This is a genomic window from Cupriavidus sp. P-10, from assembly GCF_003402535.2.
Lineage (GTDB): Bacteria > Pseudomonadota > Gammaproteobacteria > Burkholderiales > Burkholderiaceae > Cupriavidus.
In genome coordinates, this window is the sequence record NZ_AP025170.1 from 1,636,533 (window position 1) to 1,692,974 (window position 56,442).

A 56,442-nucleotide genomic window follows, 5' to 3' on the forward strand; every position below is an offset into this window, starting at 1 on the left:
TCGACATTGTCGCGCGGCGGATCCAGGCCGACCTTGGTACGCGCCTGAACCGTGTGGTCGTGGTCGAGAATCTCGGCGGCGCATCGGGATCGCTGGGCGCGCAGCGCCTGCTCAAGGCCGACGGCGAGACGCTGGCGATGCTGGTGGCCTCGCCGAACGAACTGACGCTGCCGCCGCTGGCCATGAAGAGCGTTCGCTACAAGCCGGAGGACTTCCGCATGGTCGCGCAACTGACCTCGGGCGTGCTGGCGGTGATGGCACGGCCCACCTACCCGGCGAACAGCCTCAGGGAGTTGATCGACAAGGCAAGGCAGCCCGGCGCGCAGCCGCTGTCGTTTGCCAGCACGGGTGTCGGTTCCATCTTCCACATGGTGGGCGTCGACTTTGGCCGGCGCCTCAGCCTTCCGGTCAATCACGTGCCCTACAAGGGCGGCGCGCCCGTCATGCAGGACCTGATGGGCGGCCAGGTGGATATCACGTTCCTGCCGCTGATTCCCGGCTACATCGAGGCGGCGAAGGCCGGCAAGATCAAGGTGCTGGGGATCCTGTCAGCGGAGCGGCATGCCGCCTTGCCGGAGGTCCCGTCCGTTGACGACATTGCCGCATTGCGTGGCTTCCACTACGCGATGTGGACCGGCCTGTTCGTGCCTTCCAGGCTGCCGAAGGCGACTGCCGAGGCCGTCGGCAAGGCCGCCAGCGCGATCGTCGCCGCCCCGGCTTTCCGGGATTGGGTCGCCGAGCGCGGCAATTCGGCCGGCACTCCCATGGATCTGGAGCAGGCCGCCACGTACTACCGCCAGGAGTCCGACCGCTTTTCGCGGCTGGCACGCGACATCCAACTTGAACGCGAATGAGCCTTGCAATGGAGCGCTCCATGACTGCCCAGATGCCTGATTACTGGACCGACGAAGTCCTCTTGAACGAATCCGAGGTGGCGCGATTCGAGCAGGTGCCGCTTGCGGCCCGCAAGCTGCCGGCCTCGACCTACGAGATGCTGATGGACGGTTGTGCCATCGCACCGTCCAAAGTCGCCATCCACTATTTCACCGACGGCGCCCGTCCGCTGGAGACTGCCCGCCAGGTCACCTATGCCGAACTGCGGGCAAAGGTCCACCAGACGGCCAACCTGCTTGGCGACCTTGGCGTCGGCAAGGACGACGTGGTGTCGGTGCTGCTGCCGGCGATTCCCGAGTCGCAGTTGGTGCTGTGGGGCGCGCAGGCGGCCGGCATCGTGAATCCGGCGAACTGGATGCTCGAGCCGGACATCCTGGTGCAGATGTTCCGCGCGGCCGGCACCAGGGTATTGGTGGCGTATGCCGGCGACGGGAACACCGGGATCTGGGCCAAGGCCGAGGCCGTCGCGCGTGGGCTGCCGTCGCTGGCGGCCGTGATCCGCGTGGGCGGTACCGGACCGGCACCCGCCGCGGTGAACGGCGTGCCCGTGATCGACTTCGCGGCAGCGGTGGAGCGCTATCCCGCGGACCGGTTGCTGTCCGGGCGCGTCTTTTCGGCCGACGACACGGCATCCCTCTTTCATACCGGCGGCACGACGGGCGCGCCGAAGCTGGCGCGCCACCTGCACCGCAACCAGGTGTTCTGGGTGTGGGCGTCGAAATACCTGTCGGGTTTCGACTCGACGGAGGTGAGGCTGGTCGGCGTGCCGGTCTTCCACGTCGCGGGTGCCGTGGTCGGCTGCTTCGGCCCGCTGGCGAAGGGTGCGACGGTCATCCTGATGACCGCCGCCGGCTTCCGGCATCCGTCAGTGCTGCCGAATATCTGGCGGATCGTTGATGTCACGCGGGCCAACATGCTGACGCTGGTGCCGACGCTGGTCAACCAGGTGCTTTCGGTCCCGATGGACGGCGCTGACATCTCGACGCTGAGCTACGTCGCTTCCTCGACGGCGCCGTTGTCGACCACCGTCGCGCAGGCGTTCCATCGGATGACCGGGCTGCGGATCCGGGAAAGCTGGGGCATGACCGAGACGACCGCCGTGACGTGCATCACGCCGCCGATCGAGCAGGTCAAGGTGGGCAGTTCGGGCGTGCGCCTGCCGTACACCCAGGTGCGGATCGTGCACCCGGACGGCGAGGGGGCGAGCGACTGCGCGCCGGGCGAGTCCGGGCTCGTCATCGTGCGCGGGCCCTCTGTCTTCCCCGGCTACCTGGGGCAGGAGTCGGCCGCGCGCTGGTTCGACGGCGAGTGGCTGGATACCGGAGACCTCGGCTACCTCGACACCGATGGCTGGCTATGGATCACCGGGCGCGCCAAGGACCTGATTATCCGCGGCGGCCACAACATCGACCCGAAGATGGTGGAGGAAGTCCTGTTTGGCCATCCGGCGATCCAGGATGCCGCCGTGGTCGGGGCGCCGGATGCGCATGCCGGGGAGGTGCCGGTCGCCTACGTGGTGCTGAAGCCGCAGGCGACGGCTTCCGCGCAGGCCGTGCTGCAGTACGCGGCCGAGCACGTGCCCGAGCGCGCCGCGATTCCCCGGCATTGCTTCGTGCTGCCGGAGATGCCGAAGACGTCGGTCGGGAAGATCCAGAAGAACCTGCTGCGTGTCGACGCCATCGAGCGGATGTTCCGCGCCGCGCTCGACGGTATCGGCCGCGGTTCGGACACCATTGTGCAAGCCACCGACCGGGGCAGCCGCGGCTTCTTCGTCGAGGTCCGCGTGCCGGCGCGCGATGCGGACGATGCCGCCCTGGCCGACGCGCTGCGCAGCTTTACCGTCCCCTATGCAGTCCGAACCGCCGAAGGAGCCTGACCATGACCCGACCCATTGACCGACGAACGGCAGGCAAGTGGCTGTTTGCCGGCGCCGCCACGGCAGCCACCGCCGGCCTGCCGCGCGCGCTGCTGGCGCAGCCGGCCTTTCCGTCAAAGACGCTGCAGCTCGTCGTGCCCTATCCGGCAGGCGGCACGACCGATGTGGTGGCCCGTACGCTGGCGCACGGCTTGTCGGCTCGCGCTCCTGCGCCGGTGATCGTAGAGAACCGGCCCGGCGGCTCCAGTTCCATCGGCACCGGCTTCGTCGCCCGCGCTGCGGCGGACGGCCACACGCTGCTGGTAACCACGGGCAGCACCGTGACGCTGCTGCCGCATACGCAGGGGCTGCCGTTCGATCCGCTGAAGGCGTTGGCGCCGGTGGCGGAGCTGGGCCGCACGCCGCTGTTCCTGTATGCCAATCCCCGCATCCCTGCGAAGGACCTGAAGGGGCTGGTCGCGTGGATGAAGGCCAATCCCGGGAAGATCACCTACGGGTCGTACGGGCAAGGCACGCAAGGGCACTTCGGTGGCGTGATCCTGGGCAAGGCGGCGGGGGTGGACATGCTGCACGTCCCGTTCCAGGGCGGCGCGCCTGCGCTGCAGGCCCTGGTTGGCGGCCATGTGCAACTGCTGATCGACGCGTACCAGCCGGCGATGGAGCAGGTAAAGGCAGGCAGGGTGCTTGCGCTGGCGGTGTCGAGCCCGGAACGCAGCCCGTACGCCCCTGCCGTGCCGACCTTCCGCGAGCTGGGCCTGCCGCAGGTCGAGTCCATCAGCGGGTTCTTCGGCATGTTCGCGCCCGCGGCGACAAAGCCCGAGACCGTTGCCGCGCTGAGCCGGCTGGTCTCCGGCATCACTGCCTCCGATGCCTATCGGCAGAGCCTGGCGAAGCTGGGCGTCCTGCCGCCGCAGGCCCTGGGCCCGGCGCAGATGGGCCAGTCGATCCGGCAGACCCATGCGGCCTGGGCGAAGTTTGTCCGCGACATCGGCTATCGGCACGGCGACACCTGACCGCAGCGGGTTGCCCCATCCATCGCATTCACCAACAAGGAATTGCTGTGTCTACACAATACAAGGCTCCCGTCGACGACTATGTGTTCTTGCTGCATGACGTGATCGCGCCGGTCGCGCCGCATGCGCTGGGCGATATGGCGCGCGACGATACGCGCCAGGTGCTCGAACAGGCCGCCCGGTTCTTCGAAGAAGTCTGGGCGCCGCTGGACGGGCCGGCCGACGCAGAAGGCTGCCGTTTCGAAGACGGCGTGGTGCGGACGCCAGCCGGCTACCAGGCAGGCTACGCCGCGCTGTGCGAGGCCGGCTGGAACCGCGTGTCGGCTCCGCAGGCATGCGGCGGCGCCGGACTGCCGGAAGCTATCGGGCAGGCGGTGCGCGAGTTCTCTGCATCGGCCTGCAATTCGCTCGGTCTCTATGCAGGGCTGACCGCCGGCGCGCATGCCACCATCCGCCGCACCGGCGAGCCATGGATGTTGAGACACGTCGTGCCGCCGATGGTGGACGGGCGCTGGGCCGGCACCATGTGCCTGACCGAGCCGCATTGCGGCACCGACCTGCGGCTGATGAAGACCCGCGCGGTGCCGCAGCCGGACGGCAGCTGGCGGCTGAGCGGCACCAAGATCTTTATCTCCGGCGGCGACCAGGACCTGACCGAGAACGTCATCCACCTGGTGCTGGCCAAGGTGCCGGACGAGAGCGGCCGCATCCACGACGACCTGTCGACGGTCCGGCTGTTCCTGGTGCCCAAGCGCGTCGTGGATGCGGATACGGGCACGCTGGGCGGCCCCAACGGCGTCGTCGTGGCCGGCATCGAGCACAAGATGGGTTTGAAGGGCAGCGCCACCTGCACGATGTCGTTCGAGCATGCGCTGGCGTATCCGCTGCGCGAGTCGAGCCAGCCGGCCGGCTCGCAGCGCAAGTCGTCCGCCGGCATGAGCGGCATGTTCGACATGATGAATTCCGCGCGCCTCGGCACCGGGCTGCAGGCCCTGTCGTCGGCGACACGCGCCTATGGGCATGCGGCCGGCTACGCCCGTGAACGGCTGGCAGGCCGTGCGGCGAAGGCTGAGGACCGCACCGGCGGCGCGGCGGATCCCATCGTGGTCCACCCGGACGTGCGCCGGCTGCTGCTGAAGCAGGCGTCCTTCCTGGAAGCGGCCCGCGCGCTGGCATTGCAGGTCAGAACGCTGCTCGACGAGCCGGACGACGCGCTGCACGGCGAACGCAGCGCCATCGGCAGCCTGCTGACCCCGGTGGTCAAGGCGTTCTTCAGCGACCGTTCGTTCGAGTCCGCCAATGACGCCATGCAACTGATGGGCGGGCACGGCTATATCCGCGACAACGGCGTCGAGCAGCTCGTGCGCGACAGCCGCATCTTCCAGCTCTACGAAGGGGCCAACGGCGTGCAGGCGCTGGACCTGGCGCTGCGCAAGCTGCCCGCCGGTGGTGGCCGCGCCCTGGCCGGCTTCCTCGATCTGGTCGAGGCCACGGCGTCGGAGGCGGGGCAGCACGAATCGCTTCGCCAGCATGCCGACGCACTACGGCAAGCCGCGCAACAGGTCCGTGCCTGCGGCAAGTGGTTCGCCGACCCGGCGCGGGACCCGCACGACGCCGGGGCGTCGTCCAGCGACTTCCTGGCCATGATGGGCATCGTTGCCTGCGCATGGATGTGGCTGCGGATGTCACAGGTGGCGCTGGATCTGCTGCCTGCCGCGGAAAACAAGCCATTCCTCGAACGCAAGCTGGAACTCGCCCGCTACTGGTTCGCGCGGGAACTGCCGCTGGTGCCGGCGTTGCGCCAGCGCGTCGAAACGGGCGCAGCCTGCCTGATGGCAATGCCGGCCGAACGGTTCTGAGCGGCATTCCGATTCAGTCCATTCATTCCTGAGGAGATTTGCCGATGAAGACACAGATCACGGAGATGTTCGGCATCGAGCATCCGATTATCCAGGGCGGCATGCACTACGTCGGCTTCGCCGAACTGGCCGCCGCGGTATCCAATGCGGGCGGCCTGGGGATCATTACGGCGCTGACGCAGCCGGACCCCCAGTCGCTGGCGCGCGAGATCCGCCGCTGCCGGGAAATGACCGACAAGCCTTTCGGCGTCAACCTGACGTTTCTTCCCGCACGCAATCCGCCGGATTACCCCGGCTACGTGCGGGCCATCATCGATGGCGGTGTCAGGGTCGTCGAGACCGCCGGCAACAATCCGCAGAAGTGGCTGCCGATGCTGCACGAAGCCGGGATCAAGGTGATCCACAAATGCACATCGGTCAGGCATGCACTGAAGGCCGAGAGCATTGGCTGTGATGCGGTCAGCGTGGACGGTTTTGAATGCGGCGGCCATCCCGGCGAGGATGACGTGCCCAACTTTATCCTGCTGCCCCGCGCCGCGGATGAACTGCGGGTGCCGTTCGTCGCCTCGGGCGGCATGGCCGACGGCCGCTCGCTGGTGGCGGCGCTGGCGATGGGCGCCAGCGGCATCAACATGGGAACGCGCTTCGTGGCGACACACGAAGCCCCGGTACACCAGAAGGTGAAGCAGGCAATCGTCGCGGCCACCGAGCTGGATACGCGGCTTGTGATGCGCCCGCTGCGCAATACCGAGCGCGTGCTGAACAACGCCGGGGTCGAGCGATTGCTGGAGAAGGAACGGCGGCTCGGGAGCGAGATCGCGTTCTCGGACATCGCCGAAGAGGTGGGCGGCGTCTATCCGCGCGTCATGAAAGACGGCGACCTGGACGCGGGCGCGTGGTCATGCGGCATGGTCGCCGGACTGATCCACGACATTCCCGGGGTCGGGGAACTGGTTGAGCGGATCATGCGCCAGGCGGAGGAGATTGTCGCGCAGCGGCTTCAGGGGATGCTGGCGCGCGGCTGAACACAGCGGATACCAGAGGAGGAAACAGCAATGCGTGGAATTATTGCGAAGATCAGGATCAAGGAAGGCCGGGGCGGCTGAGTTCGAAGCACTGGCGGATGGACTGGTGACCGAGTCGCGCCGTGAAGAAGGCTGCCTGTCATACGACCTGTGGCGCTCGGACGAAGCGGGTGAATACGTCTTCATCGAGCGTTATGCGGACGAGGCGGCAGCGCAGGCCCACGTCAAATCCGATCACTATCGCCGGATCGGTCGCCAGATGGGAGCGCTGATGGACGGTGCGCCGACCGTGTTCAGGCTTGCGGCACCGGCATCCGGTGCCGGCGTGGCTCCGGACAAATAGGCCGCCTTGTACGGCCTGCAAGGGGGTACGGTCGCAGGCAGCGTTACAGCAAAGCGTCGTCTCTCCCGGGCCCACCTGGGGCGCCGGGATTTGTCCCGCGGTCAATCCGCGGGTTCTTTTTTCCTGCTGCGCGCAGGTCACGATGCCGCCGCCTCACGCAACGCGCGCTCCACCGCCCGCACGGCGATCGCACGCTTGGTCGCATCCGCGCTCTTGGGTGGAATTGCCTGCATGGCGGTCACCAGCGCGTCATGGAATTCCGGCTTGTCATGGCGCTTGCCCTGGATCGCGGCTTCCACCGACGCCAGCCGCCACGGCCGGTGCGCCACGCCGCCCAGCGCAATGGCGGCGCGCTTGACGGTCTTGCCTTGCAGCGTCACCGCCGCCGCCACGGATACCAGCGCTGACTGGTAGGCGGCGCGGTCACGCACCTTCAGGTAGACGCTGCGGCGCGCCAGCGCGCCACGCGGCACGATGATCCGCACCAGCAGTTCGTGCGCCTTCATGTTGTGGTCGCGTTGGGGCGTGGTGCCGGGCGTGCGCAGGAAATCCTGCGCCGCCAGAACGCGCTCGCCGCTCGGGCCGCGCACCACGATCTGTGCGTCCAGGGCGGCCAGTGCGACCGCGAGGTCGGACGGATGGGTGGCGATGCAGGCGCCGCTGCGGCCGAACAGTGCGAAGGCACGCGTGGCACCGGCAAGCAGCGCGGCGCAGCCGGAACCGGGCGTGCGCTTGTTGCAGGGAACGTCGGTGGTGCCGTTGCGGAAGTAGGGGCAACGGGTGCGTTGCAACAGGTTGCCGCCCACGGTGCCGGCGTTACGGATCTGCGGAGAGCCGATCTGTTCGAGTGCCTGGGCCATGGCCGGGCATTCGCGCACGACATCGGCGTCGGCGGCCACGTCGCTGAGGCGCGCGAGCGCGCCGATGACCAGTGCCGAGCCGGTCATCGAGATCTGGCTCAGTTCGGCGATGCCGCTCAGGTCGACCAGCGTGCCGGGCGCACAGATGCCTTCGCGCATCAGGTTGAGCAGTTCGACGCCGCCGGCGATGCACATCGTGTCTGCTGCGCCGATGGCTGCCAGGGCATCGGCGACGCTGGTGGCGCGCACGAAGGCGAATTCGCGCACGTCAGCCGCCTCCGCCCGGATGCTCGCGGGCGTAGTCGAGCACGGCTTCGACAATGTTGGGATAGGCGCCGCAGCGGCACAGGTTGCCGCTCATCCAGGTGCGTACCTCGTCCGCCGAGCCGGCATGGCCCTCGGTCACGCAGGCCAGCGCGGACATGACCTGGCCGGCGGTGCAATAGCCGCACTGCAGGGCGTCGTGGTCGACAAAGGCGCGCTGCAGGGCATGCAGCTTTTTGGCCGAGGGCGCCAGGTCCTCGATGGTGCGGACGGTATGGCCGTGCGCCATCACGGCCAGCATCATGCAGCCGAGCACGCGCCGGCCGTCGACGTGGAGGGTGCAGGTGCCGCACTCGCCCCGGTTGCAGCCGAGCTTGGTGCCGGTCAGGCCGAGCGCGTCGCGCAGGACATCGGCCAGCGTGGCGCGGGTATCGACGGTCAGGTCGCGGGGGATGCCGTTGACGGTCAGGTGGATGGCGGTGGTTGGCATGCCGGGCTTCGTCAGTGCAAGAGGGTATCGAGCCGGATCGGCAACCGGCGCACGCGCACGCCGGTGGCGTGGTACACGGCGTTGGCGATGGCCGCGGCAATGCCGACGATGCCCAGCTCGCCTACGCCTTTGCTGCCGAGCGGGTTGGCCTTGTCGTCCAACTCTTTCACCAGGATCACGTCGATGGCCGGCACGTCCGCGCAGGTCGGCACCAGGTACGACAGCAGGCTGGCGTTGACAAAGCCGCCCGCCACCGGATCGGAGACCGACTCTTCCAGCAGCGCCATGCCGATGCCACCGACGATGCCACCGGCCAGCTGGCTGCGCACCAGCAGCGGGTTCACAACTTGCCCGACGCCGAAGGCGCTGACCACGCGGCTGACGCGCGGGACCGGTATGTCGATGTCGACCACCACTTCGACGAAATGCGCGCCAAAGGACAGCATCGGCCCCGGCGCAGTGGCGGGTGGGGCCGTATTGGCACTGGCATCGAGCGACGCGCCGCCGGCGGCAACGATGCTGTCAAAGCCGACGCCCTGTGCCGGCGATGCCGTCAGGAAGACGCGGCCGCCGCCGGTAGCCATCGCATCGACCGGCTTGCCCGTGAGCGCGGTGCCCGGCTGCGCCGCGGCGGCGGCGAGCAGCTTGCCGCGCAGGTCGTGGCTGGCCGCGAGCACCGCGGAACCGACGCTGGCGAGCGTGCGCGAGCCGCCCGACACGGTGGTGCGGGGCAGGGCGGTGTCGCCGATCTCGACCTTGACGCGGGCCAGCTCGGTGCCGACTGCATCCGCGGCGATCTGGGCCAGGGCGGTGCAGATGCCCCCGCCCATCTCGTGCGTGCCGCTCCTGACGGTAAGCACGCCGGCCGCGTCCATCGATACGCTGGCGGACGCGGGCGAACGGTTGACGGGATACGCCGCGCTGGCCATGCCCCAGCCGATGCGCTGGCCCTGCGCGTTGCGCATTGAACCGGGCACGGGCTGGCGCGCGGACCAGCCGAATTTCCGCGCGGCACGCTCGTAGCACTTGCGCAGGCTGTTCGAGGTCCATGCCACGCCTGACACCGGGTCGGTGCCGGCGAAGTTCTTGAGCCGCAGCGCGACCGGGTCCAGGCCGAGCGCCACGGCCAGCTCGTCCATCGCGCTTTCCAGCGCGAAGAAGCCGGTGGCTTCGCCGGGCGCGCGCATGGTGGTGGGCGTGGGCAAGTCGAGCCGCACCAGCGAGCGGCTGACTTGGCCCGACGGGCAGGCGTAGATCATGCGCGTGCGCGACGTGGCCGGCTCGAAGAAGCTGTCGTTCATCGAAGTCGTGGTTTTTGCGCTGTGCGTCAGCGCCTTGAGCGTGCCATCGCTGCCGGCGCGCAGCGTCAGCTGCTGCTCGGTGTGCGGACGGTGGCCGACCATCGAGAACATCTGCGCGCGGGTAAGCGCCAGCGCCACCGGCCGCCCGACCCGCTCCGCGGCCACGGCCGCCAGCAGCACGTGCGGCCAGGTCAGCCGCTTGGCACCGAACGAGCCGCCGACAAACTTCGACACCACGCGCACCTTCGCCACGGGCAGGCCAAAGCAGGCGGCCACCATCGCCTGCTCGCCGCGCATCCATTGCGAACCGTCGTGCAGCGTGAGCGTGCCGCCCTGCCAGGCGGCAACGACGGCGGTGCGCTCCATCGGATTGTGGTGCTCGAACGGTGTGAGGTAGGTCTGGTCGACCAGCACATCTGCTGCGGCGGGCGCGACGGCGGCGGGCGTTGCCGCGGCCCAGCGGAAGTTATGCATCGGCGAGGCGGCGGGGCGCGCGACCAGGTGCGCGGCGGGAATGACCGTGGCCGGCTTGGGCGAGTAGCGCACGACCAGGCTGTCGGCGGCAAACTCCGCGGCCTCGCGGTTGTCCGCGACAACCACGGCGATCGCCTGGCCAAGATGGACGACCTTGTCGTCCTGCAGCGGCAGGCGTCGCTGGCCGGCCGCGGTGGGGAAGGGGTCGGTGACCTGGAAGCGGCGGCAGTCGGCGGCGGTGATGATGTCGAGCACGCCAGGCACGGCGCGGGCAGCGCTGTCGTCGATGGACAGGACGCGCCCCTTCGCGATCGCACTGGCGCGGATAACGGCATGCGCCGCATTGGCTGGGGCGGCATCGGCGGCGTACTGCGCGCGCCCGGTGACCTTGGCATGGCCGTCGATGCGCGGTACGGATTTCCCGACTGACGGCATGGTCGGCCCTCCTCCCACATCGCAAGAACTCTAGTACATGAAATCCGGCCCTTCAATGACATGTGGTTGATGTCTGACCTGCAGCGAACTAGGCTAGGTACGCAAAGAAGCGCGTGGCACGCAAGAAGGGGGGACCATGAGCGAGGCACTCGATTTCAGGAAGTCGCTGGCGCGCCAGCTGCTTTCAGCCGGCATGACCGAAGCCGATTTCGACAACCATCCCACCGTGGCGACCACCCTTGCCGCCGCGCCCGGGCTGGCGGCGCACCCCACCATCGCGTTCCCGGCCACGCTGCGGCCCATCCCGGTGCCGATCGATCCCATGCCCGCGCTGGACGCCGCGCTGCCGCGCGCCGATGTGGTGGTCATTACCTGGACCGTGGATGAGACCATGGCGTTGTGCGATGTCATGACGCCGGGATTTTCGCGCGACCACTGGTATCGCTATGCCCGCAACTTCGACCAGTACCTGCCGAAGATCCGCGCCGGCGCGCCCGCGCGCGGCGTGATGCGGCTGGCCAGCTATTTCCCGGTGCGGATCGGTGCGAAGAAGGTGCTGTGCATGAAGTCGGAGCTGCACCTGAACCAGGATGGCATCACCAGGCCGCCGGCGGGCAGCGCGCACAAGGCGTCGCTGCCGGTGCGCGACCTGTTCCACCAGATCCTGGACGAGACGCGGGCCAGGCTGATCATCACCACCGGCACGGCCGGGGCGGTCTTTGCCGGGCATGACCTTGGCGACGTGGTGGTCACGCGCGGCGCCAAGTTCCGCTGCAAGCGGGAGTTCCGCGACAGCCCGTTCAACGACAAGACCTACAGGTCGGAATGGACCGTCAAGACCAAGCACTTCGCCAAGGCCAAGACGCTGATGGGCGCGTTCAGGCATGAGCTGGCCGAGCCAGAGTTCCTGCCGCCCACGGTCAACTACGCGCCGCTGAACAACATCCCCAAGCCGATCCGCGAGAATGATCCGGATATCAAGCTGGACGGGCGCGACATGCCCGCGTTCCACCCGATCCTGACCACCGATTTCTTCGAGTTCGGCACTTCGCTCAACCACCTCGAGGAGATCGGCTCCGCCGTCGAAATGGGCGATGCGGTACTGGGGCTGGTGGTGGAAGAACGCGCCGCCGCGGGCAAGCCCACGCCGCGCTGGCTGGTGGTGCGCAATTGCTCCGACCCGCAGATCAACGGCAAGCTGCGCAGCAAGCCTGCGCGGCAGAGCCTGCAGGCGATGTGGGCCGTCTACTACTACCAGGGCTTCGGCTACTGGACCAGCATGAACAGCGCATTGGCCTGCTGGGCGATCATCGCGGCGAACTGACCGAATTGACAGTAGCGCCGGCCCTAGCCGCCGACACGGATCACCAGCGCGTAACTCTGCGGATCCAGCGCTACCGAGTGCGCCACCACCGCAACCGTAGCTGTGCCCGCCGGGATCTGGTTCCAGTCCACCTGCTCGACGTTGTTGACGCGGTCGAACCCGGCCGCGCCGCGCGTCATGTTGCCGTGCCATTCACGCGTGCCGGCCTTGACGATCAGGTCCAGGTCGCTCTGCAGCCCTTCGCCCGGCGGGTCGGTCCACACCAGTGTCACCTTCAACCGGCGCGCGTCGGTCGGGATCGCAACCAGGTACTCCTCACGCTCGCCGGTATCGAGGCTGGCGTCTTCATCGAAGAACTGCAGCGTTTCATTCTCGGCATAGGGGCCGACCACGGCCTGCAGGTCCACGCGGCCGAAACCCTGGGCGTTGTTGGGCACCACACCGGCCTCTGACGGGGTGTACTGGCCCGCCAGCGAGCGCGCGCCGTTGATCAGCAGCGCCTTGAGCAGCGCGGCGCTGGGCTTGCGCAGCTGGTGCTGCACGCGCAGGAACTGCCGCGTGACGGCGACGCAGCCGGCCACCAGCGGCGTTGCCATGCTGGTGCCGCCGTCGAACATGTAGAGCGGATCGCCGGACAGGCCCCAGCCTTCGGAGCGCGTTGCGCGCGAGCGCGCGGACAGGATGTAGGTGCCAGGCGCCACCACGTCCGGCTTCAGGCGCAGGTCGAGCGTGGGCCCGCGGCTGCTGAAGGCGACCATCCCGTCCGGATTGCTGGCGAGCCGGTCCGAGCGGATCGGGCTGGCGCGGAAATCCGCGGGCCAGCCCCGGCCGTAGGTCATCCGCATGGCAGGACGCAGGCTTTCGCTGGCGCCGATGGTCAGGCAGTTCTTGGCGGTGCCTGGAGGCGGCAGCGAGGAGGGATCGACCTGCCCGTTGGCGTCACGGTCCTTGCCAGCGTTGCCCGCGGCAAAGCAGATCAGCATGTCACGGTGCCGGTAGACAAATTCATCCACCTCCTGCGCCTGCTGGTCATAGACGCCGAAGTTGCCCTGGCTGCACCATGAATTGGAGTGCACGCGCGCCTTGTGGGTCTTGTAGGGCGGCTCGAACAGGTCGTTGAGGTTGTCGGGCAGCCCGCCAAGGCCGGCGTTGCGGTCCAGCACGGATTGCAGCACCAGCCTGGCGCCGGGCGCGGCGCCGCAGACCACGCCGTCGGACGCGGACACGCCGTCGCCCAGGACCGAGCCGGCGACATGCGTGCCGTGGCCGTCGGGGTCGTCCTTGCGCCCCGGCCGGCCCAGCGCGTAGAGCGCCTTGACGCGGCCCTTGAAAGCGGGATGGACGTCGGTGGTCGAGCCTTTGTCGAAGCCGGTATCGGCCACCGCGACCACTTCGCCATCGCCGCGCAGGGCGTGGCGGTCGGCAGACGCGGGCGCGCGCAGGATGGCGCGGGCAACGTTGTTGGCCAGGCGGCGGGAGAAGACCTCCTCGATATGGCGCACGGCGTCGAGCGCGGCCACGTCGGCCAGGCGGCGGCGCTTCAGCGTCAGGCGCAGCTTCTGGCCGGTGGTAACCACGTCCGCCGGCTCCACGTGCGCCGCGGCGGCGACGTCCTTGGTCGCCTGCGCTGGCCTGGCGTTCCGGTGCAGCACCACGTCCACGGTTACGCGTGAACTGTCCAGCGCGGGGGGCTGCACCAGCGCGGCCGCCGCAACGGCCACGCCGCCAGGCTGGGGCGCGAGACGCCGCAGCGACGGCGACAGCTTGACCACCTGCGGATACAGCTCGGCCCAGTCCACGAACGGCAGCGCCCGCACCTTGGCCAGGCTGGTCTTGGGGTAATAGCACACCAGGCCGCCACCCGGCACGGCCTCGAGGATGCTGGCCCCCGTGCGCGCGAGCTGCTGCTTCTGCCTGGCGTCGAGCGGCGCGGTCGGTACCACGATGATGTAGTTCGTGGCTGCGGCGTCTGCGTTGTCCAGCGAGACCGCAGCCAGCGCCGCGCGCGGCGCGGACGTGTCGATGGCGATGCCGTTGATCGTGATCGAAGCCATGGCGGAGTCCTCCAAGGGGGCAGCACCTTGCCGCCGCCTTCTTTCGGTTCTCAGCCTGTTCTAGACGGAAAGCCCGCGCACCGTGATGAAAATTTTCTCGGGCCGGTTGAAATGACAGTGGGTTGTGGCGCAGGCGGCGCAAAGGCGGGCACGGGAAAGCACCGGGCTTTCACCGGGAAATCAGCCCATGGGCCTCGCTCAGCCCTGCACGCTGCGCCAGGTCCGGTCCAGCACCATGCGATAGGAGAAACGGTCCGCCGGATGCACCGACAGCGCCATCTCGATCAGCCTGCCGCCCGCATCCCGATACTGGCGGTTGATCCACAGCCCCGCCGTGCCAGGCGGGACCTGCAGCAGTTGCGCGATGTCCGGGGGCAGCGCGCCCGCGTGGATGACCTGTTCGATGCGCGATACCGCGACATTGAACTGCTGCTCGATCAGGTGGAACACCGAGGCTTCGATATCCCGTTCCGTCCCGCTGACGCCACGGAAGTCAGGGTGGACCCAGACCTCGTTGTAGCAGATCGGTGCGGGGCCGGCGTCGCCGGTGCGAACGCCGCGGATCACCAGCCAGTGCTGGCCAATGTAGGGGTTGAGCACCGGATCGGCATCTTCGTCGACTTCGCGCAGTTCGCGCGAGACCACGCGCATGCGGGTGCTGGCGGCGTACTGCAGCAGGTCCCCGACCTGCCCGACGGCCAGTTCGTAGCCGCCCTTGGCGCGCGATGCGGTGACGACCGTGCCGATGCGCGGCGTGCGCGTAATCAGCTCGAGCCTGACCAGCCGCTCGATGGCGGCGCGCACGGTATGGCGGCTGGCGCCGAACTGCTTGCACAGTTCCATTTCCGTGGGCAACTTGCTGCCGACGGGGTAGGTGCCGTTCTCGATTTCCGAGCGCAGTGTCCGTGCCAGCGCCAGGTAGCGCGGGCCGGCACCGTTGCGCACATCGGCGCCCGGGCCAACAGCGTCGTCGTCGAGATTGCCAGCTTGTTCCATGGTTCCGCTGCATCGGTGTTGGTGAATGACGCTCGCAGCATAGCCGCGACCCGTCCCACGGGCAAGCGAGGCGCCCGCGTCACGGGTTGAGCGGTGTTTGCGGCGGATTATCGCTCTTGCCGGGCTTGGCGGGCTTGGCGGACTTGCAGGCAGGTGCCACCGCAGCCGCGCGGCGTCTGGCACGCCCGCCCCACAGCAACAACGCCACGCTGAGTGCCGGCACGACCGCCAGCGCAAGATAGGCCACGCCCAGGCTGTGGCTGCGCTCGGCGAGATAGCCGAACGCCGGCGGCCCCGACACCACGCCAAAGTAAGTGAAAAACAGCGCGCCACCGGTCACCGACGCCACGCGGCCCGGCGGCGCCAGCCGCGCGACTTCGCCCAGATAGACGCCATTCCAGCCGATTGCGGTCGCGCCCAGCAGCGACGACACCAGGCACAGCGGCACCAGCGTCCACTGCGCAGTGAACAAGCCGGTGGCCACCGCGCTCGCGCTCATCAGCACCGACAGGAAAATCAGCACGCCGCGCGGCGATCCGGTCAGGTCAGCCAGGTGGCCCCACAGGATGCGTCCGACAATGCCGGCGCCTTGCGTGACGGCATACACCATGCCGGCCTGCGCGAGACCGATGCCGACCTCGGTGGTCAGATACACCATCAGGTAGCCGCTGACCGACAACTGGCACGCCGAAAACAGCAGCGAGACCGCCGCCATCGAGCGCAGGCGGCTATCGGCCAGAACGTCGCTGAACAGCCGCCCCAGATTGCCGGCGAACGTCATGCGGCCAGTCGCCCCGACGTCAAACTCGCGCCGCTGGCCGTTGCTGATCGCGGCCACAAGCAGCGCCAGTAGCGCCAGCGCGCCCAACGCCGCCTGCCACGACCACAGCGTGGCCAGCAGCGGCAGCGCCGCGCCGGCCAGCAGGCCGCCGAGCGGCACGCCGGTCTGTTTCAGCGAGAACACGAAGCCCATCCGCTCAGGCGTGGTGCTGCGCGCCAGGATCTGCGAGCTTGCCGGCGTGATCGGGCCGTAGCCCAGGCCGCTGACGAGCGCGGCCAGCAGCCTTGCCTGCGGCTCGCCGGTGGCCAGCAGGCCCAGCGCCACGGCTTGTGCAAGCAACCCCAGCTGGGACGCGCGTACCGGGCCCACTCCCGCCACCAGCCCGGCCCCGGCCAGGCTGCCGAGCATGCCGCCGACATAGACCATGGCCAGGTAGATGCCGACGCTGGCCAGCTCGACACCGGGGATCACCGGTGCCAGCACCGCAAAGGCCAGCGTGCTGGCGGTCGCGACCATCTGTATCGCCAGCGAGCAGGAGAGGGTGGCGGCAGCGCGCCACCGGCCGGCGGCCGCTTCAATCATGACGCGTGGCGCTTGTCGAAGTCCCACACCGATTCGAAATCCATCAGCGTGTTGAAGCGCGGGAAGTCATAGAGGCGGTCGCCGATGCCGAGCGAAGTGCGGTTGGCCTTGACGTGGCCGTAGACGTCTTCGAGCGCCTTGCCCGCGGCAAGGAAGCCCACCGCGGGATAGATGGCGATGGCAAAGCCCATCTGCTCCAGCGTCTCGGCAGGCAACACCGGCGTGCGGCCGGTCTCCACCACGTTGACCAGCAGAGGCAGGTCGAAGGTCTTGCCGATGATCTCCAGCTCCTTCTCCGACTCCGGCGACTCGACGAACAGGATGTCCGCACCGGCGCGCGCGTAGGCTTCGGCGCGGCGCAGCGCCTCATCCAGGCCGAGCGAGGTGCGTGCATCGGTGCGGGCGAGGATCAGGAAATCCTTGCTCTCGCGCGCCTCCACCGCGACCTGGATCTTCTTCACCATGTCCTCGGCCGGAATCACCCGCCGGCCCGGCGTGTGGCCGCATTTCTTGGGGAATTCCTGGTCCTCGAGCTGGATCACGCTGGCGCCCGCGCGCTCGTAGCCGCGCACCGTATGCGCGACGTTGAGCAGGCCGCCATAGCCGGTATCGCCGTCACAGATCACCGGCATGGTGGCCGCGGAACAGAAGGCGCCGACGCGGTTGACCATGTCGGTATAGGTCGCCAGCCCGGCATCGGGCAGGCCGAGATAGGAGGCCACCGTGCCATAGCCGGTCATGTACAGGCAGTCGAAGCCCATGCGGCTGGCGATGCGTACCGAGATCATGTCGAACACGCCGGGCGCGGCGATCAGGCGCTTGCGCGCCAGCAGTTCGCGCATGGTCGGGCGGGTGGTCGTTTGCGGGTGGGTCGATGTCATCAGGCAGCTTCCTTGTTTTCGGGGTAGATGCGCAGCTTCATGCCGTGCGCGCTGGCGATGCGGGCCTCGAACGCGCGGATCTGCGGCGTGATGCCGATGCCGCGGAAACCGCCGCGCACGCAGGCGGCATCGACATCCTTGTAGGCGTCGAGCCAGCCGTGCGGCAGCGGCTGCGCCTGCGGCAGCGACAGCCACAGCCGGAACAGGTGGCGCTTGCGCTCGGGTTCGGGATGGTCCTCGTACTCGGTGCGCGAGTGCAGCACGATATGGTTGTTCAGCAGCTGGATATCGCCCGGCTGCAGGTCCATGTGGTAGCACAGGTCCTCGCGCGCGAGCAGTTCGTCGAACAGGTCCAGCGCCTCGGTCTGCTGTGGCGTCAGGCGCGGCACGTCGGGGAAGGACTGCTGCGCGCCCTTGATATGGTTGCGGATATGGCGGCAGGCAAAGTGCCCGTCGCGGATGCCGAACACCGGCGCGGTGTAATAGGGCGCTTCTTCCGGGGCGTGCTCGCCCTGGCGGCCGAAGACCAGCGGCGCATAGAGTTCGGCGGCCAGATCCGGGCGCAGTCGCAGCATTTCGTTATGCGCGGCGATCGAGCTGGAGATCAGGCTGGAGCCACCGCTCTTCGCGGTACGCACGCAGAAGAGGCCAACCATGTCGCTGCCATCCGCATGGAAATCCAGCCCCGAACGCGTGTTGTAGCCACGGCCGGTGTTGGAGCGGTAGGTGCCGCCCGCGTCGCGGACGTCGGACACGAACTGGCTCAGCTTGCCCTGCGGGCGCGGCACGCCCAGCACCAGGCCAATGCCCCAGAACAGCAGCCGCAGCGCGTCCTCGTCCCAGCGCTGCACCGGGAAACCGCGCAGCAGCTTGAAGCCGAAGCCGCCCTGGGTCTCGTCGATCAGCCCCACCAGGCGCTGCCGCACGCCGGCGTCCAGCGGGAAATCCTCCACCGACATGTCGAAGCGGTCCTTGCCGGTCTGTTGCGCGTGGCGCAGCGCCTGCTCCAGCGCGTCGATCTCCACCTCGCTCAGCACATGGATCCAGCTGTGGTCCTGCTCCACGTCACGGCGCGTCCAGCCGCCTGCCACCGGGCCGATCGATTGGGTGTTCGTGTTGGTTGCTTGCATGTTGACTTGTTTCACTCCGCTTGCAGGTTGACCTCTTTAGCCAGGCGTTGCCAGACCGCGAAGTCTTTCTTCACCTCGGCATTGAATTCATCGACCGACTGCGCCACAGGCGTGGCCGCCTGCTCTGCCAGGATTTCCTTCATATCGGGCGCCATCACCACCGCATGGACCTCCTTCTGCATGCGCTCCAGCGCTGCCTTCGGGGTCTTGGCCGGCGCGTACAGGCTGTACGAGGTGTAGACCTCGAAGTCCTTCATGCCGGACTCGATCATGGTCGGCACGTTGGGCAGGGCCGGCGTGCGCTGGGCGCCGGTGACCGCAAGGGGACGCAGCTTGCCGGCGGTGATGAACGGCTTGGCGGTCAGCACGCTGGTAACGCCCACCGTGGTGACACCGCCGATCACGTCGGTCATCAATGGCGCACCGCCCTTGTAGGCCACGTTGACCATGTCCAGGTTCTGCGCCTTGTTGTACATCGCGCCGACCAGCCGGGTCATGTTCTCCGAGCTGCCATAGGAGTACTTGTCCGGCTTCGCCTTGACGTAGCGCGCGAAGTCGACCGCGTTGCTGGCCGGGAATTCTGTCTGCGTGACGAACACCAGCGGCGACTTGGCCACCATCGTGACCCCGATCAGGTCGTTGAAGGTGTCGTACGGCATCTTCTTGTAGAGGATCGGGTTCAGCAGGTGCGTGTTGACCACCAGCACGTAGGTATGGCCGTCCGGGGCCGACTTGGCGACGGCATCGGTACCGATGATGCCGTTGGCGCCAGGCTTGTTCTCGACCACCACGGTCTGCTTCAGGCGCGGGGTGAGCCGCTCCGCCAGCCGGCGCGCGACGATGTCGGTGCCTCCGCCAGGCGAGTAGGGCACGACGATACGGACGGTCTTGTCCGGGAATTCCGCGTGTGCCGTGCCGGGCAATGCCAGCACGGCAAAGGTCAGCGATAGGCTGATCGCCGCGAGTTGAAGTGGGGCGGGCATGCTTTGTCTCCTCTTTCCTGTCGAGGGGTGGGTAGTCCGGTTGGGCCGGATCGAGAACCGTAAATTGTCCGTATTTATTTTTTTGTCCGGACAATTTGTTGATTCAGGATAGACAGGCTGGGGCGAACTTGCAAGGAAGGAGGTTTCGGGGCTTACCCTAGGGCGGGGACGGGGGTGGACAGAAGGGCGCAATGCCGCGCCAGGACTGGCGCGGACCCCTTTTTACTGCTTACGGCGCAAGCAGAGGAGTTTCAGGCACGAGGCTCGCGCGTCACAGCGCGATCTGCATCAGCGTTCCGATTTCGGCCTGGTCGCCACGCATTGCCGGGGAGGCAAGCACCGCCGGAGCGAGATCCGCGTAGCTGATGGGCGTAAAGCCGAGGCGGGCGAAGTAGCCGGACGCATGCCTTGTCTGCAGCACGATTGACTCGACACCCTCGAGACGGACGTCCGCCACGATGGCGGAAATGAGAAGTTCGCCAAGACCGGATGACCGGGCGCGCTGCGCCACGGCAAGGCCTCGCAGGACACCTGTGCTCTCATAGCGTTCCAGGCCTGCGCAGCCGAGCAGGCCGGCGTTATCCCGGACGACCATGTATTCGCTGATGCGGTCCTGAACCCCCGCCACGGATAATGAGGATGCGTTCAGGAGCGCATGAATGTCCGGCCAGTCCGCCTCGGTCGCATAGTGAGGGCGCATAGCGAAAACCCCGCATAGTTCGTCCTTCTATCCTACTTTCGAGGGGGCATGCTGCCTGTAGGGATTGTTCCTTAGGTGAAAATGCTATTTGGCTGCGATGGCCCGACTGCCGGGGCAGTTTTTTGGTGGGAATCGCTAACGCCAGACGAGGGTGGTTTCCTCTAGCAAATGGCCCGGCAGGATGTAGTCGCCATGCTCGATGGCGAGTGACTCGAGTTCGCACAGCATTGCCTCGGGCAAGGCAACCATGTCGAACTGGCAGTAAAGGTATCGCTGCCTGAAGGTCAGCTTTTCTTCGCGAAGCCCGCGTGTCAATGCGTCGGCAGATTCGACACAAATATGCTCGACAGTCCGGTACTGGACATCGACGCCCAGCTTCTGTCCGAGTCGACCAAGCTCGATCGCATCTTCCCACGCTGTTTCATAGTCCAACTCGACCGTACCTTTCGCGCAGGCGTTGATGTATGCCACGGCGCTGGCCCGGTTGCGTGCAATAAAGGCGCTCATTGGGAAGTCTCCGCGATGGCGTCATCGCGGATGACTATACCTGCCAGGGGGGGCATGACACAAGCAAGTTAGTGTCACCTGAAGAGGAGCGCGCTACCGACGATCAATACCATCAACAGCGCCCCGAGCCACACCGTGTCCGAGGCCCTGGCGCGCCTTGAGGCTCGCAAGGCTACCGATTCGGACTTGTGGAATTCGGCCAATCCGCCAGAGTAGAGCTTTTCCCATCGCATTTCCATAGCAGCCTCCCTTCATCCATGAGTGCATTCTTCAGCGCACGCCAGAACTTTGCAACGGGCAGGAGGGTGGAAATGCGGTAGTCCTTTTGGCTGATAGCAGGAAAGGGGATTGGGGGTATGCTGTTTCTCGCGGATTTCTCTCGTGCCTTCAATCCACCCGGAGAAACTGAAGGTCATGGACCGTCTTGTCTCCGCTTCGAGGCGCCCTGGCGCGCTTGCGGCAAGCTTCGACTGCCTCGCGTATCCGTAGCGCTTCGCGTCGCGATACCGCCCCTGACCATATCGTCTCGCCCCGGCAGAACACCTGTACTGAATACTTTGGCAGTTCCCATGCGAGCACGGTCGGAGCATCGCCCTGGGCTATCTCCGCGTAAACGAGTTTCTTTTTCAACGGCGACTCGATCTTGTAGAGGATGGATTCCGCCGGCACCACGCCACTGATGTCCCGGCCGTCATGGTGGCCGACCAGAGAGATCTCGCGACCATTGACCGGCGCCATTACCAGGCCGTTGAGCAGAAGATAGGACTTGCAGTACAGCAGAAACCGGTTCCGCAACTGCCATACGAAACAAGCCACCGCCGCCGCCACCAGGATGGCGGGAAAGAAGGTTGCTTCCATGTCTCCTCCCATACCGCGCGCTATGTTTGCCGCTGCTAAGTAGTCTAGGCGAACAAATCAGGCTGGTAAGGGCCTGTGGCTTGCCGCCTACAGATCCCATTTTGGAAATCTGCCGGGCCCGTCGGCACCTATGGTGCCGGCAAGGCCACGGGTTCAACTGCGTCGGCGGCTTCTGCAAGTCGATCCCTGCTATCTCCTCCCTGGCTGGCGCAGCACCCCGTCCCCGGGGTTTCTTGTATTCGAATGTATCGATTCAAGTTCTGAACACGTGGTGATACGTTCGCGCGCGTCGATCGACATAGCCGGGATACATGCCATTTCTTCAATGGTCCTTACGCGATGGACATTTCTCTCGACGCTACACGGCGTCCATGCGTTCTTCCCATTTTTGTCAAACGAGACAGAGGAGTCAGCAAATGAAATCGACCCGAACGATGGCTGCGGCCATGCTTTTCGTCGGCAGCGGCCTGGTGATGCAGGCGGCTCAGGCCCACACGCCAGGCGTCCATCGAACGGATCTCGTCCGGCACGACCTGGTCGTGCCAGATCGCGAGGGCATCCAGGTCAGGGTTGACTTCGAACCTGGCGCGTTCGCGCCGATGCATTCGCATCCGGGCGAGGAGATCGCCTATGTCCTGCAGGGGACGCTGGAGTACCAGCTCGGCAATAGCCCGCCCGTCACACTCAAGGCGGGGGAATCCCTGTTTATCCCGGCTGGGACCGCCCACTCGGCGCGCAATGTCGGCAGCGGCACGGCATCTGAACTGGCAACGTACATCGTGAAAAAGGGCGCACCGCTGGTGGTGCCGGCCAAATGAGAGATCGGCATCAGTCGGTGCATCAGTCAGCGCATCAGTCAGCATGACGCGTTGCGCGCAAGCCATATCGGACCTCCGTTTTTGTATGCGTCTGTATTGCGCGGCCGGATCGATACGCTGCCAGACAGGAGCTGCCTTCCTGCACTACATGGGTGATACATCGGTCTTCTCTAATACGTTCCGTGGCCCGGCGCAGAACACCAGCGAAAGCGAGCACCGGGTGCTCAACATTCAACGCCAACTCTTGAGGAAACCGATCATGACTTCCAACATCGCCCGCCGTCTTGTAATGGCCATCGCTCTGACCGCCGCCGCGGCAGGCGCACAAGCCGCGAGTCTGTCCCATGTGGGCGCGCGCGATCCGTACACCGATGGCGCCCGCTCCGTGCTGGATGCGCGTGACCCGTACAGCGAGGGGGCGCGTTCGGTACAGGAGCCTCGCAGCCCTTACAGCGATGGCGCTCGCGGCTTTGACCCCTATCTAGACGGCGCTCACGCCTGACCCACACCCTCACCGTAAATCAAGGAGCAAAACATGACCCAAATCGAAAATGTGCTGTACACCGGCAAGGTCCATATCACCGCGGGTGGCCGCGACGGCGAAGCCCGTAGCGACGATGGCCGACTCAACCTGAAGTTGTCGTCACCGGGATCCAAAGGACCTGGCACGAACCCGGAGCAATTGCTGGCGACGGGATGGTCGGCTTGCTTTATCGGCGCGATCGGGCTGGCCGCGGGCAAGATGAAGATCAAGCTGCCGTCCGACTTGTCCGTCGACGCGGAAGTCGACCTCGGCACGGCCGGCGAAGCCTACCTGCTGCAGGCCCGCCTCAATGTCCGGATCCCCGGCGTCGAGCGCGAAGTGGCCCAGGCACTGGTGGATACCGCGCACCGGACTTGCCCGTACTCGAAAGCCCTGCACGGCAACGTTCATGTTGAAACCAACCTGATCTGAGGACCCGGGAACTGCCTGCGCTCGCCAGGCAGTCCCTCAACTGAAGGAGAACTCCATGTCGAACACCAGCACTCCTGCTGCCATGGCGATTTCACCGGGCACGTTCCATGGCATTACGCTGGTTGGGGCTGTGGTGGCCGCCGTGACAACGTTCGTGACGCTTGCCGCGGCGTTGCCGGCCTGGGCCATGTTCCTGGGCTGGGTCGGATACAACTCTCGCGGGCAGACGGTGCGCGAAGGCCTGGCGAATCTTGTGGCGCTCTTGCTCGGCATCGTGTTTGGCGCAGGGACAGCACTGCTGATCGGATGGCTGACCCCGCACGTCGGGAATCTTGCCACGCCGCTTGCGGTATTCGCCGACGTCGTGCTGGTGCTCAGCCTGCGGGCATTGCCTGGCATCAACAACCCGCTTGCCTATTTTCTTGGCCTGATCAGCTTCTTTGCCGCGGGCCAGCCGCCGTCGCCCCTGCTGCTGGGGGGGCTGGTCGCGGCTGGGGTGCTTGGCGCGATTGGCGGCGGCATCAGCAACGTGCTGCAAGGGCGCCTGGCGCGGTAGGCCAACAGGCCGCATCCCGGGCCCTTGGCGGCCCATCCACGACTAATTTCACCTAAAGTTGTTTGTGGCCAGGCGAGCATGGGTCTGGCACGGGATGCCGCAGGCCACCGCGGTGCTGCCATCCTCACTGCAGTTGGTGCGGGACGAGTGAAGGAGAATCGTGATGGCTCAAGGATTCGACGCGATCATCATCGGCACCGGACAAGCCGGTCCCGCACTTGCCGCGCGGCTGTCAGGCGCCGGCATGAACGTGGCGGTCATCGAGCGCGCGCGCTTTGGCGGCACCTGCGTCAACACCGGCTGCATACCGACCAAGACCTTGATCGCAAGTGCGTATGCGGCGCACCTGGCGCGGCGCGCGGCCGAGTATGGCGTGACGATCGGCGGGCCGGTGGCGGTCGACATGAAGCAGGTAAAGCAACGCAAGGATGAAATTTCCGGCCGGTCCGCCAACGGCATCGAAACGTGGATGCGTGGCCTGGCGAAGGGCTCGGTCTACCACGGGCATGCGGTGTTCGAGACCGCGCACAGTGTGCGGGTCAACGGCGAATTGCTGGAAGCCGACCGGATCTTCATCAACGTCGGCGGCCGGGCCCTGGTGCCACCCATGCCCGGGCTTGACCAGGTTCCGTACCTGACCAATTCGGGCATGATGGATGTCGATTACCTGCCGGAGCACCTGGTCGTCATTGGCGGCAGCTACATCGGACTCGAATTTGCCCAGATGTACCGGCGCTTCGGCGCAAAGGTGACCGTTGTCGAAAAGGGCCCGCGACTGATCCAGCGCGAAGACGAGGACGTGTCGCAGGCGGTGCACGAGATCCTGGCGGGCGAGGGTGTCGAGATCCGGCTCAATGCCAACTGCCTGAGCGCGCGCAGGGAGGGCAATGGCATTGCCGTCGGACTGGATTGCACGGATGGATCGCGCAACGTCCAGGGCTCGCACCTGCTGCTGGCAGTCGGGCGCGTGCCAAACACGGATGACCTGCAACTCGACAAGGCCGGCATCGAGGCCGACGACCGCGGCTATATCAAGGTGGACGAACAGTTGCAGACCAACGTTCCTGGCATCTGGGCGCTGGGTGATTGCAACGGCCGCGGCGCCTTCACGCATACGTCGTATCACGATTATGAAATCGTCGCCGCCAATCTTCTCGACAAGGACCCCCGCAAGCTTTCGGATCGCATCACGGCCTATGCCTTGTTCACCGATCCCCCGCTTGGCCGCGCCGGCATGACCGAGACGGAAGCCCGGCAGTCCGGGCGCAGGGTGCTGGTTGGCAGGCGCCCCATGAGCCGCGTCGGGCGAGCAGTGGAGAAGGGCGAGAGCCAGGGCTTCATGAAGGTGGTGGTCGATGCGGATAGCAAGCTCATCCTGGGTGCCGCGATCCTGGGCCTGGGTGGCGACGAGGTGATTCACACGCTGCTCGACGTGATGTATGCCAGGGCACCCTACACCACGGTCAGCCGCGCCATGCACATCCATCCGACCGTGTCGGAGCTGGTGCCGACGCTGCTCCAGGAACTGGCCTGAATCCGGCAAGGCAGGACGCGCGCCGCGGTTGCCTTGCCTGGGATGCAGGGCGATACTCCCGGGCAGTTGGTGCCCCTGTACCACGACAGGAAGGGGATGCGATGGGCGAGACAGCAAAAGTACCCGCCTCCGCGCAAGCGGAAGCGCACGCGGAACTGCCCGGGCAGGTCGTGCTGGTCCTGCAAGGCGGGGGAGCGCTTGGTGCCTACCAGGTCGGCGTCTATCAGGCCATGCATGAGGCCGGCTTCGAGCCGCGGTGGGTGATCGGTACGTCGATCGGGGCGATCAACGGGGCCATCATCGCCGGCAACCCGCCAGCCGAGCGGCTCTCCCGGCTCAAGCGGTTCTGGGATGGCGTCGCATACCGCCGCGACGGCGCGGGAAGTGGCCACTACGGCGAATGGGAGAACTGGGCGCGGGTGCTGTCGATCACCACGCATGGCATTCCGTCGTTCTTCACGCCAAGTCTTGCCGCCTGGTGGCTGGGATTGCGCGCCACGGTGGGTCTTGCCCAGTCGGCGTTCTACTCCACCGCGCCGTTGCGCGCGACCCTGAGCAACCTGGTCGACTTCGATTACCTGAACGCCGGGAACACGCGGCTGACCGTCGGTACCGTCAGCGTGCGCAATGGCCGCATGCGCTACTTCACCAACCGCGACACGCCGCTGAACGTCGCTCACGTGATGGCCTCGGCGGCATTTCCGCCTGGCTTTCCCGCGGTTCAGCTGGACGGCGAGCCGTACTGGGACGGCGGTATCTATTCGAACACCCCGCTGGAAGCCGTCCTGGACGACCGTCCTCGCCGCAGTTCGCTGATCTTCGCCGTACAGTTGTGGCCGGCCAGCGGCCCCGAACCTGACTCCATCTGGCAGGTCATGAGCCGGCTGCGCGACATCCAGTATTCCAGCCGCGCGGAATGCCATCTCGAGCGGCAGCGGCAGATGCACCGCCTGCGGCATGTGATCCGCGAACTGGGCAAGCACATCCCGGAACGCGAGCGCGCGCAGGCCGCCGTGCAGGAGTTGCTCGAGTGGGGCTGCGGCACCACCATGCATGTGGTCGAGCTGGATGCGCCGCAGTTGGACAACAACGATATGAACCGCGATATCGATTTCTCCGCGCGCGGGATCGAACGCCGCTGGGCAGCCGGATACCAGGACACGCGAGATGCAATTTGCCGAGCGCCCTGGCGCGAGCCACTGGACCCGATCGAGGGAATCGCCGTGCATCGGATTCAGGCGGGCATCCCGGATGCCGCACGTGCCCCGAGATAGTCGTCCTTTGCTTACGGCTGCGCCGGGACGTTGCAGCGATGCGCTGCTGTTCCGCGCTGGCGCTTTCTGGCCGGTATCGGCATTGGGTCTGTGCACGCGGTGGGCCGTGATATATTCGCATGCGAACAAAATCCCCTCTCATATTCCGTCGTACACATGGAACATCGCCTCGTCTATCTGTTGAATGTGGGCCAGCGGCGCCTGCAGCGGTGGTCACAAGGACGCAATGCCGCGGGTGGCGTGACATCCGCCCAGGCCGGGCTGCTGTTCTTTCTGGGCAGGAACGATGGCGCCCTGATAAGCGAGGCCGCCGCGGCGCTGGACCTGGGCGCGCCCGGGATGAGCGGCCTGGCCGACCGGACCGAACGGGCCGGCCTGATCGAGCGCCGGCCGGACGACACCGATCGCCGTGCATCGCGCCTGTGGCTGACGGCGGCGGGGCGCACGGCGCGCCAGCGTTCCAAGGCGAGCATGAAGGTATTGAATACCAAACTGATCGAGGGCTTCACCCCTGCCGAGATCGAGGTAGTGGCGCGCTGGCTGGGCAGCCTGCAGACGAAGTTCCCGGCCGCCGACGAGGGTGAGGTATAACCCGGGCAGCGGCGCGGAAGCGAGGCAGTCGGCTTACTGCCCGTCAATCCTGGTGAAGTCCGGTTTCCGCTTTTCGGCGAAAGCCAGGAAGGCTTCCCTGGCTTCGGCACTGGCCAGCCGCTCCTCGAACCTGGCGCTTTCACTGTGCATCTGCGACACCAGCTTTTCCGCATCGCGCATCAGCTTTTTCATTGCGCTGAGTGAGCCGGGCGGCCTGGTGGCCAGCTTCTCGGCCATCCGGCGCGCCTCCTGGCGCAACTCGTCATTGCTGCATACCTTGTTCGCGATGCCCCAGGCCACCGCGGTTTGCGCGTCGAGCGGTTCACCCAGCGCAAACATTTCGAAGGCCCTGGCGTGGCCGATCCGCAGCGGGAGCAGGTAGCTAGAAGCCGCTTCGGGAACCAGGGCGAGGTTGACGAAAGGCGTGATCAACTGCGCATCCTGGCCGAGCACGACGTAATCGCAATGCAGCAGCATGGTGGTCCCGACGCCGACGGCCTTGCCGTTGACCGCGGCGACAATCGGTACGGTCGAGTTGGCAAGGGCGTGCAGGAAGCGGTGCACGTGGCGTTCGCCGGGGCGCTTTCCCGCAGCGATCGCGGCGAACTCGCCGATGTCGTTCCCGGCCGTAAACATGTCCCCATCTCCCTGGACCAGCACGACCCGGACACTCCGGTCCTGCTGCGCCTGCTCGATCGTGTCGGCGAGTACGCCATACATCTCGTTCGTCAACGCGTTCTTCTTGTCCGGCCGGGCAAGCGTCATGGTCAGCACGCCGCCGTTCAGTTCAATGCGGATTTCCGGGGTCATGGTTCGGTCTCCAGGTGGTTTGCATGATGCCTTGCAGGCATCGCGATAGGTTCGCATGCGAAGTATATAGATAATTCGCATGCGAAGTAAACCGCCGAGGGAACAGGGTAGTGCGCGGGTTCCGGAATTGCGAGCCCCGACGGCCGCGTCGACGGTCAGAACCGGTGGCGCACACCCATCACTGCACCGAGCTGGCTCTTGCCTGGCTCCACGTTATAGACGGCCGTCGCGCCCGTGCCGCTGTTGTATCCGCTGACGCCCAGGTATGACTGCTCTTTGTTGAGCGCATAGGCCACCGATGCATAGAGGTCGGTACGCTTGGAGAAGGCGTAGTCCGCCGTGACCACGAACTGCCAGGGGTCCGATCCGGTCTGGCGGAAGTCCTGGTAGTAGGCTGCGCCCGTCAGCGCAACGGCAGGTGTCAGCTTGTAGTTCACCCCAAGCCAGTAGAGGTTGGCGCCGGCGTTCGCAGCCTGCGCACCGGGCAGCCGGGCGCCGTCGATGGCCTTGGCCAGGCGGTATCCGGCGAATACCTTGGCCGGGCCCGCCGCGTACGTGCCGGCTACCGCATAGCGCCGCAGCACCGGTGCCTTGTTGGCCGGCGTGCCGGTGTGCTGGTCGTCATAGGCCAGCCCCAATGACACCGGGCCGCTGGCGTAGCTGAGGTAGGCGCCGTACTCGCGCCCGAACACATCGCTGCCTGCCACCTCGTTGCCATTGGTCTGGAACGAGTAGAAAACCGCGCCGGTCAGTCCGCCGAACTTGCCGACATACTTCACGGCGTTGTCCGCCCGCGCGCCGAACTCGGGCGCGATGCCCAGGATGCCGTAGCGGTCCGCCGTGGAAGCCGGGTCATAGAGGCCATTGAAGTCCCGCAGGGCAGTGTGCTGCCGCCCGAGCAGCACACTGCCATACGGACTCTCCAATCCAACGTAAGCATTGCGGCCAAACAGGCGTCCGCCCTGGGCTGAATTGCCGGTATCCAGGTCAAAGCCGCTTTCCAGCTGGAACACGGCTTTGAGCCCGGCGCCCAGGTCTTCGGTTCCGCGCACGCCCCAGCGCGAGCCTGACTGATTGCCGGAACTCAGCCTGAACAGATTGTCGCCGTTGCGGCCGGCGTTGCTGTTGTACTCGATACCGATATCGGCAACGCCGAACAGCGTGACGCCGGATTCGGCGCAGGCAGCATTTGCCGCCACGGATGCGGCAAACACCGCGAACATCTTCTTCATGATTCTCCAGTTTCCTTTTGTTGCGTTTCCATGTGCGAGACGCATTAGAGGGAACCGGTGTATCTGTCCTGTAGCGCCGGGACACTACTTCTGTCAGCGCGTGTATCGTTCCCCGCGCCGGATACAAAGCGGTACAAAGCGATGCGCAACAGCGCGGGGCGCTTGCACGGAATCCGGCGCGGCGAACCGCCACGGAACTACCGCGCCACGCGATACCGGGCCGCGGGCTGGTCACGTGACAGATTGGGGCCAAGCGCGGCACGTGCAGCCTCGAACGCCGTCCAGTCGGCTTCATCAGGCAACGATGGCACGGTAATCACTTCGCCCAGGTCAAGCCCGGCCAGCGCGGCATCGACCAGGTCGTCGCCGCTCATGACAATGCCTTGCGGCAGGTTCTCGACCGGCTGGCCGGCGGTGTCCCAGAACTCGGTTCGCGTCGCGCCGGGAAGCACGGCCTGCACGCGCACGCCCTTGCCGGCGAGCTCATGCTGCAGCGACTGGGTAAAGGCCAGCACGAACGCCTTCGAGCCGCCATAGACGCCGTTCAGGACCTCAGGCGCCACCGCGACGATCGAGGCGATGTTGATGATGGTGCCTTCGCCGCGCGCCACGAATGCCGGCGCAGCAGCATAGGTCAGGCGAGTCAGGGCCGTGACGTTGAGCTCGATCATCGCCTGCATCTTGTCGATATCCGACACCAGCAACGGTGCCGCGGCGCCAACGCCGGCATTGTTCACCAGCGTGGTAATGCTGGCATCGGTGCGCAACAGGTCTTCGATGCGCCGGACATCGGCAGCCTGTCCCAGGTCCGCCGTCACGATCTCGACCGAGCGGCCGGTTTCATCGGTGATGCGGCGGGCCAACGCTTCGAGCCGGGAGCGGCTGCGAGCCACCAGGATGAGATCGTGGCCCCGGCGCGCGAGGCGGTCTGCGTAGATGGCGCCGATGCCGGAAGATGCGCCGGTGATGAGGGCGGTGCCGGCGTGGGTGGGCGTAGTCATGGTCAAAGCTCCGGAGTTCAGTGGGGAGGGAAGCCGTCGCCGGACTGGCCGGCTGCGTGAACTCAAGATTAGGTGCACAAGGGCATGGCGCCAATGTCATAGATGCAACGTTTTCTGCCATCCCCTTTTGGGCATCCCCCTTTTCTGCCGGTACCATCGCCGGTGCCGGGGCAGCAAGCGGATATGTAATGGATTGTGGCGCCTCCTGCGCCAGATACAGTGCGATACACGGAGAATCGCCGGCACCCATACAATGGCGTCGAAGCGGTTTGCCGTTCACCTTACTTTTCTCAGGGGACAGAGATGGATGCACACGTCGACCATATCCTGGTTGTCGATGACGACCGGGAAATCCGGGAGCTGGTATCGACCTACCTGACCAAGAATGGCCTGCGCGTGACCGTGGCGCAGGACGGCAGGCAAATGCGATCGTTCCTGGATGCCAATGCCGTGGACCTGATCGTGCTGGACGTGATGATGCCGGGCGACGATGGCCTGGTGCTGTGTCGTGAACTGCGAGCGGGCAAGCACAAGACCACGCCGGTGCTGATGCTGACCGCGCGCAGCGACGAGACCGATCGCATCCTCGGCCTCGAAATGGGTGCGGACGACTATCTGCCCAAGCCTTTCGCGGCGCGCGAGCTGCTGGCTCGCATCAAGGCGGTGCTGCGCCGGACGCGCATGCTGCCGCCCAACCTGCAGATCACGGAAGCAGGCCAGTTGCTGGAATTCGGCGACTGGCAACTGGACACCACGGCCCGGCACCTGATTGACCGCGATGGCATCATCGTCGCGCTGAGTGGCGCGGAGTACCGCTTGCTGCGCGTGTTTGTCGACCACCCGCAGCGCGTGCTCAACCGCGACCAGCTGCTCAGCCTCACGCAAGGCCGTGAGGCGGAGATGTTCGAGCGCTCGGTCGACTTGCTGGTCAGCCGCTTGCGCCAGCACCTCAAGGACGATGCGCGCGAACCCCGCTACATCAAGACCGTGCGCAGCGAGGGCTACGTGTTCTCGATGCCGGTTGCGATCCGGGAGGCCCGGCAGTGAATCTCCGAGGCTTGCCATGGCCCCGCACGCTGGGCTCGCGCCTGTTCCTGATCTTGCTGACCGGGCTCGTGGTGGCGCATGGCCTGTCGTTCGGCGTGCTGTTTGCGGAGCGCTACATCACCGCGCGCCAGGTGATGCTCGGCACGCTGGAAACCGACGTGTCCACGTCGATTGCCATCCTCGACCGGGTGCCCGCGGCGGAGCGGCCGCAGTGGCTGCCGCACGTCAATCGCGGCAACTACCAATATATGCTGGGGCCGGGCCTGCCGGGGGTGCCGGAGATGAGCGAGCAGGCGCAGGAGATCGCTGACCGCATTACCGAAGCGAGCGGCGGCCGCTTCCCGGTCAGGGTCGAATCCATCCCGGGGCAGGGCAAACGCATGCAGGCGCACCTCACCCTCAGCGACGGCAGCCCGCTGACCATCGACGTGCATCCGAAACCGACCCCGGTCGCGCAATGGCTGCCTTATGTGCTGGTGCTGCAGTTGCTGCTGCTGGTGCTGTGCTGCTGGCTGGCCGTACGGCTGTCGCTGCGCCCGGTGGTGGCGCTGGCCAATGCCGCCGACGCGCTCGACCCGAACGCAGCGGGCGAGCCGCTGGCCGAGGCAGGTTCGACCGAACTGGTGCGTGCCGCGCGCGCGTTCAACGCCATGCGCGAACGCATCGCGCGCTTTGTCGAGGAACGCGTGCAGATCCTGGCGGCGATCTCGCACGATCTGCAGACCCCGATCACGCGCATGAAGCTGCGCGCCGAGATGGCGGAAGACTCCGAGGACAAGCGCAAGCTGGTGCACGACCTCGACGAGATCGAGACGCTGGTGAAAGAAGGGCTGGCCTATGCGCGCGCCATGCATGGGGATGGCGAGAAGGCATCGCGGATCGACGTCGGGTCCTTCGTCGAGAGCCTGGTCTACGACTACCAGGACACCGGCAAGGCCGTCACCATCCAGCAGAATATCGCCGGCGCCATCATGACGCGCCCGCACGCGCTGCGCCGCATCCTGACCAACCTGACCGACAACGCCATCAAGTTCGGCGGGGCGGCGGAGCTGAGCGTGCGGCGCGACGGCGGCGCGGTGGTGATCGGCGTGCTCGATCGCGGCCCGGGTATCCCGGCAGAGAAGCTCGAATCCGTGATGCAGCCGTTTGTCCGGCTGGAGGAATCGCGCAACCGGGAAACCGGCGGCACCGGCCTGGGCCTGGCCATCGCGCACCAGCTGGCGCTGGCGATCGGCGGTTCGCTGACGCTGCGCAACCGGGAGGGCGGCGGGCTGGAGGCGCAGCTCAGGCTTGGCTGAGGCAAGGCAGGAGAGCGCAAGCCTGTGTTCCTCGGCGACCTGCCGCCGCTTGACCTTAAGATCGATCCCTCCTTCGCGCCGTACTACCAGCCGCCGCCCAGCGCACGGAACGTTGCCACCGCCGCGCGGGCATTGTCGGCGCGCACGCGCGCCTGCTGGTCGCGCGCGGACAGCAGCAGGCGGTCTTCCTCGAGCACTTCGAACAGGCTGACGGCGCCGCCCTTGTAGGCGTCCTCGGCCGCGCCGCGTGCGCGCGCATGCGCGGCCACTTCAACAGCCAGGTCCTTGCTCTGCAGTTCCAGCTGGGTCAGGGCGATGATCGCGTTCTCCACGTCCTCGGTGGCGCGCAGCATTGCCTTGCGGTAGTTCGCCAGGGCTTCGGCATTGGCGCCTTTGGCTTGCGCCACTTCGGCGTCCACCCTGCCGAAGTCGAACAGCCGCCAGCGCAGCCCGGCCGCGGCGGCGGGCTGGAACGCGGCGGCGGTGAACAGCTTGCCGGCGGAGAGGCTTTCGAACCCTAGCAGCGCCGACAGCGACAGCTTCGGGTAGTACTCGGCAGTGGCCACGCCGATGCGGGCGCTCGATGCCGCCAGCCGGCGTTCGGCAGCGATCACGTCGGGCCGGCGCTGCAGCAGGCTGGCGGGGCCTTGCGCCACGGAAACCTGCGGGACGGTGGTGCGCTCGGCCGGCGCCAGCAGTTCGGCGGCATACGTGCCCGGATGCGAGCCCATCAATACGTCGAGGCGGTTCAACTGCGTCTCCAGCTCGATCTGCAGCGGCGGGATGGTCACGCGCGTCTGTGCGAGCTGCGCTTCCGCCTGGGCCCGTTCGCGTTCCGCGCCGACGCCGTCGGCCAGCCGGAACTGCACCAGTTCCAGCAGCCTTGCATTGGTCCGCACCTGCTGCTGCGCGATCGCGATGCGCTGCTGCGCGCCGCGCACGCGGAAGTACGCATCGGCGGCTTCCGCGGCCACCAGCACGCGCACGCCCATGTGCTCGGCTTCGGCGGCCTGGGCTTCCGCGCTGGCGGCCTCGGCGCCGCGTCGCAGCCCGCCTGCCACATCGATCTCCCAGCTGGCGCCGGCGCCCACGCTGTACACCGTGCTGTTGCGGTCGAAGCCCGGGCGGTTTTTGGCAAGACTGCCCAGCGGCCCCTCCAGGGATTGGTGCTGCCTGGTGACGCCGCCCGACAGCGACCCCTCGGGCAGCAGCGCGGCGCCGGCGTACTGCGCCGCCGCGCGGGCCTGGTCGACGCGCGCGATGGCAGCCGCCAGGTCGAGGTTCTGTTCCAGCGCGCGCTGGATCACCCGGGTCAGTGCGGGGTCGTCAAAGCCCTGCCACCAGCTGTCCAGCGCCGGCGCTTCGCGGGTAGCTGCGCGGGCTTCCAATGCCGCGGCGTGCGGGTAGGCGGCGGGCATCTCCGGCACCGGGGTCTTGTAATCGGGCCCTGCCGCGCAGGCGGCGAGCGCGGCCGCCAGCAGGAGGGGCACGACGCGGATGACGCCGGAGGGGCGGGCCGGGCGGGAGGGGCGGGAGGGGCGGGAGGGGGAACTTGAGGGATTTTGCGGCATTGCTTACACCTTTCAACGACGACCTTCAACAACTCGACAACGACTCATCAGCGACGAATACAGCACAAGCCAAAAACTAACTTGCAAGATGATAGTGACTACTCTAGACTAACTTTCAAATTGATAGCAACTAGATTTTCCAAGGACGCTGATCATGCCGAAAAAGCCACTTGTTGAAATGCCGTGTCCCATCGCACGCACCGCCGCCCGCGTTGCCGACAGCTGGAGCGTGTTGATCCTGCGCGAATCCTTCTACGGCGTGACCCGCTTCGATGAGTTCCAGCAGAACCTGGCGATCGCTCCCAACATGCTCACGCGGCGCCTGAACTCGCTGGTCGAGGAAGGCATGCTGGAACGTCGCCAGTACTGCGACCGACCACCGCGCTCCGAATACATCCTGACCGAGCGCGGGCGCGATTTCCGCCAGGTACTGCTGGCCATGCTGGCCTGGGGCAACAAGCATCTCGCGCCCGAAGGCGAGAGCGTGCAGCTGGCGAGCCGGCGCACCGGCGCGCGCGTGGAACCCGTCCTGGTCGACGCCGCCACGGGCCGCCCGGTCACTGATGCCGACTACCACATTGCACCCGGGCCCGCCGCCAGCGATCGCGTGCGCCAGCGGCTGTCCCGCTCGGCCGAAGCCTGACCTCATATTCCGATTTCCCGACCCTGCCGCACCACAGGCGGCGCAGCCCCCCCCCCAAAGCAAAGAGCAGCAAGCAGAAAGGAAGTGCCATGAGTAGCAATACGCTGACTGAACGGACAGGTACCGAACCCGTTCCCGCGTCGAAATCCAGGACCAGCCCCAAACGACTGCTGGTGGCTGGCGCGCTGGTTGTCGCGGGGCTGGCGGGCATCGGCTACGGTCACCACTGGTGGGCATCGGGCCGTTACCTGCAAAGTACCGACGATGCCTATGTCGGCGGCGATGTCACGGTGATCGGTGCCAAGGTCGGGGGCTATATTGCCGAAGTCGCGGTGACCGACAACCAGTCGGTCCGCGCCGGCGACGTGCTGGTGCGCATCGACGACCGGGACTATCGCGCCGCACTGGCCAAGGCAGAGGGCGCCGTGGCAGCACAGAAGGCACTCCTGGCCAACCTGGATGCCACCGCACGGCTGCAGGAAGCGGTCATCGCGCAGGCCAGGGCGGGCATCGCGGCGACCAATGCCGACACGGTGCGGGCGCGCGACGACCAGGTCCGCTACGCCAGCCTGGTGGCCAAGGCGGCCGTCTCGATCCAGAGCTCGCAGAAAGCCGACTCGGACTACAAGCAGGCGCAGGCCAATGGCGACAAGGCCCGTGCCTCGCTGCTGGCGGCGCAGCGCCAACTGGACGTGATCGGCACGCAGAAGCAGCAGGCCGAGGCGGCGCTGGCGCAGGCGAGCGCCGAGCGCGACATCGCCAGACTGAATCTCAGCTATACAGAGCTGCGCGCCCCCGTGGACGGCACCGTGGGCAACCGCCGCGCACGCGTCGGCGCCTTTGCCGGTGCGGGCAGCCAGCTACTGTCGATCGTTCCGGCCAGCGGGCTTTGGGTGGACGCGAACTTCAAGGAAGGGCAGCTCGCTCACATGCGCCCCGGCATGCCGGTCGAAGTAGAGGCAGATATCCTGCCCGGACGGGTCTTCCATGGCCGGGTCGCGAGCCTGGCGCCCGCCACCGGTGCGCAGTTCAGCGTGCTGCCGGCGGAAAACGCTACCGGCAACTTCACCAAGATCGTCCAGCGCGTACCGGTGCGCATCCGCCTCGACGACGAGGACGCCCGGCTGGGAGTCCTGCGTCCGGGCCTGTCCGTGATCGCGCAGGTCAATACCCACCCCGCGACGCCGTCGACCTCGCAGGTGCAGTGATGACGACGGCCAGCGTGACTACTACAGCGGCCGCCGTAGAATCAACGCCGGACGCGATGTCCACCGGCGCCAAGGTATTCGCCTTCGGCACCATGTGCGTCGGCATGTTCATCGCCTTGCTGGATATCCAGATCGTTTCCGCCTCTTTGCGCGATATCGGCGGTGCGCTGTCGGCCGGCGCCGATGAAACCGTATGGGTGCAGACCAGCTACCTGATCGCCGAGATCATCGTCATCCCGCTGTCCGGCTGGCTGTCGCGCGTCATGTCGACGCGCTGGCTGTTCGCGGCCTCGGCGGCCGGCTTTACCGTGACCAGCCTGCTGTGCGGGTTGGCGTGGGATATCCACAGCATGATCGTGTTCCGCGCGTTGCAGGGGTTCCTGGGCGGCTCGATGATCCCGATGGTGTTCACCACGGCATTCGCGTTCTTCAGCGGCCCGCAACGTGTGATCGCCGCGGCCACCGTCGGCGGGCTGGCCTCGCTGGCGCCGACGCTCGGGCCCACGGTGGGCGGCTGGATCACCGATCATTTCTCGTGGCACTGGCTGTTCTTCATCAACCTGGTGCCGGGCATCTTCGTCACCGTCGCGGTGCCGCTGCTGGTCAAGGTCGACCGGCCGAACTGGTCGCTGGTGCGCGGTGCCGACTACCTTGGCATCGTGCTGATGGCGCTGTTCCTGGGCTGCCTCGAATACACGCTGGAAGAAGGGCCGCGCTGGGACTGGTTCGATGATGACGTGATCCTGGCGACCGCCTGGATCTCCGGCCTGTCGGGCGTGGCCTTTCTGTGGCGCACGCTGACCTACGCCAACCCTATCGTCGACCTGCGGGCGCTCAGGGAACGCAATTTCGCGCTTGGCTGCTTCTTTTCCTTTGTTACCGGCATCGGCATCTTCGCCACCATCTACCTGACACCATTGTTCCTGGGGCGGGTACGCGGCTTCAGCGCGCTGGACATCGGGCTGGCGGTGTTTTCCACCGGCGTGTTCCAGATGGCTTCCATCCCGCTCTATGCCTTCCTGGCGAACCGCGTCGACCTGCGCTGGCTGATGATGGCCGGGCTGGCGATGTTCGCGGTATCGATGTGGTTCTTCGCGCCCATCACCCACGACTGGGGCGCGGCGCAACTGATGCTGCCGCAGGCGCTGCGCGGCATGGCACAGCAGTTCGCGGTGGCGCCCACCGTGACCCTGACGCTGGGCAGCTTGCCGCCAGAGCGGCTCAAGCTGGCGTCCGGCCTGTTCAACCTGATGCGCAACCTGGGCGGCGCCATGGGCATCGCGGCCTGCGCCACCGTGCTCAACGACCGCGGCAACCTGCATTTCCTGCGCGAGGCGGAGCACCTGACTATCCGCAATGAAGCCATGGGAAGCGTGCTGCAAGGGCTGACCGACCAGTTCGTGGCCGCCGGGCACGATGCCCTCGATGCGCATACCGCAGCGCTCAGGCAACTGTGGGGGCTGGCCTGGCGCGAAGCGCAGACGCAGACGTTCGGCGATGCGTTCCTGGTGATCCTGGTCTGCTTTGTCATCGCCACGGCCATGGTGCCGCTGATGCGCAAGGTCGCGGCGCCGAAGGGCCCGTCGGCGGATGCGCACTGATCGGGAGCAGGGAATGAAAACCGATCTGTTCAAGAGATTGCTGTGTGCCGCGCTGATCGCGTGCGGGGCGACGCTGGCACACGCTGGCAATGAGCGTCCGCGTGATACGGGCGTAGCCTGTGCTCGTGCAGGCAATACATATTGCAACCTTCAGGAGCCGGCCGCCGGGCGCTTGCCGCATGGCGCCGCGACTGAAGGGCGTGCGACCGATTGATCTTTGATCTTTGGTGTTGGGCAGGGAGAAAGCGATGAATGCAAGAGATGTCGTGCTGTGTCAGCCGGTGCGGACCGCCATTGGCGCCTACAACGGTTCATTGAAGTCGATTGCGGCAACCGATCTCGGCGCCGCGGCAATACGGGCCAGCGTGGCCGATCGGCGCGACCGGCGCGGTGCTGACGACGCGGCTGCTGCATGCCATGCGCGCGGATGGCATCTGCCGTGGCATCGTCACGCTGTGCATCGGCGGGGGACAAGGGATTGCGCTGGCGCTTGAGGCGTCGGCCTGATTCGCCGGTTCTTGATCCGCGCGCCGGTCGTCGGGATCGGCGCACAACCTACTGAACAATGGAGGAGCAAACAATGAACATCCAATACATCGAGGATCTGGCGCCGGGCCAGAAATATGGTTCCGGGCGGCTGACCGTCGAGACTGAGCGGATCAAGTCCTTCGCCGCTGAATTCGACCCACAGCCTTTCCATCTCGATGAAGCCACTGCCCGCGACACGCTGTTCCGCGGCCTGGCCGCGAGCGGCTGGCACACGGCGGCTCTGACCATGCGCCTATTGGTCGACGGCGAGCTCCGGCCCGCGGGCGGCATCATCGGTGCCGGCTTCGAGGAGCTGCGCTGGCCCAAGCCGGTGCGGCCCGGTGATGCCTTGCATGTCGAGAGCGAGATCCTGGAGGTGCGGACGTCCAGGTCGCGTCCTGACCAGGGCATCGTGAAGGTGCGCATCACGACCTTCAACCAGCATGACGAACCGGTGCAGACCGGCGTGGTCAACCTGGTCGTGCAGTGCCGTCCCGCCGCCAAAGCGTAGACGGGAGGCGCCATGAAAATCCTTGTACTCGGCGCTGGCGCCATGGGCGGCTACTACGGTGCGCGGCTGATCGAGGCGGGCGCGGACGTCACCTTCCTGGTGCGGCCCGGCCGCGCGCAGGCCCTGGAACGCCACGGCCTTGCCGTACGCAGCGAGCTCGGCGCCTTCCATCGTCCGGTCAGGACTGCCCTGGCGGGACAGGTAGACGCGCAGTTCGACCTTGTCCTGCTGGCATGCAAGACCTATGACCTTGCCGACGCGATCCGGGCGATCAGCCCCGCCGTGGGCCGTGACACCGCGGTGCTGCCCTTGCTCAACGGACTCGGTGCCTATGATGGTCTCGATCAGTGCTTTGGCAGGCAACGCGTGATGGGCGGGGTTGCCTACATCGCGACCACGCTGGCGGCGGACGGCACCGTCATGCACGCCGGCCGCCTGGACCGGCTCGTCGTCGGCCCCCGCGCCGCGCAGACCTCCACCCTGGCCGCGGATTTCCACGCGCTGCTGTCACGGGCGGCGGGTACGCGAGAAGTATCGGGCGCCATCGGGCAGGAGCTCTGGAACAAGTGGGCCATGATCGCCGCGGGCGCCGTCATGACATGCCTGATGCGCGGCTCGGTGGCGGACATCATGAAGACGCAGGATGGCCGCCGGCTGATGCTTGACGCGATGGCCGAGTGCCGCACGGTGGCGCAACTGTGCGGCCATGCCATTCCCGAACCCGTCGTTGCTGCCATGCAGGCCCGGCTGCTGGACGAAACCTCCAACTGGGCTGCATCGATGATGCGGGATATCGCGCAGGGCGCGCCACGCATCGAAGCCGACGCCATCGTCGGCGACCTGATCAAGCGCGCCGGCGAGCACGGGCACGAGCTTCCGTTGAGCCGCACGGCCTATTGCCACCTGCAGGTCTATGAGCGCCAGCGCGCTGCCGAACAGGCTGCGGCCTGAGACGCGCCCGCTCACCTGAAACAACCACGACTCACGACATGACGACCTTTTCCTCCCTGTTGCAGCACACGGAAGGCAGCGTGCTGGTGCTCACCATCAACAACCCGGGCAAGCGCAACGCCATCGCGGCGGATCTCTATGACAACATCCGCGCCGCACTGGCGGCCGCCGCGGACGATCCGGCGGTCGGCGCCATCGTGCTGACCGGCGCCGGCAACTACTTCTGTGCGGGCGGCGACCTGGCATTGATCCGCCAGCGGCGCGAACTGACTTACGACGAGCGCATCGAGAAGCTGGGGCATCTGCACGATGTGGTGTGCAAGCTGCGCGATTTCCCCAAGCCGATTGTTGCAGCGGTGGAAGGCGGTGCGGCAGGCGCCGGCTTCTCGCTGGCACTGGCCTGTGACCTGCTGGTGGCATCCTCCGGCGCGGCTTTTTCGATTGCCTATGTGAAGGTAGGCCTGACACCGGATGGCGGCATCACGGGCCTGCTGGCGCAGAGCCTGTCGCGGCAGGTGCTGACGCAGCTCGCGTTGACCGGCGATCGCATCACGGCCGAGCAACTGCAGCATTTCGGCGTCGTCAACCAACTGGTGGAGGCGGGGCAAGCCGGCGTGGCGGCGATCGCGCTGGCGGCGCGGCTTGCCCAGGGCCCCCAGCAGGCGCTGGGTGCGATCAAGGCGCTGTGCCGTCATGCGCATGAACGCACGCTCGATGACCAGCTGGAAGCGGAGCGGGTCGCGATGGCCGTGGCCCAGGGTGGCGCCGAAGCCGCGGAGGGCATCGCCGCCTTCCTGGAAAAACGCCCCACGAACTTTGCAGGGTTGCGCCGCGGCGATCCGGCATAGCCGCGGCTGCCCGCCTTGCCGCCGGGCGCTACGCCGGGCGCTATTGCCCGGCGAGTTTCAGGCTTTTGGCGATGCGGGTCAGCTTCGCATGCTCGTTGGCCAGGAATGCTTGCGCCTGGGCCATCGTCATCGGCTCGATCGCGCGCTGCAGATTGACGGAACGCCTGGTACGGTTCTCCGGGCTGCCCACCCAGGCATTCATGGCGTCCACCACCCGTGCCGTCACGGCGTCCGGGGTATTTGGCGGCGCCAGCACGCCCGCCCACTGGCTGTACTCGAAGTCGGCAAGTTCCCTGGTTTCCGACAGCGCGGGCACATCGGGCAACGACGGATGCCGGGCCTTGCTGGCGACGCCGATCGGCCGGAAGCGGCCGGCCTTGATCATCCCGTAGGTCGGGCCGCCCATCGGAATGAAAGTCAGGTCGACCTGCGCACCCGCGATATCGCTTGTGACCGGCGCCGCGCCTTTGTAAGGGACTTCCAGGAAGCGCACGCCGGTACGGGCCTGGAAGTCGGCGCCGACCAGGTGGGGTGCCGAGCCGGGCCCCCAGTGCGCCAGTGACAGCGGGCGGTTCCTGGGGTTCTTCGCATACGCGATGACCTCGTCGACGTTCTTGAACGACAACGAGGGATTCGACACCAGGATGAAGTCCGAAATCCCGCTGAAGCCCGCCAGCTTGAATTTCTCCGGCGAATACCTGGCCGATGCGATGGTCAGCGGCGCGACCAGGAAATCGATGCCGGTCGTTCCCAGCAGGGTGTAGCCATCGTTGGCGGCGCGCAGCACGTTCATTGCACAGATCGAGCCGCTCGCGCCGGGGAGGTTGTCGGCAAGGACGTTCTGCCCGAGGCTTCTCTTCATCACGACGGCTGCCGCGCGGATCGATTCATCCGCCGGCCCACCGGCGGGAAATGCGACCTTGACGACAACCGGCTTGCTCGGATAGGTGCCTTCGGCCCGCAGCCAAGATGGCGCAAGCATCGCAGGCACGGCGCCGCAGGCCGCCTGCAGCAGGCGCCGCCGTGAAAGCTGGATAGTCATGATTGTCTCCTCTGATAGTTCTGCATGCCGGCAGCGCATCCCCGTTGGGGCGCTGCCGGCATGCACTGCTTCTGTGAGGCCTGCTCAGGCGAACGGGCTATTCGTAGACCACCGCGTACTTGATCGTCAGCGTCGAGAACGCCTTGCCGATGGTTGCGGCCGCGATTTCCCGATCTTCAGGGCTCAGCGCGGCAGGCAGCACCAGCGTGGACAGGATGCCCTGGTCGCCCCGGTCCTCGATGCGGATATCGACAAGCGGCACGGGCGTCTGCGCATTGACCTCGGCAAGCATCTGCCGTTGCGCACGCAGGACGGCATCGCTGCGCAGCGCGTTCTTCTGGATCTTGCCGACGGCCGTCTTGGGAATGGCATCGACCAGGTAGAACTGCTTGGGCACGGCGGCGCGTTCCGGAATCACCTCATAGGCGTAGTGCTTGATGCGGCCAAGCGGGAAGGTGCTGCCCGGCTTGAGCGCGATGTACGCCACCGGCAGTTCCCCGGCATGCGCGTCAGGCAGCCCGACCGCCGCGGCGTCGAAGACCTCGGGGTGGCGATACAGCGCCTCTTCGATCATGCGCGGGTCGATATTGTTGCCGCCGCGGATGATCAGATCCTTGGCCCGCCCGGTCAGCCAGAAGTAGCCATCTTCGTCCGCATAGCCCAGGTCGCCGGTATTGAACCAGCCGCCTTCGAACCAGATGCCCTTGTTCTGTTCCGGGTTCAGGTAGCCCGCGAAGATGTTGGGGCCGCGCACCACCACGATGCCAGGTTCCCCCGGCTCGCAGTCGCGCTGGATGCGCCCGCCGGCGACCTTGACGACCTTCATCTCCTGGTAGGCCATGGGCAGGCCAATGGAGCCGATGCGGCGCTGGCCATAGCGCGGGTTGGTGGCGCTGAGCGCGGTGCCTTCGGTCAGCCCGTAGCCCTCGAAGATCATCGCGCCGGTCAACCGCTCGAAGGCTTCGGCTACGGCCACCGACAGCGGCGCGGTACCGCAGCTGGCTGCCTTGAGGGAGCTGATGTCGGCGTCGCCAATCGGGATATTGAGCGCCATGTTGACCACGCTCGGGACCATTCCGAGCGCCGTGACGCCGAAGTGCCCGACGATCTGCCAGAGATTGCGGATGACCGAGGGATCGCGCCAGCCGCTGGAGGTCAGCAGCACGACCGAGGCGCCGCGGGCCAGCGGCATCAGGCAATTGGTCAGCACGCCGGTGACATGGAACATCGGCACGCCGCAGACGCGGACATCCTCGGGCTGCACGTCGATCTGCATCGCGCTGACCCATGCCATGGCCACTTCGTTGCCGTGGGTGTGCAGCGCCAGCTTGGGCGTGCCGGTCGTGCCCCCGGTATGGAACATCGAAGCGGTATCGCCCGGCGAAAACACCCGCTGGCTGTCCAGCGAATCGTCGTCGAAGCGCTCAAGCCCGGCATCGAGATCGACGATGCCCGCCTCGCTGGCCTTGCCGCCGCCGGCCTTGATCCAGTGCTGCACGCCCGGCAACTCGCGGCGCACCAGCATGGCCTTGTTCCAGGCTTCGATATCGGGGTCGGGGCCGTAGGCAATCACCGCCTTGGCGCCGGCATTGCGCAGCAGCGCCGCGATAATCTCGGGCTCCAGCATCCAGTTGACCGGGCAGGCAATGCCGGTCGCCTCGCTGCCCCAGATCGCGTATTGCGATTCCGGTGTCACCGGCATCAGCACCCCGATCACGTCATCGGCGCCCAGGCCGAGCGAGTGCAGCAGGTTGGCGGTCTGCGTGATGCGCCCGAACATTTGCGCATGGGTGATGGTGACCGACTTCGCCAGCTCGTCGCCGGAGGTGAAATAGTGCAGGGCAGGCGCCTCCGGCGCACGATCGCGGGCCAGGCGCAGCAACTCGTAGGTGCTGTCGGGCAGGCGGCGGTCGGCAAGGGGCGTCTGCTCGAAGCGGCGGATATCGGCAAGCGCCGTCACGGTCAGCCTGGGGCGGTAGGGGTCCGGTTGCGCCAGGTTGGTGGCCGCCTGCACGTGGGTGGTGAGCTGCGTCATGTTCAGACCCCCCGGTACACCGGACGGCGCTTGTCGAGGAACGCTGCGCCGCCTTCGTGCATGTCTTCGGTGCTGAACAGCGTGGCAAAGGCCAGTTGCTCCAGCATCAGCGCGGTATCCAGCGTGGCGTCCTGGCCGTTGTTGATCATCAGCTTGGCCATGGCGATCGAGTGGGGCGATTTTTCGGCAATGCGGTGCACGTAGGCTTTCGCCTCGGCCAGCAGTTCGTCCGCGGGCACCACCTTGTTGACCAGGCCGATGCGGTAGGCCTCGTCGGGCTTGATGATTTCGCCGGTAAAGATCATTTCCTTGGCGCGAGTCGCGCCGACCAGCCGGGTCAGCCGCTGCGTGCCCCCACGCCCCGGGATCAGGCCAACGTTGGTTTCGGTTTGTCCCATCAGGGCATTTTCCGCGGCGACGCGCAGGTCGCACGCCATCGCGAGTTCCAAACCACCGCCAAAGCACGGCCCGGCGATGGCCGCGATCACGGGGATGGTGCTGTGATGGATCAGCGCCCACAGGTCGGGCGCGCCGCTGGTCGGGACGAAGGCTTCGATCGGGCGGCGCGCGAGCATTTCAGGGATGTCGCCGCCTGCCACGAAGGCCTTGGTCCCGCCCCAGAGGACAATGCCGCGAACCGTCCGGTCCGCCATCAGCGACGACAGCGCCGCGTAAAGGTCAGTGCGCAGCCCCGTGTTCAGCGCGTTGTACTTCTCCAGCCGGTTCATGGTGACGACGGCGCAGGGGCCGTCGCGGTCGATAAAGACGGTGTCGTACTCGGTGATGCCGGTCATCGGTGTCTCCGTTGTCTCTGTGGGATGCTCAGTGGATGAACTCGAACAGGCCGGCCGCGCCCATGCCGCCAGCGGCGCACATGGTCACGACGCCATACCTGGCCTTGCGGCGGCGGCCTTCCAGCAGGATGTGGCCGGCCTGGCGCGCGCCGGTCATGCCATACGGGTGGCCGATGGCAATGGCGCCGCCATTGACGTTGACGCGCTCCAGCGGCAGGCCGAGCTTGTCGATGCAATACAGCGCCTGGCAGGCAAAGGCTTCATTGAGTTCCCACAGGTCGATGTCGTCGATGGAAAGCTCGTTGCGTTCCAGCAGCCGCGGCACCGCGCGCACCGGGCCGACGCCCATCTCGTCCGGTTCCACGCCGGCAGTGGCCAGGCTGACAAAGTAGCCGAGCGGTTCGAGGCCGCGCCGTTCGGCTTCACGCTCGGACATCACCACCAGCGCCGCGGCGCCGTCGGACAACTGGCTGGAGTTGCCGGCCGTCACCTGGTAACCCTCGCCCTTCACGGCGGGCAGCGCACTCAGGCCTGCCACCGTGGTGTCGGCACGGACACCTTCGTCCGCCTCGAGCAGGAACTCCACCGTCGACGTCTCGCCGGTCACTTTGTCCTTCACCGACTTCACGGTTGCCAGCGGGACGATCTCGTCAGCGTAGCGGCCTGCCTTCTGGGCTTCCACGGTGAGTTGCTGGCTGCGCAGCGCGAACTCGTCGGAGCGCTGCCGCGACATGCCGTAGCGCTCGGCCAGGATTTCGGCCGTATCGATCATATGCAGGTAGACGTCGGGGCGGTTCTTCGCCAGCCACGCTTCCTGCTGGGCGACCTTCAGCGTGACGGGTTGCGACAGGCTGATGGATTCGACACCACCCGCCACCATCACCGGCACCTTGTCGATCAGCACGCGCTGGGCGGCAAACGCGACCGCCTGCAGGCCGGACGCGCAGAACCGGGTCAGTGTCGTGCCGCTGACGGACACCGGCAGGCCCGCGCGGATGCCGCCTTGCCGGGCGACATTACCGCCGGTGGCTGCGATGGGCTGGCCGCAGCCGAAAATGATGTCCTCGACTTCCGCGCCGTCAATCCCCGCGCGCTGGACGGCATGCTGGATGGCATGGCCCGCCATGGTCGCGCCATGGGTCATGTTGAATGCGCCTCGGGTGGCTTTTCCGATCGGGGTGCGGGCAAACGAAACGATCACTGCACGCGACATGGGTTCTCCTTTGATGTAGATGCGGGCGGTAGTCCGCCGAATATAGACAGTGGATACATTGGTGTGTGTGTTGTTGCGTTGGAACGGGAAGCCAGACGCCGGCACTCAGTGTATCCACTGTCTACATACTAGGATCGCGATTGCGAAGGCGTCAAGAAGTCGTTGTGCAAGGTCGGGTTTACCAGCCTGCCAACGCTGCTGGCATCGCAGCGTCAGCCAGATTGGTGAAGGTGCATCGTTGCTAGGGTTAGCACTAGGGGCAAATGGCTTCCCGTTCCTTGACGCTGGCCGACGCGCTCCCTACGATATAGACGCTGGATACATTGATGTTCAGACATGCGGTGACGGGATAACAGAAGCCGATAGGAGGAAGTATTGGAATTCACTGGCAAACAGGTAATCAAGGCTCCCAGGGCAGAGGTCTGGAAGCGCTTGAACGATCCGGCGACTTTGCAGCAGTGCTTGCCGGGATGTGAACAGTACGGGCAAGGGGAAGACGGCGGGTATGACGCGGTCATCGTCGCGGCCGTCGGGCCGATCAAGGCTCGCTTCAAGGGAACAGTCCGCTTTTCCGACCACCTCGAAGGCGTCGGCTACCACATCGAAGGCAGCGGGAGCGGTGGCGTCGCGGGATATGGCAAGCTGGGTGCCGACGTCCGGCTGGAAGACGTCGATGGTGGTACCACGCTGCACTATGTGGCCGCAGCCCAGATCGGCGGAAAGCTCGCACAGATCGGATCCCGTCTGGTGGGCTCCGTCGCGAACAAGTTCCTGGCGGAGTTCTTTTCCCGCTTCGAACAGCTGGTCACGCAAGAGATGGAGCAAAGTGCCGCCCTGGAAACTTCCCCTGAATGAGCGTCGGACGGAAGGGAAGTGCATCCAAAAATTTTTTGGCCTTTAGTATGATGTTCGTAATACTATACGCATCGCGTGTGCTGATGCTGAAGGTGCTAACGGAACACAGAGGTGACCGTGAAAATTGAAAACACCATCAATGGCGTGACGGGGACGACCGAGATCGAGCCAAGGCGGCTGCTGGTGCATATGCTGCGGGACCAGAAGCGCCTGACCGGCGTTCACATCGGCTGCGATACCTCCCAGTGCGGCGCTTGCACGGTGCTTGTGGACGGGGCGACCGTGAAGTCTTGCACGGTACTTGCCGCACAGACGGACGGATGCGACCTTCGCACGATCGAAGGGATGGAGCACGACCACACCACATCGGCGCTCAAGCAAGCCTTTAACGAGTTGCATGGCTTGCAATGCGGATTCTGCACCCCGGGGATGCTGCTGGCGGCGCGCGCGCTGCTGGAGCATCACCCCGCGCCGGCCGAAATCGACGTCAGGGAAGCGCTGCACGGCAACCTGTGCCGCTGCACCGGGTATCAGAACATCGTCGATGCGGTGCTGCTTGCCGCCACCAGGCTGCAGCAAGCGCCAGCCGCCATGCAAGGGGAGGCCTGAGATGAGCGAAGCACTGAACGGCAGCGCAACCCGGTACATCGGCAAATCGGTCAGGCGACGGGAGGACAAGCGCCTGATGAGTGGCCAGGGCAGGTTCACTGATGACCATCAGTTCCCTGGCATGGTCTACGCGGCCTTTGTCAGGTCGCCATATGCCCACGCCAGCGTCACCGGAGTCGACACGTCAGCCGCGCGCGCGCTTCCCGGCGTGATCGGCGTGCTGACCTATGCGGATATCCACGGCAAGGTCGGCGACATCCGGCCGAACTGGGTGGTGGGCAATTCCAGGGTGCCACCGCATCCTCCGCTTGCGGCGGAGCGCGTGCGGTACGTCGGGGAGGCCGTGGCGATGGTGGTGGCCGAGAGTCGGGAAATCGCGGCGGATGCCGCCGAACTCGTCGCGGTAGGCTATGAAGAATTGCCGCCGGTCGTCGATGCGGAAGCCGCGCTGTCTGACACGGCGCCCCAGCTTCACGATAACGTGCCGGGCAATCACATCGGCACGTTCCGACTCAAGGGCGGCAGCTACGAGGATGCATTGAAACGCGCCGATCGCGTGATATCGATCCGGCTGGTGAACCAGAGGCTGATACCCAGCCCGCTTGAACCGCGCGCCTTGTGCGCGAATTTCGACCCGGTTGACGAGCGTCTCACGTTTATCGTCCCGACCCAGGTTCCGCATATGTCGAGACGCTGGCTGGCGGAAACCCTGCGCTGGCCCGAGCACCGGGTCCGGATCGTGGCGCCCGATATCGGCGGCGGATTCGGCGCGAAGATGCATTTCTACGCGGAAGAGGTGCTGGTGGCGTTCGCTTCCAGGCATTTCGGGCTCCCGGTAAGCTGGACCGAGACGCGCAGCGAGAATTTCGTCGCGACTACGCATGGCCGTGCGCATACCGAGTATGTGGAAGCGCCTGTCACGACCGACGGCAAGGTGCTGGGGATCCGGGTGCGCTCGTTCGCCAACCTTGGCGCCTACCTGTCGAACATGGCGACGGGTATTCCCACCGTCAACACGGCCAACTACATCACGGGCAACTACCAGATTTCCTCGGTCGACGTGGAGGTGAACCTGGTAACGACCAATACCACGCCGGTCGACGCGTACCGCGGTGCCGGACGCCCGGAAGCCGCTTACATCATCGAGCGGCTGATGGACGCCGTGGCAGGAGAACTGGACCTGGATCCGGTGGAGCTGCGGCGCCGCAACCTGGTGCAGCCCGATCAGTTTCCCTATCTGCCGCATGACGGCGCGCGCGGCAGGTGGGATTCCGGCGACTACGAAGCCTGCCTGAACAAGGCGACCGAACTGATCGGCTACCGGCGCTGGCGGACGGAGCAGGCGGCGCTGCGCGAGCAGGGCAGATACATCGGCATCGGCGTGATCTGCTATCTGGAACTGGTCGGCATGGGCATTTCGCCGATGCTGGAGAAGGTCGGGTTCAACCGCGGCGGCTGGGAAAGCGCGCATATCCGCGTGCATTCGGACGGCAAGGTGACGCTGTTCAGCGGGTCGATGCCGCAGGGCCACGGCCATGCCACCAGCTTCGCGCAGATCGTCGCGGAAGCCCTGCAACTGCCGATGGAAGATATCGATGTCGTGCAGGGCGACACCGACCGCGTGCTGGCTGGCCACGGCACGTTCAATTCACGCTCGATGCCGGTGGGCGGCAGTGCTGCCTACGTGGCAGCGGGCAAGATCCTCGCCAGGGCCAGGCGCATCGCCGCCTTCATGCTGGAAGTCCCGGAAGCGGAGGTGGACTATGCAGATGGCCAGTTCTCGAGCGCAGCCAATCCCACCGTTATCCCGTTCTCGCAGGTGGCAAGGATGGCATACCTTGCGCACAAGCTGCCCCGGGATTTTGAAGCAGGGCTGGATGAGCGCGTCTTCTATGAGCCGGTCGCCCTGGGAGCACCGAATGGCTGCCATGCCGTGGTCGTGGAGGTCGATGCGGAGACAGGCGTGGTGACGATCCTGGACTATGTCGCGGTCGACGACGTGGGGGTCATGATCAACCCGATGCTTTGCCACGGCCAGATGCACGGTGGCATCGCGCAGGGTATTGGCCAGGCGCTGTTCGAAGAAGCCAGCTACGACGATGCTGGGCAACTGCTGTCCGGATCGCTGCTCGACTACGGCTTTCCGCGCATCGAGCAGGTTCCCCGCATGCGCACCGGTTTCCATGTCTCGCCGGCGCCGTCGAACCCGATTGGCGTCAAGGGCATCGGGGAGGCGGGCTGCGTCGGTGCGCCGCCCGCGGTGGTCGCGGCGGTATGCGATGCACTGAAGCCATTCGGCATATCCCATCTCGATATGCCGCTGACGCCGCCGAAGGTCTGGCGTGCCATCCAACAGAGCCGGAGCGCGACATGATTCCATACGAAGTCGAGTACCTCAGGGCCGGCAGCGTGCAACAGGCACTCGCCGCCCTTGCCCAACACCCCGAGGCGAAGATCCTGGCCGGCGGCCATACGCTGCTACCGATGATGAAGCTCAGGCTCGCGCGGCCCGGACTGCTGGTGGACATCGGCCGCCTGCCCGAACTTCGCGGGATCGTGGTCCACGAGGATTCCGTTTCCATCGGCAGCGCCACGACCCACGCCGAACTCGAGGCGAGCGCGGCACTGAAGCAACTGGCCCCGCTGTTCCCGCTCGCCGCGACGGTGATTGCCGATCCTACCGTCAGGAACCGTGGCACGATCGGCGGCGCGCTGGTGCACGCGGATCCGTCGGCCGACTGGCCGGCTGTCGCGCTTGCCATGGACGCGGAGATGGAAGTCGTAGGCGCACACGGAAGCACGCGCATTCCCGCGCACGAGTTCTTTGCCGGCTTCATGGCGACAGCCGTCGAGCCGGACGAGATCCTGACGCGCATCCACGTGCCATTGCCGGCGCCGGGCAGGGTTGCCTACCGCAAGTTCCGCCATCCGTCGTCCGGCTACGCGGTCGCTGCGGCGGCCGTTGCGATCAGCGTCGGCAAAGACGGCTACGCATGGGGAAGGATCGCCATCACCGGCGTTGCCGACACGGCATTCCGCGCATGGGAGGCCGGGGCGTTGCTGGAAGGCAGCTTCTCAGACCTGCCGGGCAAGGTCGATGCCATCGTCGAAGCGGCGTTCGCCAACGTGACCCCGCTGGCGGACAACTTTGCCGATGGGGCATACCGGCTGCAGCTTGGCCGGGTGATGCTGAAGCGCGCGCTTGCCGATGCGCTGGAGCCGCCCGGCGCAAGCTGAAGGACCTGGGGGAGGGTTACGCCTGCGCGGCGCTGCGTGGCCTTGCCTTCGGTTTGCCTGCGGCGGCCTCGTTGGCCGCCGCGGCCTTTTTCTGGCCCGCAGCCAGCAGGCCGGTCAGCACGAACTGCTGTACGCTCTGCCGCCATTGGGCCAGCGCCACGCGCGGGCGCGGGCTGGGCCCCGCCGGCCTGGCACTGAAGAACATGCTGACACCGTGCATGGCCGACCACGCGCAGCGCACCATCATGTCGTCGAACTGCTCGGCAAGACCGTTCTCGCGGAAGTAATCATGGACCCCGCCAGACAACAGCTGGTAAGACGCGCTGCCGGCTTCCAGCAACTCCGGATACCGTTCCTTATCCTCGATCTGCGGCCCGAACATCAGGTAGAACAGCGCGGGATGCTTGACGGCGAACTCGATGTAGCCATCCATGATCGTGAGCAGCCGCGCCTCGGCGCTCATCTCCGGCGCGAGGCGGGCCCGCCGCACCGCAACCAGTTCGCGGAACCCTTCGGCGGCGATGGCGGCCAGCAGGCCTTCCTTGTCGGAAAACTGGTTGCGCGGCGCGCCGTGTGACACTCCGGCGAGCTTGGCCGCGGAGCGCAGGGTCAGTCCATGGACGCCCTGGCTGGCGAGGATTTCGCGGCCGCAGCGGATCATTTCTTCCCGCAGGTTGCCATGGTGATAGCTTTGGCGGGCCGGGCGCTTGGTGGTGGTCGTCATGAAAATGCGGGTCGCGATGTCGTCAGGCCTCCATATTAGCGCTAACGCACCGCCTGCCCCCGCGTCGCAGCGGGATGGCGCGGGCCGCAATGGGGAGCTACCGTACCTGGGCGTCGACAACCTCGATGTCGTCGAAGGCGATCGGCGAACCATCGGCGCGTGCCAGCGGTGGCGCTGCGATCTCAACGCCTGTTTGCTTGTCCACGAAGCGCTTGGCGCGCCGCTTCGGTTCCGCTACCCATCGTTCCGCCCACGCCTTGAGGCTCAGGTACGTCGGCAGGAAATCGCGTGCGCTCTCGGTCAGGAAGTACGCGCAACGTGTGCTGCCTTCAGGCTTCCTGCGTGCCAGCAGGCCATGATCGGTCATTGTCTGGAGCCTGGCGCTCAGGATGTTGGAAGCGATGCCGAGCCGGCGCTGGAACTCCTCGAATCGTGTCGACCCGTAATACGCCTCGCGCAGGATCAGGATGACCCAGCGTTCGCCCAGTACTGCCGATGCCTGTGCGACAGGACATGGCATCGGGAGGAATCCGGATTGGCTCATATCGGCGCAGGGGCTGGTGCAGGGGCCGGTGCAGGGGCGAGCGCCCTACAGGGAGGTCTGGAGTGCATCCAGGATTTCGCTGGACAGCGCTTCCGACCTGACGGAACGCGCCAGCACCATCCCGCCGACCATGGCCGACAGCGTGACGATGGCGTCCTTGCGCGCGGCCTCGTCATCGCCCCCTGCAATGGCTTCGATCAGTGCGGTCACGCGCGCCTCGAAGCGCTTGCGCGTCTTGGCGTCAAGGCGCGACACATCGGCGCCGAGTGCCGCGATGGCGCAACCCGATCCGGGATTGTCGCGGTGCTTCTTGTTCACATACGCCTGGACCACGGCTTGCTTGCGCTGCCGGGAAGAGGTTACCGACGTCGCCTCTTGCAGGAAATCCATGGTCTGGTCAAAGGCCGCGTCGACGGCCTCGGCAACCAGCGCATCCTTGGATTCGAAATGTGCGTAGAAGCCACCATGGGTGAGGCCGGCGCTTTTCATCAGCTGCGCAACGCCGATGCCGTTGACGCCGTGCTTGCGGAATTGCGTCGAGGCGGCCTTGACGATGTGCTTGTGGGTTTCAGCCTTCTGGTCGAGCGAGTAGCGCATGATCTGGAGCGAAGAATGACAGGGCGTGAGTGTCTGCAATATATAGCATTACGGTCATCATTGCATCGGGCGATTCCCGCAGGCTGCCGATTGCGCCAGGAAATGTGGCTGCCAATGGATGCGGGCCACCCCCTTCACTAGGGATAGCACCAAGGCAGCGGCAGGATGTTCGTCCTTGACCATGCCGGTCCGCCTGACTAGCATGTAGACGCTGGATACATCAGCGGGGCATTGCAGGAATCTGACGACGCGCGGCATGTGGAACGACATGGCCGCCGCGATCGTACGCCCATCTATATGACGATCATCATGGCATGACGGATAACGGAGACAAAGCACATGAAACCACAGCAATCCAGCTCGCCGGGGACGGTTGACGTCCAGGCGTTTATCGACAGCCAGAGATTCTCGCCTTACCAATGGATGGTCCTCATCGTCTGCTTCCTGGTGGTGGTGGCGGATGGCTTCGACACGGCCGCGATCGGCTATGTCGCGCCATCCCTGACCAGGGAGTGGGGCGTTTCCAAGCTGGCGATGGGCAATGTGCTGAGCGCTTCGCTGGTTGGCCTTGCACTCGGCGCGCTGATCGCCGGCCCCTTTGCGGACCGGTTCGGGCGCAAGCCCGTGCTGGTTGTATCGGTGGCCGTCTTCGGCCTGTTCAGCCTTGCCACCGCGTCGGCGGCGTCCGCCGTCGAGCTGTCCGGCTGGCGCTTCCTGACGGGCATGGGGCTGGGTGCCGCCATTCCCAACGCGACCACGCTGCTGGCCGAGTATGCGCCCGCCAGGCGCCGCGCGTTCCTGGTGAACAGCATGTTCTGCGGCTTTACGCTGGGTGCCGCCGGCGGTGGCTTCCTTGCCGCGGTCATGATTCCCGAGCTTGGCTGGCGCAGCGTCTTTATCGTCGGCGGCGTGGTGCCGCTGGTCCTTGCCGTCATGGTGCTTGCGCTGCCGGAATCGATCCGGTTCATGGTCCTGCGCGACTGGCCGGCGGAACGGATCAGGACGGTGCTGGGACGCATCGCAGGTTCCGCGCAGTTCCAGGCGTCCCGCTTTACCTTGCCCGATGACCAGGCCGACAGGCTGCGCTCGCCGCTCTGGCTGATCCTGTCGCAAAAGTATCGGATGGGAACGTTCATGCTCTGGACGACCTATTTCATGGGTGTCCTTGTCTTCTACCTGGTGACGAGCTGGATGCCGACCCTGGTCAACGAAACCGGCGCGACACCGGCTGAAGCCTCCCTGATCGCAGCCCTGTTCCCGCTGGGCGGCACGCTGGGCGCCATGGCGTGCGGCTGGCTGATGGACCGCATCAATCCGCATCGCGTCATCGGCCTGGCCTATTTCTTTGCGGCCGTATTCACGCTGGCAATGGGGCACGCGAGCAATGGGTCATACCTGACGATGCTGACGCCGGTCGCCGGGCTGTTCATGGGGGCGGGCCTGGTCTCGATGCCCGCGCTGGCCGCCTCGTTCTATCCAACGCAGGGCCGCGCCTGCGGCGTCGGCTGGATGCTCGGCATCGGGCGCTTTGGCGGCATCCTCGGCGCTGTCGCCGGTGGCACGCTGTTGCAGCTGGGCCTCGACATGAGCGCGATCCTGAGCATCCTCGCCGTGCCATCTCTTTTCGCAGCCATTGCTGTCGCCGCAAAGGGAATGGCGGCGGACGGGAAACCGTCGCAGCAAACGGCTGTTGCGAAAGAGGCATGACCCACCTGTTGGCCCCGGGGTGTTGACCCGGACATGAGCCTGCTCCGCCTGCCAGGGGGCAGCGGACGCGGGCTGCAGGACAGGCAAAATCCCGCCGGGAGATGCCGACGGATAGCATCGGCGCACGCGGGGTATCGTCACGCCGTAACGGCGTTGCGGCTTGACATGCAGGTTGGCCGCGGCCTCGCAAGGACGGTCGCGGCCACTCGCGTCATGTGGTGCTTGCAGGAGCGCCCGCGCCACTGTCGTTCAGATCCGTGGGGTGCTGCGTCACTGCAGGCTTGCCCGGATTGATCTCGTTCGCATCGGCAGGCACCCTGATCCGGTACCAGATCGCATACATCGCTGGCAGGAACACCAGGGTCAGCACCGTGCCGGCAAAGGTGCCGCCGATCAGCGTGTAGGCCAGCGTTCCCCAGAACACCGAATGCGTCAGCGGAATGAAGGCCAGGATCGCCGCCAGCGCGGTCAGGAGCACCGGCCGGGTACGTTGCACCGTCGCCTCGACGACCGCATCGAACGGCGCCATGCCGGCTTGCTTGTTCTGGTGGATCTGCCCGATCAGGATCAATGTGTTGCGCATCAGGATGCCGGACAGCGCGATCAGCCCGACCAGGGCGTTGATCCCGAACGGCTGCTGGAACAGCAGCAAGGTAGGGACCACACCGATCAAGCCCAGCGGGCTGGTGGCAAGCACCATCACCATGGCGGAGATCGAACGCACTTGCAGGATGACGATCAGCAAGGTCAGGGCCAGCATGATCGGGAACAGCGGCAGCAACGCCTTGGTGGCCTTGTCGGACTCCTCGATGGCGCCTGCCTGTTCGATCCGGTAGCTTGCCGGCAACCTGGCGACGATCGGCTGCAGTTGCTGCTGGATAGCCGCGGATACATCGGGCGGCTGCAGCCCCTCGGCGATATCGCCGCGTACCGTGATCGTCGGCGTACGGTCGCGGCGGCGCAGGATCGGATCTTCCATGCGCACATCGACGGTGCCTACCTGGGAGAGCGGAATCCGCTGTCCCGCCGCCCCGGTCAACGTGAAGCCGGAGATCTTTGCGGGATCCAGTCGGATGTCGCCGGCGGCGCGGGCAAGGACCTGTACCGAGCGGATGTCCTCCCGGACTTCGGTGACCGGCACGCCGTTAAGGAGCAGCTGCAATTGCTGCGCGACGCCGCTGGAAGTCAGGCCGACGGCCTGCAGACGATCCTGCTGCAGCGTGAAGTGCAGGGCGGGTGCTCGCGACCCCCAATCGGTATTGACGGTTCTCATCAGCGGGCTGGCGTCCATTACCTGGCGCACGTCCGCGGCAATGGCACGCAGCTTGTCCGGATCCGGCCCGGCGACGCGGAATGCGACCGGGAAGGGCGAGTAGGGACCGAACACCAGCTGGCTGACGCGCACGCGGGCCTCCGGCGCCAGCCCGTCGGCAATTGCCTGGCGCAAGCGGACCTTCAGCGCTTCACGTTCGTCCTGGCTCTCGGTCCGCACCACGATCTTCGCAAAGGAGGGGTCCGGCAACTCCGGCGCCATGGCGAGATAGAAGCGGGGCGCGCCCTGGCCGACGTAGGCCGTCACGATCTTCGCTTCCGGCTGCCTGGCGAGCCAGGCTTCGACCTTTGACGTGGCCGCGCTGGTCCCGCCGATGGCAGTGCCATAGGGCATCTGCACTTCGACCAGCACCTCGGGGCGATCGGAAGTCGGGAAGAATTGCTTCTTCACAATGCCCATGCCCAGCACCGACACCGCGAAGCCGCCCACCACGACCGCGGCCACGATCCACTTGCGCCGGATCACAAGCCCCAGCAGACGACGGAAGCGGTTGTAGTTGGGCGTGCCATAGATGGCGTCGTGACCACCTTTCGCCTTGCCGATCTCGGGCAGCAGCTTGACGCCAAGGTAAGGCGTAAAGGCAACGGCGACGATCCAGGACACGATCAGCGCAATGCCCACGATCCAGAACATGTTGCTGGTGTATTCGCCGGCCGTGGAGCGGGCAAAGCCGTTAGGCATGAAGCCCACCGCAGTGACCAGGGTGCCGGACAGCATCGGCGCGGCAGTATGGCTCCAGGCATAGGCCGAGGCGGCAATGCGGCTGTAGCCTTCCTCCATCCTGACCACCATCATTTCGATCGCGATGATGGCGTCGTCCACCAGCAGGCCCAGCGCCAGGATCAGCGCGCCCAGGGTAATGCGGTCGAAGCTCTTGCCTGTGGCCGCCATCACGACGAACACCGCGGCCAGCGTCAGCGGGACAGCCGCAGCCACGACGATGCCGACGCGCCAGCCCATGCTCAGGAAGCACACCACCAGCACCACCAGCAGCGCGACAAAGAACTTGACCATGAACTCATCGACCGATGCGCTGATGTTGACGGACTGGTCGGTCACCTTGGTGAGGCTTATGCCGAGCGGCAATGCTTCATTGATCGCCGACACCTCCGCATCCAGCGCCTTGCCCAGGTCCAGGCCGTTCC

51 protein-coding genes and 2 pseudogenes (2 of these 53 running past the window's edge) are annotated in these 56,442 nt (G+C 66.3%); 29 read left to right on the forward strand and 24 right to left on the reverse strand.

The features are described from left to right. The 6 genes in view from CTP10_RS07565 to CTP10_RS07590 are tightly spaced (at most 47 nt apart) and all read left to right on the forward strand, a layout consistent with a single transcriptional unit that may run on beyond the window. Positions 1-854, forward strand: partial view of a Bug family tripartite tricarboxylate transporter substrate binding protein gene (locus tag CTP10_RS07565; protein WP_158577729.1) — the 3' portion only. 151 nt of this gene lie to the left of the window's left edge; only the last 854 of its 1,005 coding nucleotides appear in the window; its start codon lies off the left edge, out of view; the stop codon is at positions 852-854. A gap of 20 nt (positions 855-874) precedes the next feature. Further along, on the forward strand, positions 875-2,770 hold the full coding sequence (locus CTP10_RS07570; protein WP_158577730.1) for an acyl-CoA synthetase: 1,896 nt from the start codon (positions 875-877) through the stop codon (positions 2,768-2,770). A gap of 2 nt (positions 2,771-2,772) precedes the next feature. After that, the gene (locus tag CTP10_RS07575; protein WP_116322575.1) at positions 2,773-3,783 is read left to right on the forward strand and encodes a Bug family tripartite tricarboxylate transporter substrate binding protein; all 1,011 of its coding nucleotides are present in this window, start codon (positions 2,773-2,775) and stop codon (positions 3,781-3,783) included. A gap of 47 nt (positions 3,784-3,830) precedes the next feature. Beyond that, positions 3,831-5,642 (forward strand): acyl-CoA dehydrogenase C-terminal domain-containing protein, encoded by a 1,812-nt coding sequence (locus tag CTP10_RS07580; protein WP_116322576.1) that lies wholly within the window; start codon positions 3,831-3,833, stop codon positions 5,640-5,642. A gap of 44 nt (positions 5,643-5,686) precedes the next feature. Continuing rightward, the gene (locus CTP10_RS07585) at positions 5,687-6,667 is read left to right on the forward strand and encodes an NAD(P)H-dependent flavin oxidoreductase (protein WP_116322577.1); all 981 of its coding nucleotides are present in this window, start codon (positions 5,687-5,689) and stop codon (positions 6,665-6,667) included. 34 nt (positions 6,668-6,701) lie between these two features. Continuing rightward, positions 6,702-7,010, forward strand: coding sequence for a putative quinol monooxygenase (locus CTP10_RS07590; protein WP_233528347.1), 309 nt, complete (start codon positions 6,702-6,704; stop codon positions 7,008-7,010). A gap of 137 nt (positions 7,011-7,147) precedes the next feature. Here the strand turns inward: CTP10_RS07590 and CTP10_RS07595 are convergent, their stop codons facing one another. From CTP10_RS07595 to CTP10_RS07605, 3 genes are read right to left on the reverse strand one after another with little or no spacing between them, the layout of a single operon-like run. Beyond that, on the reverse strand, positions 7,148-8,137 hold the full coding sequence (locus CTP10_RS07595; protein WP_199414697.1) for an FAD binding domain-containing protein: 990 nt from the start codon (positions 8,135-8,137) through the stop codon (positions 7,148-7,150). A gap of 1 nt (position 8,138) precedes the next feature. Further along, positions 8,139-8,624 (reverse strand): (2Fe-2S)-binding protein, encoded by a 486-nt coding sequence (locus CTP10_RS07600; RefSeq protein ID WP_116322578.1) that lies wholly within the window; start codon positions 8,622-8,624, stop codon positions 8,139-8,141. 11 nt (positions 8,625-8,635) lie between these two features. After that, positions 8,636-10,834, reverse strand: coding sequence for a xanthine dehydrogenase family protein molybdopterin-binding subunit (locus tag CTP10_RS07605; protein ID WP_116322579.1), 2,199 nt, complete (start codon positions 10,832-10,834; stop codon positions 8,636-8,638). A gap of 136 nt (positions 10,835-10,970) precedes the next feature. Here CTP10_RS07605 and CTP10_RS07610 point away from each other — a divergent pair, with 136 nt between their 5' ends. After that, positions 10,971-12,158 (forward strand): hypothetical protein, encoded by a 1,188-nt coding sequence (locus CTP10_RS07610; RefSeq protein ID WP_116322580.1) that lies wholly within the window; start codon positions 10,971-10,973, stop codon positions 12,156-12,158. Positions 12,159-12,181: 23 nt separating this feature from the next. Here CTP10_RS07610 and CTP10_RS07615 read toward each other — a convergent pair whose 3' ends face one another. The 9 genes from CTP10_RS07615 to CTP10_RS07655 all read right to left on the reverse strand — a co-directional run bounded on the left by CTP10_RS07615 (position 12,182) and on the right by CTP10_RS07655 (position 21,630). Further along, complete coding sequence (locus CTP10_RS07615; protein ID WP_116322581.1) at positions 12,182-14,212, reverse strand: S8 family serine peptidase; 2,031 nt, start codon at positions 14,210-14,212, stop codon at positions 12,182-12,184. A gap of 198 nt (positions 14,213-14,410) precedes the next feature. Then, positions 14,411-15,208 carry a GntR family transcriptional regulator gene (locus CTP10_RS07620; protein WP_116322582.1) on the reverse strand — a complete coding sequence of 266 codons (798 nt, stop codon included), beginning with the start codon at positions 15,206-15,208 and terminating at the stop codon, positions 14,411-14,413. Positions 15,209-15,287: 79 nt separating this feature from the next. Continuing rightward, complete coding sequence (locus CTP10_RS07625; RefSeq protein ID WP_158577731.1) at positions 15,288-16,505, reverse strand: MFS transporter; 1,218 nt, start codon at positions 16,503-16,505, stop codon at positions 15,288-15,290. 62 nt (positions 16,506-16,567) lie between these two features. After that, positions 16,568-17,413: an isocitrate lyase/PEP mutase family protein gene (locus CTP10_RS07630; protein ID WP_376790641.1), complete on the reverse strand. Its 846-nt coding sequence runs from the start codon at positions 17,411-17,413 to the stop codon at positions 16,568-16,570. A gap of 38 nt (positions 17,414-17,451) precedes the next feature. After that, on the reverse strand, positions 17,452-18,582 hold the full coding sequence (locus tag CTP10_RS07635) for a TauD/TfdA family dioxygenase (protein ID WP_116322585.1): 1,131 nt from the start codon (positions 18,580-18,582) through the stop codon (positions 17,452-17,454). Between the two features lie 11 nt (positions 18,583-18,593). Continuing rightward, positions 18,594-19,565 carry a tripartite tricarboxylate transporter substrate binding protein gene (locus tag CTP10_RS07640; RefSeq protein ID WP_116322586.1) on the reverse strand — a complete coding sequence of 324 codons (972 nt, stop codon included), beginning with the start codon at positions 19,563-19,565 and terminating at the stop codon, positions 18,594-18,596. A gap of 271 nt (positions 19,566-19,836) precedes the next feature. Beyond that, on the reverse strand, positions 19,837-20,265 hold the full coding sequence (locus tag CTP10_RS07645; protein ID WP_116322587.1) for a GNAT family N-acetyltransferase: 429 nt from the start codon (positions 20,263-20,265) through the stop codon (positions 19,837-19,839). A gap of 135 nt (positions 20,266-20,400) precedes the next feature. Further along, a complete protein-coding gene (locus CTP10_RS07650; protein WP_116322588.1) occupies positions 20,401-20,772 on the reverse strand; it encodes a PHA-granule associated protein 4 in 372 nt (123 codons plus the stop codon). 387 nt (positions 20,773-21,159) lie between these two features. After that, on the reverse strand, positions 21,160-21,630 hold the full coding sequence (locus CTP10_RS07655) for a hypothetical protein (protein ID WP_116322589.1): 471 nt from the start codon (positions 21,628-21,630) through the stop codon (positions 21,160-21,162). 416 nt (positions 21,631-22,046) lie between these two features. Between CTP10_RS07655 and CTP10_RS07660 the strand changes: the two genes are divergently transcribed. From CTP10_RS07660 to CTP10_RS07690, 7 genes and pseudogenes are all read left to right on the forward strand, one after another. Next, complete coding sequence (locus CTP10_RS07660; protein WP_116322590.1) at positions 22,047-22,448, forward strand: cupin domain-containing protein; 402 nt, start codon at positions 22,047-22,049, stop codon at positions 22,446-22,448. 259 nt (positions 22,449-22,707) lie between these two features. Then, positions 22,708-22,941: pseudogene (locus tag CTP10_RS07665) on the forward strand (hydroxyquinol 1,2-dioxygenase); the annotation flags it as partial. 42 nt (positions 22,942-22,983) lie between these two features. Continuing rightward, a complete protein-coding gene (locus tag CTP10_RS07670; RefSeq protein WP_116322591.1) occupies positions 22,984-23,403 on the forward strand; it encodes an organic hydroperoxide resistance protein in 420 nt (139 codons plus the stop codon). A 55-nt stretch (positions 23,404-23,458) separates the two neighbouring features. Next, positions 23,459-23,959 carry a DUF1097 domain-containing protein gene (locus tag CTP10_RS07675; RefSeq protein WP_116322592.1) on the forward strand — a complete coding sequence of 167 codons (501 nt, stop codon included), beginning with the start codon at positions 23,459-23,461 and terminating at the stop codon, positions 23,957-23,959. Positions 23,960-24,122: 163 nt separating this feature from the next. Further along, positions 24,123-25,493, forward strand: a complete 1,371-nt coding sequence (locus tag CTP10_RS07680) for an FAD-containing oxidoreductase (RefSeq protein ID WP_116322593.1) — start codon at positions 24,123-24,125, stop codon at positions 25,491-25,493. Positions 25,494-25,594: 101 nt separating this feature from the next. Further along, positions 25,595-26,767, forward strand: a complete 1,173-nt coding sequence (locus CTP10_RS07685) for a patatin-like phospholipase family protein (protein ID WP_116322594.1) — start codon at positions 25,595-25,597, stop codon at positions 26,765-26,767. A 156-nt stretch (positions 26,768-26,923) separates the two neighbouring features. Further along, positions 26,924-27,358, forward strand: a complete 435-nt coding sequence (locus CTP10_RS07690; protein WP_116322595.1) for a MarR family winged helix-turn-helix transcriptional regulator — start codon at positions 26,924-26,926, stop codon at positions 27,356-27,358. A 33-nt stretch (positions 27,359-27,391) separates the two neighbouring features. On the opposite strand, the gene CTP10_RS07695 is transcribed toward CTP10_RS07690, so the two are convergent. The 3 genes from CTP10_RS07695 to CTP10_RS07705 all read right to left on the reverse strand — a co-directional run bounded on the left by CTP10_RS07695 (position 27,392) and on the right by CTP10_RS07705 (position 30,401). Next, a complete protein-coding gene (locus CTP10_RS07695; RefSeq protein ID WP_116322596.1) occupies positions 27,392-28,168 on the reverse strand; it encodes an enoyl-CoA hydratase in 777 nt (258 codons plus the stop codon). A gap of 155 nt (positions 28,169-28,323) precedes the next feature. Then, positions 28,324-29,400, reverse strand: a complete 1,077-nt coding sequence (locus CTP10_RS07700) for a porin (RefSeq protein WP_116322597.1) — start codon at positions 29,398-29,400, stop codon at positions 28,324-28,326. A 197-nt stretch (positions 29,401-29,597) separates the two neighbouring features. Further along, the gene (locus CTP10_RS07705; RefSeq protein WP_116322598.1) at positions 29,598-30,401 is read right to left on the reverse strand and encodes an SDR family NAD(P)-dependent oxidoreductase; all 804 of its coding nucleotides are present in this window, start codon (positions 30,399-30,401) and stop codon (positions 29,598-29,600) included. Positions 30,402-30,704: 303 nt separating this feature from the next. Here CTP10_RS07705 and CTP10_RS07710 point away from each other — a divergent pair, with 303 nt between their 5' ends. Next, a complete protein-coding gene (locus tag CTP10_RS07710; RefSeq protein ID WP_116322599.1) occupies positions 30,705-31,448 on the forward strand; it encodes a response regulator in 744 nt (247 codons plus the stop codon). Then, positions 31,445-32,746 carry a sensor histidine kinase gene (locus CTP10_RS07715; RefSeq protein ID WP_116322600.1) on the forward strand — a complete coding sequence of 434 codons (1,302 nt, stop codon included), beginning with the start codon at positions 31,445-31,447 and terminating at the stop codon, positions 32,744-32,746. Before CTP10_RS07710 ends, CTP10_RS07715 begins: the two co-directional genes overlap by 4 nt. An 83-nt stretch (positions 32,747-32,829) precedes the next feature. Here the strand turns inward: CTP10_RS07715 and CTP10_RS07720 are convergent, their stop codons facing one another. Next, on the reverse strand, positions 32,830-34,317 hold the full coding sequence (locus tag CTP10_RS07720) for an efflux transporter outer membrane subunit (RefSeq protein ID WP_116322601.1): 1,488 nt from the start codon (positions 34,315-34,317) through the stop codon (positions 32,830-32,832). Between the two features lie 154 nt (positions 34,318-34,471). Here CTP10_RS07720 and CTP10_RS07725 point away from each other — a divergent pair, with 154 nt between their 5' ends. From CTP10_RS07725 to CTP10_RS07760, 8 genes and pseudogenes are all read left to right on the forward strand, one after another. Further along, entirely contained in the window at positions 34,472-34,960 is a 489-nt protein-coding gene (locus CTP10_RS07725) for a winged helix-turn-helix transcriptional regulator (RefSeq protein WP_116322602.1), read from the forward strand. Positions 34,961-35,049: 89 nt separating this feature from the next. Next, the gene (locus CTP10_RS07730) at positions 35,050-36,168 is read left to right on the forward strand and encodes an HlyD family secretion protein (protein ID WP_116322603.1); all 1,119 of its coding nucleotides are present in this window, start codon (positions 35,050-35,052) and stop codon (positions 36,166-36,168) included. Continuing rightward, complete coding sequence (locus CTP10_RS07735) at positions 36,168-37,769, forward strand: DHA2 family efflux MFS transporter permease subunit (protein ID WP_116322604.1); 1,602 nt, start codon at positions 36,168-36,170, stop codon at positions 37,767-37,769. The genes CTP10_RS07730 and CTP10_RS07735 overlap by 1 nt, the downstream gene beginning before the upstream one ends. Positions 37,770-37,782: 13 nt before the next feature. Then, positions 37,783-37,983 (forward strand): hypothetical protein, encoded by a 201-nt coding sequence (locus tag CTP10_RS07740; RefSeq protein ID WP_147316288.1) that lies wholly within the window; start codon positions 37,783-37,785, stop codon positions 37,981-37,983. A 155-nt stretch (positions 37,984-38,138) separates the two neighbouring features. Further along, positions 38,139-38,276: pseudogene (locus CTP10_RS07745) on the forward strand (acetyl-CoA C-acyltransferase); the annotation flags it as partial. Positions 38,277-38,349: 73 nt separating this feature from the next. Continuing rightward, the gene (locus CTP10_RS07750) at positions 38,350-38,808 is read left to right on the forward strand and encodes a MaoC family dehydratase (RefSeq protein WP_116322605.1); all 459 of its coding nucleotides are present in this window, start codon (positions 38,350-38,352) and stop codon (positions 38,806-38,808) included. A 12-nt stretch (positions 38,809-38,820) separates the two neighbouring features. Beyond that, positions 38,821-39,759, forward strand: coding sequence for a ketopantoate reductase family protein (locus CTP10_RS07755; RefSeq protein WP_116322606.1), 939 nt, complete (start codon positions 38,821-38,823; stop codon positions 39,757-39,759). A 38-nt stretch (positions 39,760-39,797) separates the two neighbouring features. Further along, positions 39,798-40,607 (forward strand): oxepin-CoA hydrolase, alternative type, encoded by an 810-nt coding sequence (locus tag CTP10_RS07760; RefSeq protein ID WP_116322607.1) that lies wholly within the window; start codon positions 39,798-39,800, stop codon positions 40,605-40,607. A 40-nt stretch (positions 40,608-40,647) separates the two neighbouring features. On the opposite strand, the gene CTP10_RS07765 is transcribed toward CTP10_RS07760, so the two are convergent. The 4 genes from CTP10_RS07765 to CTP10_RS07780 all read right to left on the reverse strand — a co-directional run bounded on the left by CTP10_RS07765 (position 40,648) and on the right by CTP10_RS07780 (position 45,691). Beyond that, entirely contained in the window at positions 40,648-41,649 is a 1,002-nt protein-coding gene (locus CTP10_RS07765) for a tripartite tricarboxylate transporter substrate binding protein (protein ID WP_116322608.1), read from the reverse strand. A 97-nt stretch (positions 41,650-41,746) separates the two neighbouring features. Further along, positions 41,747-43,684: an acyl-CoA synthetase gene (locus CTP10_RS07770; RefSeq protein WP_116322609.1), complete on the reverse strand. Its 1,938-nt coding sequence runs from the start codon at positions 43,682-43,684 to the stop codon at positions 41,747-41,749. Between the two features lie 2 nt (positions 43,685-43,686). Further along, positions 43,687-44,478: an enoyl-CoA hydratase/isomerase family protein gene (locus CTP10_RS07775; RefSeq protein ID WP_116322610.1), complete on the reverse strand. Its 792-nt coding sequence runs from the start codon at positions 44,476-44,478 to the stop codon at positions 43,687-43,689. Positions 44,479-44,506: 28 nt separating this feature from the next. Next, positions 44,507-45,691: an acetyl-CoA C-acyltransferase gene (locus CTP10_RS07780; protein ID WP_116322611.1), complete on the reverse strand. Its 1,185-nt coding sequence runs from the start codon at positions 45,689-45,691 to the stop codon at positions 44,507-44,509. 375 nt (positions 45,692-46,066) lie between these two features. Between CTP10_RS07780 and CTP10_RS07785 the strand changes: the two genes are divergently transcribed. The 4 genes from CTP10_RS07785 to CTP10_RS07800 all read left to right on the forward strand — a co-directional run bounded on the left by CTP10_RS07785 (position 46,067) and on the right by CTP10_RS07800 (position 50,392). Further along, entirely contained in the window at positions 46,067-46,546 is a 480-nt protein-coding gene (locus CTP10_RS07785) for an SRPBCC family protein (protein WP_116322612.1), read from the forward strand. A 111-nt stretch (positions 46,547-46,657) separates the two neighbouring features. Beyond that, positions 46,658-47,155, forward strand: coding sequence for a (2Fe-2S)-binding protein (locus CTP10_RS07790; protein ID WP_376790637.1), 498 nt, complete (start codon positions 46,658-46,660; stop codon positions 47,153-47,155). Between the two features lies 1 nt (position 47,156). After that, entirely contained in the window at positions 47,157-49,529 is a 2,373-nt protein-coding gene (locus CTP10_RS07795) for a xanthine dehydrogenase family protein molybdopterin-binding subunit (RefSeq protein WP_116322613.1), read from the forward strand. Beyond that, a complete protein-coding gene (locus tag CTP10_RS07800) occupies positions 49,526-50,392 on the forward strand; it encodes an FAD binding domain-containing protein (RefSeq protein ID WP_116322614.1) in 867 nt (288 codons plus the stop codon). The genes CTP10_RS07795 and CTP10_RS07800 overlap by 4 nt, the downstream gene beginning before the upstream one ends. Before the next feature lie 16 nt (positions 50,393-50,408). Here the strand turns inward: CTP10_RS07800 and CTP10_RS07805 are convergent, their stop codons facing one another. The 3 genes from CTP10_RS07805 to CTP10_RS07815 form a co-directional block, all read right to left on the reverse strand. After that, positions 50,409-51,116: a TetR/AcrR family transcriptional regulator gene (locus CTP10_RS07805; RefSeq protein WP_116322615.1), complete on the reverse strand. Its 708-nt coding sequence runs from the start codon at positions 51,114-51,116 to the stop codon at positions 50,409-50,411. Between the two features lie 97 nt (positions 51,117-51,213). Continuing rightward, positions 51,214-51,636 (reverse strand): winged helix-turn-helix transcriptional regulator, encoded by a 423-nt coding sequence (locus tag CTP10_RS07810; RefSeq protein ID WP_233528348.1) that lies wholly within the window; start codon positions 51,634-51,636, stop codon positions 51,214-51,216. Between the two features lie 69 nt (positions 51,637-51,705). Then, a complete protein-coding gene (locus CTP10_RS07815; RefSeq protein WP_116322617.1) occupies positions 51,706-52,257 on the reverse strand; it encodes a TetR/AcrR family transcriptional regulator in 552 nt (183 codons plus the stop codon). 339 nt (positions 52,258-52,596) lie between these two features. On the opposite strand from CTP10_RS07815, the gene CTP10_RS07820 reads away from it, so the two are divergent. Continuing rightward, a complete protein-coding gene (locus CTP10_RS07820; protein ID WP_116322618.1) occupies positions 52,597-53,964 on the forward strand; it encodes an MFS transporter in 1,368 nt (455 codons plus the stop codon). Between the two features lie 211 nt (positions 53,965-54,175). Here CTP10_RS07820 and CTP10_RS07825 read toward each other — a convergent pair whose 3' ends face one another. Further along, positions 54,176-56,442 carry the 3' portion of an efflux RND transporter permease subunit gene (locus tag CTP10_RS07825; RefSeq protein ID WP_116322619.1) on the reverse strand. Its footprint extends 880 nt past the window's final position, so only the last 2,267 of its 3,147 coding nucleotides appear in the window; its start codon lies off the right edge, out of view; the stop codon is at positions 54,176-54,178.

Excerpts from the sequence above, each read along its gene's own strand:
- CTP10_RS07750 (WP_116322605.1), top strand. The coding sequence starts at position 38,350 with ATGAACATCCAATACATCGAGGATCTGGCGCCGGGCCAGAAATATGGT.
- CTP10_RS07815 (WP_116322617.1), bottom strand. The coding sequence starts at position 52,257 with ATGCGCTACTCGCTCGACCAGAAGGCTGAAACCCACAAGCACATCGTC.
- CTP10_RS07800 (WP_116322614.1), top strand. The coding sequence starts at position 49,526 with ATGATTCCATACGAAGTCGAGTACCTCAGGGCCGGCAGCGTGCAACAG.
- CTP10_RS07755 (WP_116322606.1), top strand. The coding sequence starts at position 38,821 with ATGAAAATCCTTGTACTCGGCGCTGGCGCCATGGGCGGCTACTACGGT.
- CTP10_RS07730 (WP_116322603.1), top strand. The coding sequence starts at position 35,050 with ATGAGTAGCAATACGCTGACTGAACGGACAGGTACCGAACCCGTTCCC.
- CTP10_RS07720 (WP_116322601.1), bottom strand. The coding sequence starts at position 34,317 with ATGCCGCAAAATCCCTCAAGTTCCCCCTCCCGCCCCTCCCGCCCCTCC.
- CTP10_RS07700 (WP_116322597.1), bottom strand. The coding sequence starts at position 29,400 with ATGAAGAAGATGTTCGCGGTGTTTGCCGCATCCGTGGCGGCAAATGCT.
- CTP10_RS07810 (WP_233528348.1), bottom strand. The coding sequence starts at position 51,636 with ATGCCATGTCCTGTCGCACAGGCATCGGCAGTACTGGGCGAACGCTGG.
- CTP10_RS07615 (WP_116322581.1), bottom strand. The coding sequence starts at position 14,212 with ATGGCTTCGATCACGATCAACGGCATCGCCATCGACACGTCCGCGCCG.
- CTP10_RS07780 (WP_116322611.1), bottom strand. The coding sequence starts at position 45,691 with ATGTCGCGTGCAGTGATCGTTTCGTTTGCCCGCACCCCGATCGGAAAA.
- CTP10_RS07670 (WP_116322591.1), top strand. The coding sequence starts at position 22,984 with ATGACCCAAATCGAAAATGTGCTGTACACCGGCAAGGTCCATATCACC.
- CTP10_RS07570 (WP_158577730.1), top strand. The coding sequence starts at position 875 with ATGACTGCCCAGATGCCTGATTACTGGACCGACGAAGTCCTCTTGAAC.
- CTP10_RS07655 (WP_116322589.1), bottom strand. The coding sequence starts at position 21,630 with ATGGAAGCAACCTTCTTTCCCGCCATCCTGGTGGCGGCGGCGGTGGCT.
- CTP10_RS07805 (WP_116322615.1), bottom strand. The coding sequence starts at position 51,116 with ATGACGACCACCACCAAGCGCCCGGCCCGCCAAAGCTATCACCATGGC.
- CTP10_RS07690 (WP_116322595.1), top strand. The coding sequence starts at position 26,924 with ATGGAACATCGCCTCGTCTATCTGTTGAATGTGGGCCAGCGGCGCCTG.
- CTP10_RS07630 (WP_376790641.1), bottom strand. The coding sequence starts at position 17,413 with ATGCGCGAACTGCTGGCGCGCAAGCGCCTGATCGCCGCGCCCGGCGTG.
- CTP10_RS07765 (WP_116322608.1), bottom strand. The coding sequence starts at position 41,649 with ATGACTATCCAGCTTTCACGGCGGCGCCTGCTGCAGGCGGCCTGCGGC.
- CTP10_RS07650 (WP_116322588.1), bottom strand. The coding sequence starts at position 20,772 with ATGAGCGCCTTTATTGCACGCAACCGGGCCAGCGCCGTGGCATACATC.
- CTP10_RS07600 (WP_116322578.1), bottom strand. The coding sequence starts at position 8,624 with ATGCCAACCACCGCCATCCACCTGACCGTCAACGGCATCCCCCGCGAC.
- CTP10_RS07795 (WP_116322613.1), top strand. The coding sequence starts at position 47,157 with ATGAGCGAAGCACTGAACGGCAGCGCAACCCGGTACATCGGCAAATCG.
- CTP10_RS07705 (WP_116322598.1), bottom strand. The coding sequence starts at position 30,401 with ATGACTACGCCCACCCACGCCGGCACCGCCCTCATCACCGGCGCATCT.
- CTP10_RS07680 (WP_116322593.1), top strand. The coding sequence starts at position 24,123 with ATGGCTCAAGGATTCGACGCGATCATCATCGGCACCGGACAAGCCGGT.
- CTP10_RS07675 (WP_116322592.1), top strand. The coding sequence starts at position 23,459 with ATGTCGAACACCAGCACTCCTGCTGCCATGGCGATTTCACCGGGCACG.
- CTP10_RS07695 (WP_116322596.1), bottom strand. The coding sequence starts at position 28,168 with ATGACCCCGGAAATCCGCATTGAACTGAACGGCGGCGTGCTGACCATG.
- CTP10_RS07640 (WP_116322586.1), bottom strand. The coding sequence starts at position 19,565 with ATGCCCGCCCCACTTCAACTCGCGGCGATCAGCCTATCGCTGACCTTT.
- CTP10_RS07735 (WP_116322604.1), top strand. The coding sequence starts at position 36,168 with ATGACGACGGCCAGCGTGACTACTACAGCGGCCGCCGTAGAATCAACG.
- CTP10_RS07770 (WP_116322609.1), bottom strand. The coding sequence starts at position 43,684 with ATGACGCAGCTCACCACCCACGTGCAGGCGGCCACCAACCTGGCGCAA.
- CTP10_RS07605 (WP_116322579.1), bottom strand. The coding sequence starts at position 10,834 with ATGCCGTCAGTCGGGAAATCCGTACCGCGCATCGACGGCCATGCCAAG.
- CTP10_RS07635 (WP_116322585.1), bottom strand. The coding sequence starts at position 18,582 with ATGCAAGCAACCAACACGAACACCCAATCGATCGGCCCGGTGGCAGGC.
- CTP10_RS07775 (WP_116322610.1), bottom strand. The coding sequence starts at position 44,478 with ATGACCGGCATCACCGAGTACGACACCGTCTTTATCGACCGCGACGGC.
- CTP10_RS07575 (WP_116322575.1), top strand. The coding sequence starts at position 2,773 with ATGACCCGACCCATTGACCGACGAACGGCAGGCAAGTGGCTGTTTGCC.
- CTP10_RS07585 (WP_116322577.1), top strand. The coding sequence starts at position 5,687 with ATGAAGACACAGATCACGGAGATGTTCGGCATCGAGCATCCGATTATC.
- CTP10_RS07740 (WP_147316288.1), top strand. The coding sequence starts at position 37,783 with ATGAAAACCGATCTGTTCAAGAGATTGCTGTGTGCCGCGCTGATCGCG.
- CTP10_RS07685 (WP_116322594.1), top strand. The coding sequence starts at position 25,595 with ATGGGCGAGACAGCAAAAGTACCCGCCTCCGCGCAAGCGGAAGCGCAC.
- CTP10_RS07625 (WP_158577731.1), bottom strand. The coding sequence starts at position 16,505 with ATGGTCGCGACCGCCAGCACGCTGGCCTTTGCGGTGCTGGCACCGGTG.
- CTP10_RS07660 (WP_116322590.1), top strand. The coding sequence starts at position 22,047 with ATGAAATCGACCCGAACGATGGCTGCGGCCATGCTTTTCGTCGGCAGC.
- CTP10_RS07710 (WP_116322599.1), top strand. The coding sequence starts at position 30,705 with ATGGATGCACACGTCGACCATATCCTGGTTGTCGATGACGACCGGGAA.
- CTP10_RS07760 (WP_116322607.1), top strand. The coding sequence starts at position 39,798 with ATGACGACCTTTTCCTCCCTGTTGCAGCACACGGAAGGCAGCGTGCTG.
- CTP10_RS07820 (WP_116322618.1), top strand. The coding sequence starts at position 52,597 with ATGAAACCACAGCAATCCAGCTCGCCGGGGACGGTTGACGTCCAGGCG.
- CTP10_RS07610 (WP_116322580.1), top strand. The coding sequence starts at position 10,971 with ATGAGCGAGGCACTCGATTTCAGGAAGTCGCTGGCGCGCCAGCTGCTT.
- CTP10_RS07620 (WP_116322582.1), bottom strand. The coding sequence starts at position 15,208 with ATGGAACAAGCTGGCAATCTCGACGACGACGCTGTTGGCCCGGGCGCC.
- CTP10_RS07725 (WP_116322602.1), top strand. The coding sequence starts at position 34,472 with ATGCCGAAAAAGCCACTTGTTGAAATGCCGTGTCCCATCGCACGCACC.
- CTP10_RS07645 (WP_116322587.1), bottom strand. The coding sequence starts at position 20,265 with ATGCGCCCTCACTATGCGACCGAGGCGGACTGGCCGGACATTCATGCG.